41 protein-coding genes and 3 pseudogenes (1 of these 44 running past the window's edge) are annotated in these 57,671 nt (G+C 69.4%); 26 read left to right on the top strand and 18 right to left on the bottom strand.

The genetic code is table 11. The features are described 5' to 3' along the window. Nucleotides 1-237, top strand: partial view of a response regulator gene (locus ADL12_RS38975; protein WP_062712033.1) — the final stretch only. 447 nt of this gene lie to the left of the window's left edge; 237 of the gene's 684 nt are visible here — the last part of the coding sequence; the start codon falls outside the window, past its left edge; the stop codon is at nt 235-237. Between the two features lie 2 nt (nt 238-239). Then, nucleotides 240-2,792 (top strand): sensor histidine kinase, encoded by a 2,553-nt coding sequence (locus ADL12_RS38970; protein ID WP_062712030.1) that lies wholly within the window; start codon nt 240-242, stop codon nt 2,790-2,792. Between the two features lie 26 nt (nt 2,793-2,818). Here the strand turns inward: ADL12_RS38970 and ADL12_RS57270 are convergent, their stop codons facing one another. Next, on the bottom strand, nt 2,819-2,980 hold the full coding sequence (locus ADL12_RS57270) for a hypothetical protein (RefSeq protein ID WP_244188209.1): 162 nt from the start codon (nt 2,978-2,980) through the stop codon (nt 2,819-2,821). Between the two features lie 792 nt (nt 2,981-3,772). Here ADL12_RS57270 and ADL12_RS38965 point away from each other — a divergent pair. After that, nucleotides 3,773-5,599 (top strand): gamma-glutamyltransferase family protein, encoded by a 1,827-nt coding sequence (locus ADL12_RS38965; RefSeq protein ID WP_062712028.1) that lies wholly within the window; start codon nt 3,773-3,775, stop codon nt 5,597-5,599. A 107-nt stretch (nt 5,600-5,706) separates the two neighbouring features. Continuing rightward, the gene (locus ADL12_RS38960; protein WP_062712025.1) at nt 5,707-6,552 is read left to right on the top strand and encodes an inositol monophosphatase family protein; all 846 of its coding nucleotides are present in this window, start codon (nt 5,707-5,709) and stop codon (nt 6,550-6,552) included. Here the strand turns inward: ADL12_RS38960 and ADL12_RS38955 are convergent. Then, on the bottom strand, nt 6,488-7,090 hold the full coding sequence (locus ADL12_RS38955; RefSeq protein ID WP_159053422.1) for a hypothetical protein: 603 nt from the start codon (nt 7,088-7,090) through the stop codon (nt 6,488-6,490). The two genes, ADL12_RS38960 and ADL12_RS38955, sit on opposite strands and share 65 nt — an antisense overlap. 97 nt (nt 7,091-7,187) lie before the next feature. Between ADL12_RS38955 and ADL12_RS38950 the strand changes: the two genes are divergently transcribed. From ADL12_RS38950 to ADL12_RS38895, 12 genes and pseudogenes are all read left to right on the top strand, one after another. Further along, nucleotides 7,188-8,600, top strand: coding sequence for a phytoene desaturase family protein (locus ADL12_RS38950; protein ID WP_062712020.1), 1,413 nt, complete (start codon nt 7,188-7,190; stop codon nt 8,598-8,600). A gap of 160 nt (nt 8,601-8,760) precedes the next feature. After that, on the top strand, nt 8,761-9,780 hold the full coding sequence (locus ADL12_RS38945) for an SCO3242 family prenyltransferase (protein WP_208614704.1): 1,020 nt from the start codon (nt 8,761-8,763) through the stop codon (nt 9,778-9,780). A gap of 35 nt (nt 9,781-9,815) precedes the next feature. Continuing rightward, entirely contained in the window at nt 9,816-10,676 is an 861-nt protein-coding gene (locus ADL12_RS38940) for a sugar phosphate isomerase/epimerase family protein (protein WP_062712014.1), read from the top strand. Nucleotides 10,677-10,741: 65 nt separating this feature from the next. Continuing rightward, nucleotides 10,742-11,437 (top strand): EboA domain-containing protein, encoded by a 696-nt coding sequence (locus ADL12_RS38935; protein WP_062712011.1) that lies wholly within the window; start codon nt 10,742-10,744, stop codon nt 11,435-11,437. A gap of 2 nt (nt 11,438-11,439) precedes the next feature. Then, on the top strand, nt 11,440-12,294 hold the full coding sequence (locus ADL12_RS38930; protein ID WP_062712008.1) for a TatD family hydrolase: 855 nt from the start codon (nt 11,440-11,442) through the stop codon (nt 12,292-12,294). A 7-nt stretch (nt 12,295-12,301) separates the two neighbouring features. Beyond that, complete coding sequence (eboE, locus tag ADL12_RS38925) at nt 12,302-13,459, top strand: metabolite traffic protein EboE (RefSeq protein WP_062712003.1); 1,158 nt, start codon at nt 12,302-12,304, stop codon at nt 13,457-13,459. After that, complete coding sequence (locus ADL12_RS38920; RefSeq protein WP_062711999.1) at nt 13,456-14,877, top strand: alkaline phosphatase family protein; 1,422 nt, start codon at nt 13,456-13,458, stop codon at nt 14,875-14,877. Before eboE ends, ADL12_RS38920 begins: the two co-directional genes overlap by 4 nt. Before the next feature lie 88 nt (nt 14,878-14,965). Further along, the gene (locus tag ADL12_RS38915) at nt 14,966-16,060 is read left to right on the top strand and encodes a cytochrome P450 (protein ID WP_244188208.1); all 1,095 of its coding nucleotides are present in this window, start codon (nt 14,966-14,968) and stop codon (nt 16,058-16,060) included. Nucleotides 16,061-16,096: 36 nt separating this feature from the next. After that, complete coding sequence (locus tag ADL12_RS38910) at nt 16,097-16,612, top strand: O-acetyl-ADP-ribose deacetylase (protein WP_062711993.1); 516 nt, start codon at nt 16,097-16,099, stop codon at nt 16,610-16,612. A 48-nt stretch (nt 16,613-16,660) separates the two neighbouring features. Then, nucleotides 16,661-24,365 (top strand): annotated as a pseudogene (locus ADL12_RS58695) (type I polyketide synthase). Next, nucleotides 24,362-25,903: an FAD-dependent monooxygenase gene (locus ADL12_RS38900; RefSeq protein WP_062711989.1), complete on the top strand. Its 1,542-nt coding sequence runs from the start codon at nt 24,362-24,364 to the stop codon at nt 25,901-25,903. The pseudogene ADL12_RS58695 and the gene ADL12_RS38900 overlap by 4 nt, the downstream one beginning before the upstream one ends. A gap of 89 nt (nt 25,904-25,992) precedes the next feature. After that, the gene (locus tag ADL12_RS38895) at nt 25,993-26,439 is read left to right on the top strand and encodes a hypothetical protein (protein WP_062712078.1); all 447 of its coding nucleotides are present in this window, start codon (nt 25,993-25,995) and stop codon (nt 26,437-26,439) included. Nucleotides 26,440-26,463: 24 nt separating this feature from the next. Here ADL12_RS38895 and ADL12_RS38890 read toward each other — a convergent pair whose 3' ends face one another. Then, nucleotides 26,464-26,826 carry an ArsR/SmtB family transcription factor gene (locus ADL12_RS38890; protein ID WP_062711986.1) on the bottom strand — a complete coding sequence of 121 codons (363 nt, stop codon included), beginning with the start codon at nt 26,824-26,826 and terminating at the stop codon, nt 26,464-26,466. A 150-nt stretch (nt 26,827-26,976) separates the two neighbouring features. Here ADL12_RS38890 and ADL12_RS38885 point away from each other — a divergent pair, with 150 nt between their 5' ends. Together ADL12_RS38885 and ADL12_RS38880 are read left to right on the top strand one after the other, a co-directional pair. Further along, nucleotides 26,977-28,458: a DNA-3-methyladenine glycosylase 2 family protein gene (locus tag ADL12_RS38885; RefSeq protein WP_279617190.1), complete on the top strand. Its 1,482-nt coding sequence runs from the start codon at nt 26,977-26,979 to the stop codon at nt 28,456-28,458. A 9-nt stretch (nt 28,459-28,467) separates the two neighbouring features. Then, nucleotides 28,468-28,950, top strand: coding sequence for a methylated-DNA--[protein]-cysteine S-methyltransferase (locus ADL12_RS38880; protein ID WP_062711983.1), 483 nt, complete (start codon nt 28,468-28,470; stop codon nt 28,948-28,950). A 218-nt stretch (nt 28,951-29,168) separates the two neighbouring features. Here ADL12_RS38880 and ADL12_RS54505 read toward each other — a convergent pair whose 3' ends face one another. From ADL12_RS54505 to ADL12_RS38855, 5 genes and pseudogenes are all read right to left on the bottom strand, one after another. Then, entirely contained in the window at nt 29,169-29,537 is a 369-nt protein-coding gene (locus tag ADL12_RS54505) for a VOC family protein (protein ID WP_062712072.1), read from the bottom strand. A gap of 60 nt (nt 29,538-29,597) precedes the next feature. Beyond that, a complete protein-coding gene (locus ADL12_RS38870; protein ID WP_062711979.1) occupies nt 29,598-30,323 on the bottom strand; it encodes an SIR2 family NAD-dependent protein deacylase in 726 nt (241 codons plus the stop codon). Between the two features lie 199 nt (nt 30,324-30,522). Beyond that, the gene (locus ADL12_RS38865) at nt 30,523-31,017 is read right to left on the bottom strand and encodes an NUDIX domain-containing protein (protein WP_062711977.1); all 495 of its coding nucleotides are present in this window, start codon (nt 31,015-31,017) and stop codon (nt 30,523-30,525) included. Nucleotides 31,018-31,056: 39 nt separating this feature from the next. After that, nucleotides 31,057-31,608: pseudogene (locus tag ADL12_RS38860) on the bottom strand (ADP-ribosylglycohydrolase family protein); the annotation flags it as partial. 98 nt (nt 31,609-31,706) lie between these two features. Further along, a complete protein-coding gene (locus tag ADL12_RS38855) occupies nt 31,707-32,753 on the bottom strand; it encodes a DUF3800 domain-containing protein (protein ID WP_159053421.1) in 1,047 nt (348 codons plus the stop codon). Between the two features lie 829 nt (nt 32,754-33,582). On the opposite strand from ADL12_RS38855, the gene ADL12_RS38850 reads away from it, so the two are divergent. Further along, complete coding sequence (locus ADL12_RS38850) at nt 33,583-35,955, top strand: NACHT domain-containing protein (protein WP_159053420.1); 2,373 nt, start codon at nt 33,583-33,585, stop codon at nt 35,953-35,955. Between the two features lie 312 nt (nt 35,956-36,267). Here ADL12_RS38850 and ADL12_RS57265 read toward each other — a convergent pair whose 3' ends face one another. Both ADL12_RS57265 and ADL12_RS38840 read right to left on the bottom strand, forming a co-directional pair. Continuing rightward, entirely contained in the window at nt 36,268-36,435 is a 168-nt protein-coding gene (locus tag ADL12_RS57265) for a low molecular weight phosphatase family protein (RefSeq protein WP_244188207.1), read from the bottom strand. A 50-nt stretch (nt 36,436-36,485) separates the two neighbouring features. Beyond that, nucleotides 36,486-37,994 (bottom strand): esterase/lipase family protein, encoded by a 1,509-nt coding sequence (locus tag ADL12_RS38840; RefSeq protein WP_062711967.1) that lies wholly within the window; start codon nt 37,992-37,994, stop codon nt 36,486-36,488. A 287-nt stretch (nt 37,995-38,281) separates the two neighbouring features. Here ADL12_RS38840 and ADL12_RS38835 point away from each other — a divergent pair, with 287 nt between their 5' ends. The 4 genes from ADL12_RS38835 to ADL12_RS38820 all read left to right on the top strand — a co-directional run bounded on the left by ADL12_RS38835 (nt 38,282) and on the right by ADL12_RS38820 (nt 40,806). Further along, nucleotides 38,282-38,704, top strand: a complete 423-nt coding sequence (locus tag ADL12_RS38835) for a hypothetical protein (protein ID WP_062711963.1) — start codon at nt 38,282-38,284, stop codon at nt 38,702-38,704. Continuing rightward, entirely contained in the window at nt 38,701-38,916 is a 216-nt protein-coding gene (locus tag ADL12_RS38830; RefSeq protein ID WP_062711960.1) for a hypothetical protein, read from the top strand. The genes ADL12_RS38835 and ADL12_RS38830 overlap by 4 nt, the downstream gene beginning before the upstream one ends. A 760-nt stretch (nt 38,917-39,676) precedes the next feature. Beyond that, the gene (locus tag ADL12_RS38825) at nt 39,677-40,555 is read left to right on the top strand and encodes a hypothetical protein (protein WP_159053419.1); all 879 of its coding nucleotides are present in this window, start codon (nt 39,677-39,679) and stop codon (nt 40,553-40,555) included. 53 nt (nt 40,556-40,608) lie between these two features. Beyond that, the gene (locus ADL12_RS38820; protein ID WP_062711955.1) at nt 40,609-40,806 is read left to right on the top strand and encodes a hypothetical protein; all 198 of its coding nucleotides are present in this window, start codon (nt 40,609-40,611) and stop codon (nt 40,804-40,806) included. Nucleotides 40,807-40,872: 66 nt separating this feature from the next. On the opposite strand, the gene ADL12_RS54500 is transcribed toward ADL12_RS38820, so the two are convergent. Then, nucleotides 40,873-41,253, bottom strand: coding sequence for a hypothetical protein (locus tag ADL12_RS54500; protein ID WP_159053418.1), 381 nt, complete (start codon nt 41,251-41,253; stop codon nt 40,873-40,875). Between the two features lie 449 nt (nt 41,254-41,702). Here ADL12_RS54500 and ADL12_RS38810 point away from each other — a divergent pair, with 449 nt between their 5' ends. Continuing rightward, nucleotides 41,703-46,307, top strand: coding sequence for a tetratricopeptide repeat protein (locus ADL12_RS38810; RefSeq protein WP_159053417.1), 4,605 nt, complete (start codon nt 41,703-41,705; stop codon nt 46,305-46,307). A gap of 131 nt (nt 46,308-46,438) precedes the next feature. Here the strand turns inward: ADL12_RS38810 and ADL12_RS38805 are convergent, their stop codons facing one another. From ADL12_RS38805 to ADL12_RS58685, 4 genes and pseudogenes are all read right to left on the bottom strand, one after another. Next, a complete protein-coding gene (locus tag ADL12_RS38805) occupies nt 46,439-47,536 on the bottom strand; it encodes an integrase core domain-containing protein (RefSeq protein ID WP_062711947.1) in 1,098 nt (365 codons plus the stop codon). A gap of 212 nt (nt 47,537-47,748) precedes the next feature. After that, nucleotides 47,749-48,009 (bottom strand): recombinase family protein, encoded by a 261-nt coding sequence (locus ADL12_RS58690; RefSeq protein WP_062711944.1) that lies wholly within the window; start codon nt 48,007-48,009, stop codon nt 47,749-47,751. After that, entirely contained in the window at nt 47,984-48,589 is a 606-nt protein-coding gene (locus ADL12_RS38795) for a class I SAM-dependent methyltransferase (protein ID WP_062711941.1), read from the bottom strand. The genes ADL12_RS58690 and ADL12_RS38795 overlap by 26 nt, the downstream gene beginning before the upstream one ends. 1,043 nt (nt 48,590-49,632) lie before the next feature. After that, nucleotides 49,633-49,883: pseudogene (locus ADL12_RS58685) on the bottom strand (integrase core domain-containing protein); the annotation flags it as partial. Nucleotides 49,884-50,720: 837 nt separating this feature from the next. Here ADL12_RS58685 and ADL12_RS57250 point away from each other — a divergent pair. Further along, nucleotides 50,721-51,005 carry an Hsp20/alpha crystallin family protein gene (locus tag ADL12_RS57250; protein WP_244188205.1) on the top strand — a complete coding sequence of 95 codons (285 nt, stop codon included), beginning with the start codon at nt 50,721-50,723 and terminating at the stop codon, nt 51,003-51,005. A gap of 144 nt (nt 51,006-51,149) precedes the next feature. Here ADL12_RS57250 and ADL12_RS38785 read toward each other — a convergent pair whose 3' ends face one another. Further along, a complete protein-coding gene (locus tag ADL12_RS38785; RefSeq protein ID WP_062711938.1) occupies nt 51,150-51,605 on the bottom strand; it encodes a hypothetical protein in 456 nt (151 codons plus the stop codon). A gap of 813 nt (nt 51,606-52,418) precedes the next feature. Here ADL12_RS38785 and ADL12_RS38780 point away from each other — a divergent pair. Then, nucleotides 52,419-55,934, top strand: coding sequence for an NB-ARC domain-containing protein (locus tag ADL12_RS38780; protein WP_159053416.1), 3,516 nt, complete (start codon nt 52,419-52,421; stop codon nt 55,932-55,934). Nucleotides 55,935-56,058: 124 nt separating this feature from the next. Here ADL12_RS38780 and ADL12_RS38775 read toward each other — a convergent pair whose 3' ends face one another. Together ADL12_RS38775 and ADL12_RS54495 are read right to left on the bottom strand one after the other, a co-directional pair. Next, nucleotides 56,059-57,198, bottom strand: a complete 1,140-nt coding sequence (locus ADL12_RS38775) for a hypothetical protein (protein WP_062711932.1) — start codon at nt 57,196-57,198, stop codon at nt 56,059-56,061. A 48-nt stretch (nt 57,199-57,246) separates the two neighbouring features. Next, nucleotides 57,247-57,387 (bottom strand): hypothetical protein, encoded by a 141-nt coding sequence (locus ADL12_RS54495; RefSeq protein WP_159053415.1) that lies wholly within the window; start codon nt 57,385-57,387, stop codon nt 57,247-57,249. Nucleotides 57,388-57,671: the final 284 nt, after the last annotated feature.

Genomic DNA, 57,671 nt, shown 5'->3' with positions numbered 1-57,671 from the left:
CGCGACGTCCGCCTCACCCCGACCGAGTGGCACCTGCTGGAGATCCTGGTGACCAACCCCGGCCGGCTCATCACACAGAAACAGCTGCTCCAGGAGGTGTGGGGGGCATCCCAGAGCAACAAGACCAACTACCTGCGGGTCTACATGGCCCAGCTGCGCCGCAAACTGGAGGCTGATCCGTCCCACCCCCGCTACCTGATCACCGAGCCCGGAATGGGCTACCGCTTCGAAGGATGACCATGGCACGCGGCAAGCTTCGGATCTATCTCGGTGCGGCACCGGGCGTCGGCAAGACGTACGCGATGCTGTCGGAGGCGCACCGGCGGGTGGAGCGCGGCACCGACTGCGTGGTCGCTTTCGTGGAGCACCACAGCCGGCCACGCACCGAGGTGATGCTGCACGGCCTGGAGCAGATCCCGCGCAAGGAGCTGGAGTACCGCGGCAGCGTCTTCACGGAGATGGACGTCGACGCGGTGCTGGCCCGTCGTCCTCAGGTCGCCCTGGTCGACGAGCTGGCCCACACGAACATCCCGGGCTCGCGCAACTCCAAGCGCTGGCAGGATGTCGAGGAGCTGCTCGCGGCCGGCATCGACGTCATATCGGCCGTCAACATCCAGCACCTGGAATCCCTGGGCGACGTCGTGGAGTCCATAACCGGCATCCGGCAGAAGGAGACCGTGCCGGACGAGGTGGTGCGCCGCACCGATCAGATCGAGCTGGTCGACATGTCGCCGCAGGCGCTGCGGCGGCGGATGGCACACGGCAACATCTACAAGCCGGACAAGGTCGACGCGGCCCTCTCCAACTACTTCCGCCCCGGCAACCTCACCGCACTGCGCGAGCTGGCCCTGCTCTGGGTGGCCGACCGCGTCGACGAGTACCTGCAGCAGTACCGCAGCGAGCACCAGGTCTCGACGATCTGGGGCTCGCGCGAGCGGATCGTGGTCGGGCTCACCGGTGGCCCGGAGGGCAGGACGCTGATCCGCCGGGCCGCGCGGCTGGCTGAGAAGGGCGCCGGCGGTGAGGTGCTGGCCGTCTACATCGCCAGCAGCGACGGGCTGACCTCGGCCTCACCGAAGGAACTGGCCGTCCAGCGCACCCTCGTGGAGGACCTGGGCGGCACCTTCCACCACGTCGTGGGCGACGACATTCCCGTGGCGCTGCTGGAGTTCGCGCGCGCCGTCAACGCCACCCAGATCGTCCTCGGCGTCTCACGGCGCAAGAGCTGGCAGTACATCTTCGGGCCCGGCGTCGGCGCCACCGTCGCCCGCGACTCGGGACCTGACCTGGACGTCCACCTGATCACCCACGACGAGGCGGGCAAGGGGCGGGGCCTGCCGGCCGCCAGGAGTGCGCGGCTCGGCCGGTCGCGGCTCATCTGGGGGTGGCTGACCGGTGTGGCAGGACCCGCGCTCCTCACGCTGCTGCTCAGCAGTGTCCTGCCCGAACTGGGCCTGGCCAACGACATGCTGCTGTTCCTGACCCTCACGGTGGCGGCCGCGCTGCTGGGCGGCCTGCTGCCCGCCCTGGCCTCCGCCATGGTGGGCTCACTGTTGCTCAACTGGTTCTTCACCTCACCGGTCCACACGCTGACGATCGCCGACCCGAAGAACATCGTCGCCATCGCGGTCTTCGTCGGCGTGGCCGTGTCGGTGGCGTCGGTGGTGGACCTGGCGGCCCGCCGCACCGAGCAGGCGGCCCGGCTGCGCGCCGAGTCGGAGATCCTCTCCTACCTCGCCGGCAGTGTGCTGCGGGGCGAGACCGGCCTGGAGGAGCTGCTGGAGCGGGTGCGGGAGACCTTCGGCATGCGGTCGGCGGCTCTGCTGGAGCGGGAGAACGACACGGCGCCGTGGAGCTGCGCGGGCAGGGTCGGTGAGAGCCCGGTCGTGGGCAGGCCCGAGGACGCCGACGTGGACGTGCCGGTGGGCGACCACATGGCACTGGCCCTGTCGGGACGGGTGCTGCCGGCCTCCGACCGGCGCGTACTGTCCGCGTTCGCCGCCCAGGCCGCCGTCGTCCTGGATCGCCAGCGGCTGCAGTCCGAGGCCGACCAGGCCAGGGAGCTGGCCGAGGGCAACCGCATCCGCACCGCCCTGCTGGCCGCCGTCAGCCACGACCTGCGCACCCCGCTCGCCGGCATCAAGGCATCCGTGTCCAGCCTGCGTTCGGACGACGTCGAGTGGTCCGAGGAGGACCAGGCCGAACTCCTGGCCGCGATCGAGGAGGGCGCGGACCGCCTCGACCACCTGGTCGGCAACCTGCTGGACATGTCCCGCCTGCAGACCGGCACCCTCACCCCGCTGATCCGTGAGATCGACCTGGACGAGGTCGTCCCGCTGGCCCTGGGCGGCATCCCGGACCCCGACGAGACGGTCGGCCTGGACATCCCCGAGACCCTGCCCATGGTGGCCACCGACAAGGGTCTGCTGGAGCGGGTGGTCGCCAACGTCGTGGAGAACGCGGTGAAGTACAGCCCCGAGGACGAGCCGGTCCTGGTGGCGGCCAGCGCCATCGCCGACCGGGTGGAAGTCCGCGTGGTGGACCGCGGCCCGGGCGTCCCCGACGAGGCCAAGGACCGCATCTTCGCGCCCTTCCAGCGCTACGGTGACGCCCCGCGCGGCAACGGCGTCGGCCTCGGCCTCGCGGTCGCCCGCGGCTTCGCCGAGGCGATGGGCGGCACGATCCACGCCGAGGACACCCCCGGCGGCGGCCTGACCATGGTGCTCAGCCTGCCGACCGCGGCGGACCGTCAGCCGGTGACTGCGGACCTTCCGGTGACTGCCACCTCGTAGAACGTCTCACTGGTCCTCACTGGTCCTCACTGGTCCAGCTCCGCGAACGTCTCCACGGCACGGGTCTTGCCGGTGACGATGATGACGAGCGGCATGCCGCCGGCGAATTTCGGGGCGAGGGTTTTGATGAGGGCGTAGTCGCTGTCGAAGGCGATGAAGGATCTGACCGTGCTGCCGGGTGGTGGCACGGGCCCAGATGTGGGGTACGGCCGCGTCGACGAGGTTCGACGTGACCAGGATGCCGGCCTTCTGGACGAGTCCGGCGTGGGCGTCGATGCCGAGCACGTCCCAGCCACGTCGCATCAGCTCTTCCGTCGTCTTCCGTCATCTTCCGTCACCGACTGGCCGAAACGGCCGAGACCGATGACGGCGACTCTGGAGTCGCGGGCCGGACGACGCTCGGCTGCGGTGCGCCGATGCCGGTGTGTGCGCAGGAACACGCTCGGGCCGTGGCCCGTCGCTGTCGCTTTCCGCGGCCGTCGAAAGCGGCCGTCCTGGCCCAGCCGTCCGAACCGGCGTACGGAACGCGGCACGGCGTCAAGAAGGCGTCGGAATCCGCCGATGGGCGGGCCACGGCCCTCCGATCAGCGCGCGGCGTCGTGCGTTTGCGGCGGGGCTGCGGTCGCGTCGGAGGAGGCGGCGGGTGCGCCGATCCCCGAGGCATGGCCGAGTACGACCACCACGGCGTCGACGAGCGCTATCGCGACCAGTTCGGCGGAGCGCGTACGGCGGTGTGGGCGTCGGCCGTGCGGGGCTTCGGAGTGGGTGACGACGTAGACGTGTCCCGGCCGCCCCCTCCACCTCGACGCGCTGCGGGCGATCGGTCTGGCCTGTGCGCGCGGGGCGTATGACGATCGATAGCCTGCTGGGGGAGCGGACGGAGAAGAGCTCTGGCCCGAACTCCCCAGATTCTCCCCAGTACTGACCCTGAGCGCCGACCGGTCTGGCCAATGGGCGTAAACAGCGAGGTGAGAGGCCCTATGTTCACGACCCGCCCCACCCTCCAAGGCACCTTCGGCATGGTGTCCTCCACCCACTGGCTGGCCTCCCAGTCGGCGATGGCCGTGCTGGAAAGAGGCGGCAACGCGTACGACGCTGCCGTGGCGGGCGCGTTCGTGCTGCATGTCGTCGAGCCGCACCTCAACGGGCCGGCCGGCGAGGTGCCGATCCTGCTCGCGCCGGCGGGCGGTGAGGTGCGCGTGCTGTGCGGGCAGGGCGTTGCGCCCGCCGGGGCGACGGTCACGCACTACCGGGGACTCGGCCTGGCGCTCGTGCCGGGGACGGGGCCGCTCGCGGCTGCCGTGCCCGGGGCGTTCGACGCGTGGATGCTGCTGCTGCGGGACTACGGGACCCGGACGCTCGCCGAGGTGCTCGAGTACGCCATCGGGTACGCCGAACACGGGCACGCGCCCGTGGAGCGCGTCGGGGAGACCGTCGAGACCGTGCGGGAGCTGTTCGAGACGGAGTGGACCTCGTCGGCCGAGGTGTATCTGCCGGGCGGGAAGGCACCACGGCCCGGGGAGCTGTTCCGTAACCCCGCCCTCGCCGTCACCTGGAAGCGGCTGCTGGACGAGGTCGCCGGGGCCGGGGACCGGGTCGCGCAGATCGACGCCGCGCGGGAGGTGTGGCGCACCGGGTTCATCGCCGAGGCCCTCGTACGGCAGGCCCAGCGGCCCACCATGGACACCAGCGGTGAGCGGCACTCCGGCACGCTCACGGCCGCCGACCTCGCCGGCTGGTCCGCGACCTACGAGGCGCCGGCGACGTACGACTGGAATGGCTGGACCCTGTGCAAGGCCGGCCCCTGGAGCCAGGGCCCGGTCCTCCTCCAGCAGCTCGCGCTGCTCCCGCCCGAGCTGCCGCGGTACGGGTCCGCCGAGTACGTCCATCTGCTGATCGAGGGCTGCAAGCTGGCCATGGCCGACCGGGAGGCCTGGTACGGCGACGCGGCCGAGGTGCCGCTCGCCGAGCTGCTGTCGGAGCGGTACAACGCGGCCCGGCGGGAGCTGATCGGCGAGAAGGCCTCTCACGAGCTGCGGCCGGGCAGCCCGGGCGGACGCGCCCCGCGGCTGTGCGCGCACGCGCGCGTGGTGGCCTGCGACGAACCCGGCTTCGACGTGCTGGGCGTCGGCGAGCCGACCGTGGCCAAGCGCCCGGCGTCCCCCGTGCCGGGTGAGCCGGACGTCGCCGCCGACGGGGGCACCCGCGGTGACACCTGCCACCTCGACGTCGTCGACCGCTGGGGCAACATGATCGCGGCCACCCCCAGCGGCGGCTGGCTGCAGTCCAACCCCGTCGTGCCCGAACTGGGCTTCCCGCTCGGCACCCGGCTGCAGATGACCTGGCTGGAAGAGGGCCTGCCGAACTCACTGACGCCGCGGCGGCGGCCGCGTACGACGCTCACGCCCTCGATCGCCCTGCGCGACGGCGTGCCCGTCATGGCCTTCGGCACGCCCGGCGGGGACCAGCAGGACCAGTGGCAGCTGCACTTCTTCCTCGCGGTCGCCCTGCGGGACCGGGTCCGCGGCGGCCTCGACCTGCAGGGTGCGATCGATGCCCCGAACTGGCACAACGACAGCTTCCCCGGCTCCTTCTACCCGCGCGGGATGCGTCCGGGTAGCGTCACCGTGGAGTCCCGTACGGCCGCGGAGGTGGTGGAGGAGCTACGGCGGCGTGGTCATGAGGTGACCGTCGGTGAGGCCTGGTCGGAGGGCCGGCTGTGCGCGGTCGCGAGGGACCCGGAGACCGGCGTCCTGTCGGCGGCGGCGAATCCGCGGGGAATGCAGGGGTACGCGGTCGGGCGCTGAGAACAAGCCTCTGACCTGCCGATACGTGCCCCTCATGTTCACGCCGAGGCCATCCGGCGTCCATCGGGCGGGCGGGGGTTGTCAGTGGGACGTGCTCTCATGGAGAGGTGATCGAAAACAACGAAACCATCGACGAGTTTCTCGCACAGCACTCGGCCGACGTGGAGGAAGCGGTCCGCAAGGCGGCCGCGGCCGAGATCATGCCCCGTTTCCGGCAGCTCGCCGCGCACGAGGTCGACCAGAAGAGCGGCCCGCACGATCTGGTGACCGACGCCGACCGGCTCGCCGAGCAACACCTCACCGCGGCACTCGGCGCCCTCCTGCCCGGCTCGGTCGTGGTCGGCGAGGAGGCGGTGCACGCCAACCCGGCGTCGTACGACGCGCTCCAGGGCGATGCCCCGGTCTGGATCGTCGACCCCGTCGACGGCACCCGCCAGTTCGTGCATGGCGACTCCGGCTTCTGCACGCTGGTCGCGCTCGCACAGCGCGGCGTCCTGCTCGCCTCCTGGACCTACGCCCCCGCCCGCGACCAGCTGGCCACGGCAGTACGGGGCCGGGGCGCCTTCCTCGACGGCGAGCGGCTGCACTCCGGCGCGCCGGATCCCGGCCGGGATCTGGAAATCGCCACGTCCCACCCGGACTACACGACCGACGAGGAGAAGCGCGCGCTGCTCGGCCTGTGGACCGACGGCGTGCGAACCCGCCCCTGCGGTTCCGCGGGGCTGGAGTATCTCGCCGTCGCCCGGGGCGAATTGGACGCCACGGCGTTCTCCTGGGAGGCCGCATGGGACCACGCGGCGGGCATTCTCCTGGTCGAGGAGGCGGGCGGCGCCCATCTGACCCGCGCGGGCGAGCCCTTCCGCATCACCGGCGGCAACGCCCTGCCGTTCACGACGGCCCGTGACGCGGCCACGGCTCGCCGGGTGAGGGAACTGCTGTCGGGCGCAGCCTGATCTGGGGGCGGCCCCCGCCGACACGGAGGTCGATCACCTCGAACTCGGCGGGGGTGCCGTCCGCGGGCCACTCGCATTCCGCCTGCAGCAGCACCAGGGCGTCCACGAAGCCGGCGGCGGGCAGACCGATGTCGACGAATGCTCCCGTGACGCCGGGACCCCAGGGCGAGACGGTGAACGTCCCGGTCAGGCGCGTACCGACCGGCAGGGGGCCGGTGTCGTGGCGGACGTGGCACTTGCGGAAGGACCGGGCCCGGCCCCACGCCACATCGAACTCCCGCGGTTCGACCGACCGGGCCCCGGGTGGCTCCACGACCGGCTCACGCACCGGCACCCCGTACACGACCTCGTACAGCCGCACGCCCCACTCCCCGCACGCCTCCCGCGTCTGCGCCACCTCGACCGGTACGGCGGCCACCACGGGCACGGAATCCAGTCCCCGGAAGGAGATCTGCCGCACCACCTGACCGGCATCCCCCACCTCGAACCAGTGCCACACATCGTCCTCGGGCGCAGGGAAGCGAAAGCGGCGCGTCACCCCGCGGACTTTACCCGCGCCCCGGCGCTGTCAGTGGCCCGGCATATCCTGATCCTTCAAGGCCGTCGGCTGACGAAGGGGTCCGAAGGTGCCGTCGATGCTCGATGCGGTCGTGGTGGGTGCGGGGCCGAACGGACTGACCGCTGCCGTGGAGCTGGCCCGGCGTGGCTTCTCCGTGGCCGTGTTCGAGGCGCGTGACACCGTCGGCGGGGGTGCCCGCACGGAAGAGCTGACCCTGCCCGGCTTCCGGCACGACCCGTGCTCCGCCGCACACCCCCTGGGCATCAACTCGCCCGTGTTCCGGACCATGCCGCTCGACCGCTACGGCCTTCAGTGGCTGCACGCCGAGCTGCCCATGGCGCACCCCTTCGCCGACGGCACCGCCGCCGTGCTGTCCCGTTCCGTCGCCGAGACCGCCGCCTCCTTCGGCCCGCGCGACGCGGGGACGTACCGCAGGCTGGTCGAGCCGTTCCTGAGCAAGTGGGACACGCTGGCCCGTGACTTCATGTCCCTGCCCCTCACCGCGCTGCCGCGCGACCCGGTCACCCTCGCCCGGTTCGGCCTCGTCGGACTGCCCCCGTCCACGTGGCTGATGCGCCGCTTCCGCGACGAGCGGGCCAAGACCCTGTTCTCCGGCCTCGTCGCGCACGTCATGGCCCCGCTCGGCGGCTTCGCCACCGGCGCCATCGGCCTGGTCTTCGCCCTCGCGGCCCACGCCCGCGGCTGGCCCGTGGCCCGCGGTGGCTCCCAGTCGATCTCCGACGCCCTCACCGCATATCTCGAGGACCTCGGAGGCACCGTCCACACCGACTACCAGGTCAAGCGGCTCGACGATCTGCCGCCTGCGCGCGCCTACATCTTCGACACCTCACCCACCGCGCTGGCCCGCATCGCCGGCCTCGGCCGGTACTACGAGGGCTACCGCTACGGCCCCGCCGCCTTCAAGATCGACTACGCGCTGGACGGCCCGGTGCCGTGGACCGCGCCGGAGGCCCGACGCGCCGGCACCGTGCAGATCGGCGGGGACAGTGCGGAGATCGACACCGCGCTGCGCGCCGCGTCCCGGGAGGGCCGGGCGCCCGACAAGCCGTTCATGATCACGGTGCAGCCCAGCGTCGTCGACCCCACCCGGGCTCCCGACGGCAAGCACGCCTTCTGGGCGTACGGGCATGTGCCGAACGGCTGGACCGGAGACCTCACGGACGCCATCGAGCGCCAACTGGAGCGCTTCGCCCCGGGGTTCCGCGACCGCGTCCTCGCCCGCGCCACGGCCGGCCCGGCCGAACTCGCCGCCCGCAACGCCAACTACGTCGGCGGGGACATCGCTTCCGGCGCGGCCTCCGGACTCCAACTCCTGCTGCGCCCCAAGCTGTCGCTCTTCCCTTACACCACCCCGCACCCGGCGGTCTACATCTGCTCCTCGGCGACGCCGCCCGGACCGGGCGTGCACGGCATGTCGGGGCACAACGCGGCCAAGGCGGTGTGGCGGCGGCTGCGGCAGGAGCCGTGAGTGCCGGGAGTCGTGAGTGCCGGGCGCTGTGAGTCTGCTCAAACGACCCACGTTTACCGGTAGTTCGGGCCCGCGGTGAAGAAGAGCGGTGTCTTCTTTGTCACTTCCCTTACCGGGGGGTAGGTACCTGAATGTTTAAAGCCGCGAGTAAGGTGCGGCCATGAAAGATCGGAAAGCGGTTGCCCGCTGGGGATCCCGGTCTGCCGTGCGCCTCACCGACCTCGCCCTGCTCGTCAGAGCGCCGGCCGCGTTGAGTGTCCCCGGCGACGTGATCGCGGGAGCGGCCGCAGCCGGGCGCCCGCTGGGTGTCCGTACGCTCGGAGTGATGGGTTCCTCCGTGTGCCTCTACTGGGCAGGCATGGCCCTCAACGACTACGCCGACGCCACGGTCGACTCCGTCGAGAGGCCGGACCGACCTGTGCCCTCGGGGCGTGTTCCGCGCCGCACGGCGCTTGCCGTGGCCGGGTCGCTGACCGCGGCGGGGATCGGTCTCGCCGCCGCGGCGGGGGGTCGGCGCAGTGTGGGCGTTGCGCTTCCTTTGGCTGGGCTGGTGTGGGCGTATGACCTGAAGCTCAAGTCCAAGCCGGTGGGCGGAGTTGCCATGGCGGGGGCCCGGGTTTTGGACGTGCTGGCTGGAGCGGTTGCCTCCGGTGCCGGTGCCGGTGCCGCGTCGGTCGGGGTTGCGCTGCGGCGTGCCGCGGTGCCCGCCGGGCTGGTGGGGGTGCATACCGGTACGTTGATGGCTCTCAGTCGGCATGAGGTCGGCGGGGCGCCGGTGCGGGTTCCGGCTGCGACTCTTGCTGTGTCTACGGTGACTGCCGTGGCTACGGCCATTCCGGTCAAACGAGTCGCCATGGCGCCCCGCGGCGGAGCCGCTGTTCGACACAGCCCCGCGCCCCTGAAGGGCGTTGCGGGCACCGCTCCTTCCAAGAGACTCCGCGTCGGCCTCGTCGCCGCCGGTGCTCTCGCCTACCTCGGTACCTACGGGGCCGCTCAAGTCCGCGCCGTACAGGAGCCGTCGGGGGAGAACGTACGGCGAGCCGTCGGCGCCGGGATCCTCGGGCTGATGCCGCTGCAGGCGGCGTTGACCGCGCGTGGCGGGGCGCCTGTCGTCGCTGCGGCGCTCGGCGTCGTCCATCCCCTTGCGCGGCGGCTGGCCCGGCGCATATCGCCCACCTGAGACCCACCACACCCTCCGTGTGAGGAACCGGCACCATGAGACCTCCCCCTACCGATCTCAAGTTCGGCTACGGCACCAACGGCTTCACCCAGCACCGGCTGACCGACGTCCTGGTCGTCCTCGCCGATCTCGGCTACGACGGCGTCGCCCTCACCCTCGACCACGGCCACCTCGACCCGTACGCCGACGACCTGCCCCGGCGCGTCACCGTGCTCGCCGGGCAGCTTTCGCGGCACGGCCTGGACGTGACCGTGGAGACCGGTGCGCCGTACTTCCTCGACCCCTGGGGCAAGCATCTGCCCACGCTGATGTCGGACGGCTCCGAGCTCAGGGTCGACCTGCTGCGCCGCGCCCTGCGTATCGCGGCCGACCTCGGTTCGCCCACCGTCCACCTGTGCAGTGGCCCGGCGCCGGACGGGCTGCCGGAGCAGGACGTGTGGAAGCGGCTCGCGGCCGGTGTGGAGACCGTGCTGGAGACGGCGGAGAAGTACGGGGTGGCGCTGGCCTTCGAGCCGGAGCCGTACATGTTCGTCGACACCGTGGAGCGCTGCCGGCATCTCGCCCAACTGGTCGACGGGCACGAGCTGTTCGGGATCACCCTGGACGTCGGCCACGCGCACTGCGTGGAGAGACGTTCCGTGCTCGACTGCGTCCGCGAGGCGGCACCGCTCCTGCGTAATGTGCAGATCGAGGACATGCGGCGCGGCATCCACCAGCACCTCGAATTCGGGGCGGGCGAGATCGACTTCCCGCCCGTACTGGCCGCCTTGCGTGACCTCGGGCATCGCGGCCTGGTCTCCGTCGAGATCCAGGGCGGCTCGCTCGACGCGCCCGATGTCGCCCGCCGCTCGATCGAGTTCCTGCGCGCGGCCGAACAGACCGCCGCCGGCCGATAGACCCGGCCCGGCCCTCCTTCTGGCTCAGCTCAACTCCCCCCCGACCTCTCCGGAAGTTGTTCCCCATGGCTGTCACGACTGCCTCCCCCTCGGCTCCGCCGGACCCCCACCCCGCCCTGATCTCCGTACTGGACGACACGGCCCGCACCTGGCTGGACGAGAGCGCCGCCAAGGTCGCCGCCGATCCCGCCGCCGTACGGCGTCTGTTTCCCGCCGTCCGAAGGCGCTGCGGACACGCCCGCCTCGACGCCTACTGGACCGTCGACGAGGCCGCCCGCGCCGTCCTGCTCACCGCGCTGCCCCTGCGCGGCCAGGCCCTCGCCGACGACGTCACGCGCCTCCACCGCCACGGCGACCCGGCGGAACAGCGCGCCGTCCTGCGCACCCTGCCGCTGCTCGACCTGGGCGACCTCGCCCTGCCCCTCGTACGGGAGACCCTGCGCGGCAACGACACCACCCTGATCGAGGCCGCCCTCGGCCCGTATGCCGCCGCGCACCTCCCGGACGCCGAGTACCGCCAGGCCGTACTGAAGTGCGTCTTCTGCGAGATCCCGCTCGACCGCGTCACCGGCCTCGACACCCGCGCCGACCGTGAACTGGCCCGTATGCTCGCCGACTTCGCCCATGAGCGGCTCGCCGCGGGACGGGACGTACCCCAGGACATCCTGCCCGTCGTCCGAGCCTTCCCGGACGTCATCGGCGCAGAACTCAAGCACGCACTCACGGACCGACTCACGGACATACTCAAGGAAGAGAGCTGACCGTGCGCATCTTCGACCCCCACATCCACATGACCTCCCGCACGACCGACGACTACGAGGCGATGTACGCCGCCGGAGTGCGCGCCGTCGTCGAGCCCGCTTTCTGGCTGGGCCAGCCCCGCACCTCGCCGGAGAGCTTCTATGACTACTTCGACGGGCTGCTGGGCTGGGAGCCGTACCGGGCCGCCCAGTTCGGCATCCAGCACTTCTGCACGATCGCGCTCAACCCGAAGGAGGCCAACGACCCCCGTTGCCTCCCGGTCCTCGACGAACTGGACCGCTACCTCGCCAAGGACCGGGTCGTCGCCGTCGGCGAGATCGGCTACGACTCGATGACCCCGGAGGAGGACGAGGCGCTCGCCCGTCAGCTCCAGCTCGCCATCGAGCACGAGCTGCCCGCTCTCGTGCACACCCCGCACCGCGACAAGGCGGCCGGTACGCGGCGCACGCTGGATGTCGTGAGGGAGTCGGGCATCGCCCCCGAACTCGTCGTCCTCGACCACCTCAACGAGCTCACTGTCGGCATGGTCCTCGACAGCGGCTGCTGGGCCGGGTTCTCGATCTACCCGAAGACCAAGATGAGCGAGGACCGGATGGTCGAGATCCTCAAGGAGCACGGGACGGAGAGGGTGCTGGTCAACTCGGCCGCCGACTGGGGACGTTCGGATCCGCTGAAGACCCGCAAGACCGCCGACGCCATGCTCGCCGCCGGGTTCGGCGACGACGCCGTGGACGAGGTGCTCTGGCGCAACCCGGTCGCCTTCTACGGCCAGAGCGGGCGGCTGGAGCTGGAGGAGCCCAAGCCCGACGAGGAGGCCACCTTCCGGGGCAACTCCATACGTCGCGGGGGAGCGTGAGCATCCCATGCGCTTTCTGCACCCGGACGGTACCACCGTCCACCTCGGCTACTGCAGCAACGTCCACCAGGCGGAGGACCTCCAGGGCGTGATCGCCCAGCTCGCCGACTACGCCGAGCCCGTGCGTGAACGGCTCGGGGCCGACCGGCTCGGCATCGGGCTGTGGCTGGCGCACCCCGTCGTCACCGAACTTGCCGACGACGAAGGTTCGTTGGTGCGGTTGAAGTCCGAGCTGCGGGCGCGCGGCCTGGAGACCGTCACCCTCAACGCCTTCCCGTACGCCGGATTCCACCGCGAGGTCGTCAAGAAGGACGTGTACCTGCCCGACTGGGCCGACGAGGCCCGGCTGAAGTACACCCTGGACTGCGCCCGCGTCCTCGCCGCGCTCCTCCCCGACGACGTCGACCACGGAAGCGTCTCCACCCTGCCGCTCGCGTGGCGCACCCCGTGGACCCCCGCCTGCGCCGAGGAGGCCCGGCACGCCCTGGACCGGCTGACCACCGGGCTCGCCGCGCTGGAAGCGTGGACGGGCCGCCGTATCCGGGTGGGCTTCGAGCCGGAACCCGGGTGTGTCGTCGAGACCACCACGCAGGCGGTGCGGGAACTGGGCGGACTCGACCCCGACCGGCTCGGCATCTGCCTCGACGCGTGCCATCTCGCCGTCCAGTTCGAGGAGCCGGCCGAGGCCCTGCGGCGGCTCGCGGAAGCCGGGATGCCCGTGGTCAAACTCCAGGCGTCGTGCGCCGTGGAGGCCGCGAACCCGGCCGACCCCGCCGCCCGCGCGGCCCTTCACCGGCTCGCCGAACCCCGGTTCCTGCACCAGACCCGGACGACGAGCGAGGGTGACGTCCTCGGTGTGGACGACCTTCCCGACGCCCTCGACGGCGAGCTTCCCGCGGACGGCGGCCCTTGGCGCGTCCATTTCCACGCCCCGCTGCACACCGAGCCCGAATCCCCGCTCCGCACGACCGCCGGCCAGCTCGACCAGGTCCTCGCCGGGCTGCTGGGCGGGGCCTCGGCCGGCTGTGACCACATCGAGGTCGAGACCTACACCTGGTCCGTCCTCCCCGAACCGCCCGCCGACCTGCCCGGTGGCATCGCCGCCGAACTCGCCTGGGCCCGCGACCGGCTGACCGGCCTCGGCCTCAAGGAGGACTCCTCATGAACCGCGTGGTCGTACTCGACATCGTCGGCCTGACCTCGAAGCTGCTGCAGCACATGCCGGCCGTCGCCGCCCTCGGCGAACGCGGCTTCCAGGCCCGGCTCGACACCGTGCTCCCCGCCGTGACCTGTACCGTCCAGTCCACCCTCCTCACCGGCGAACCCCCGTCCACGCACGGCGCGGTGGCGAACGGCTGGTACTTCCGCGACCTCGGCGAAGTCATGCTGTGGCGCCAGCACAACGCACTCGTCGGCGGCGAGAAGATCTGGGAGACGGCCCGCAGGACCAACCCCGACTACAAGGTCGCCAACATCTGCTGGTGGTACGCGATGGGCGCCGACGTCGACTGGACGGTCACCCCGCGCCCCGTCTACTACTCCGACGGCCGCAAGGAACCCGACTGCTACACCTGGCCGCCGTCCCTGCACGACGAACTCACCGACCGGCTCGGCCCGTTCCCCCTGTTCACCTACTGGGGCCCGAACGCGGGCATGCCCTCCACCCAGTGGATCCTGGCCGCCGCCCGCCAGGTCTTCGACGAAAAGCGCCCCGACCTCACCCTCGTCTACATCCCGCAGATGGACTACGAGCCCCAGCGCTCCGGCCCCGACTCACCCGCCACCATCCGCGCCGCCCGCCAACTCGACGACGCCCTGCGCCCGTTGATCGACCACTTCCTCAGTGAGGGCGCCACCGTCGTCGCGCTCAGCGAGTACGGCATCACGCCCGTCTCCCGCCCCGTCGACATCAACCGCGCCCTGCGCCGGGCCGGGCTGCTGGAGGTGTACACGCAGGACGGCATGGAGTACCTGGACCCGTGGACCTCGCGCGCCTTCGCGGTCGCCGACCACCAGGTCGCCCACGTCTACGTCCGCGACCCGGCAGACGTCGACACGGTCGCGAAGCTCGTCGCCGAACTCGACGGTGTGGAGCAGGTGCTGGACGCCGACGGCAAGGCGGCCCACGGCCTGGACCACGAGCGCTCCGGCGAACTCGTCGCACTCGCCGACCCCGACGCCTGGTTCACGTACTACTACTGGCTGGACGACGCCCGCGCCCCCGACTTCGCCCGCCAGGTCGAGATCCACCGCAAGCCCGGCTACGACCCCGCCGAGCTCCTCTACGACGAGACCGTCCCCGCGGTGAAACTGCGCGCCGTCGGTCAGGTCGCCCGCAAGAAGCTCGGCTTCCGCTACCGCCTCAAGACCGTCCCCCTCGACCCCTCCGGCGTCCGCGGCAGCCACGGCCGCCTTCCCGCCGACCCCGACTACGGCCCCGTACTGCTGTGTTCGCAGCCGCAGCCGCAGCCGGAGTCGGAGCAGGCGAAGGAGGCCTACGCGGCCACGGAGGTCAAGTCCCTGCTGCTGGACCTCGCGGCCCTGCACGAGACCCCCGACGCAATGGAAGGCACGCAGAAGTGACGACCACCCGCCCCTCCCCACGATCCGCCCCCTGCTCGACCCGGCCCCCGAATACGCCAAGTGGCAGTCCGAGGAGCCGATCCGCCGGGTGACGATCTGGGGCGACAACAGCCCCTGGCTGATCACCGGTCACGAGGACGCCCGTACGGTTCTCGCCGATCCCCGTTTCAGCGCGGACGCCAACCGTCCCGGCTTCCCCCACACCCGCCCCGGAGCACCGCCGCAGGCGCCCGGTCTCTTCCACCAGATGGACCCGCCGGACCACACCCGGCTGCGCCGCATGCTGATCCCCGACTTCACCTTCCGGCGCATCGAGCAGATGGAGGACGCGATCCAGCGCATCTGCGACGACCTGCTGGACGCGATGACGGACGGCGACGCGACGCAGGCGGACCTGGTCGCGGCGTACGCACTGCCCCTGCCCACCCTGGCCATCTGCGAACTGCTCGGCGTCCCCTACGAGGACCACGGCTTCTTCCGCGAGAAGTCCAACGCCCTCACCAGCGTCGCCGGCGACCCGGCCGAGGCGATGTCGGCGCGCATGGCGCTCTACGGCTATCTGCGCGCCCTGATCGAGCGCCGCGCGCAGGACCCTGCCGACGACCTGATCTCCCGCCTGGCCACCGAGCGCGTCGCGACCGGCGAGGCCACGCTCGACGAGGCCACAGGCATGGTCTCGCTGCTCCTCCTGGCGGGCCACGAGACGACGGCGAACATGTTCCCGCTGGCTGTGATCGCCCTGCTGCAGAACCCGGCCCAACTGGACGCACTGCGCGCCGACGACTCCCTGTGGCCGTCCGCCGTCGAGGAACTCCTGCGCCATCTGACCGTCATCCACTCCGGGATACGGCGGATCGCCACGGAGGACGTCGACCTGTCCGGGGTCCGCATCCGCGCGGGGGAGGGTGTGGTCGTGGCCTTGCAGGCCGCCAACCGCGACCCCTCCGTGTACGCCGACCCCGACGCCCTCGACGTCCGCCGCGACGCCGGCGGTCACCTCGCCTTCGGGCACGGACTGCACCAGTGCCTCGGCCAGTCGCTGGCCCGCACCGAACTCCGGCTGGGCCTGTCCACCCTGTTCCGCAGGCTCCCGTCCCTGCGCATGACGGCACCGCTCGATTCGCTCACTTTGTCGACCAGCACGGTCCACGGGGTGCGCGCGCTGCCGGTCGCCTGGAAATAGCCGGACATCGGGGGCGGGGCTGCTATAGAGGCAGTCATGACCACCATCAGGCTCGTTCAGGGCGACATCACGCGAGAGAGCGTCGACGCGATCGTCAACGCCGCCAACTCCTCCCTCCTCGGCGGGGGAGGAGTCGACGGCGCGATCCACCGCCGCGGCGGCCCAGCGATCCTCGACGAGTGCCGCAAGCTGCGCGCCTCCCAGTACGGCAAGGGCCTGCCCACCGGGCAGGCGGTTGCCACGACGGCGGGGGAGCTGGACGCGCGGTATGTGATCCACACGGTGGGCCCGGTCTGGTCGTCCACCGAGGACCGCTCGGAGCTGCTGGCCTCCTGCTACCGGGAGTCGCTGCGGGTGGCCGACGAACTGGGTGCGCGGACGGTCGCGTTCCCGGCGATCTCCACGGGTGTGTACAGGTGGCCGATGCAGGACGCGGCTCGTATCGCGGTGGAGGCGGTCCACAACGCGCGGACAGCGGTCGAGGAGGTGCGCTTCGTCCTCTTCGACGACCAGGCGTACGACACGTTCGCCCGGCAACTCGGCCGCCAGTAAGGCACATACCCAGTAAGGCACATACGGAGCTTGAGTCCCCGGGGTTGGATGATGCTGAGCACAGAAACAGTTCTGCCGCTGTCCGAGCTGCTCGCGGCGCATGCCGGCCGCACACCGGACTGCACAGCGTTCTCCGACTCCGCGCGCAGTGTCTCCTACGCGGACCTGGAGCTGCGCACCGCCAGACTGGCCGCGCATCTCGCCCGGGCGGGCGTCGGCCGGGGCGACCGGGTGGCTTTCTGCCTCGGTACTTCCGTGGAAACAGTGGAGAGTTGTCTGGCTGTTCTTCGGGCGAGCGCCGTCGGCGTTCCGCTCAATCCGCGCTCCTCCGACGCCGAACTCGCTCACTTCATCGCCGACAGCGGGGCGTCCGTCGTCATCGCCGACCCCGCACGCCTGGCCCGCATCAAGCGGCTGCCGCCCGAATGCCGACCGTCACACGTGCTGTTGACCGGCGAGGGCCCGCTCCCCGCGGACGCCCCCGCTTCGACCGTGCTGTTCAGCGACGTGGCCGGCACGGACAGCGCCGAACCCCCACGGGACGATCTCACCCTCGATGAGACGGCGTGGCTGCTCTACACCTCCGGCACCACGGGAAGGCCGAAGGGGGTGATGTCCACGCAGCGCGGCGCGTTGTGGTCGGTCGCCGCGTGCTACGTCCCGCTTCTCGGGTTCCGCGCCGATGACAGGCTGTTGTGGCCACTGCCGTTGTTCCACAGCTTCGGGCACTCGCTCGCGATCCTGGGAACCGTCGCCGTCGGGGCGAGCACGCACGTCACAGGTGACCTGCTCGCGCCCGGAGAACTGCTGCACGCGGTGCGCGCTTCGAGCGACCACGTCGACGGCCCGTTCAGCGTGCTGGCGGGAGTTCCCACGACCGAGAACATCCATCCCGCGGAGATCGAGGAAGTGCTGCTGAGTTGTCCGGGCGTCGCCGACGCCGTCGTGACGGGCGCCGCGCACCATGTCCTGGGTGAGGTTCCGGTCGCCGGGGTGGTGCCAGGCCGGGAGAACCTCGACATGGATCAGGTGCTGGCTCATTGCCGGGCCCTGCTCGCCGAGCACAAGGTCCCGGTGGCGATTCAGCAGATCGCGGCTGTGCCCCGTACGGCATCCGGCAAGGTCGCCCGTACGGCCGGCGTCCTCGACGTGGCTCGAACGGATTCACCGTCCGGTGCGGACACCGACGCCCTGACCGCGGTTGAGCCGCCCGCCTCGCCGGACGCCCTGCGTGAGATGGTCCTGAGCGAGACGGCCGCACTGTGCGGGGCGGGGCCCGGTGAACGGCTGGACGCCGACCGCGCGTTCATGGACCTGGGGCTCACCTCCGTCGGCGCTGCCACGCTGGTCGAGCGGCTGGGCGAGCTGACGGGGCTGGGCCTGTCGGCCACGCTGGTCTTCGACCACCCCACGCCCGCCGCGGTCTCCCGGCACCTGTGGGCCGCGCTCACCACACCGCAACCGCAGGAACCGCGCCCCCGCGCCGGCACGGCCGACCGGAGGCGTGCGAGCGACGCGGCCGACGATCCGGTGGCGATCGTCGCCATGAGCTGCCGCTACCCCGGCGACGTCCACTCCCCGGAAGATCTCTGGCAGCTGGTGACGGCGGAAGGCGACGCGATCTCCGGCTTTCCCGTCGACCGGGGCTGGGACCTGGAAGCGCTCTACGACCCCGATCCGGACGGGTTCGGCACCTCCTGCACACGCCACGGCGGCTTTCTGCACCGCGCCGCGGAGTTCGACACGACCCTGTTCGGGATCTCGCCGCGCGAGGCCCTGGCCACCGACCCTCAGCACCGGTTGCTGCTGGAGACCTCCTGGGAGGCGCTGGAACGCGCCGGGATCGACCCGCTGTCGCTGCGCGAGAGCGACACGGGCGTCTTCATCGGTGTGATGTTCAACGACTACGCCACCCGATTCCACGGTCCCCACGAGCTGGAAGGCCATCTGGGCATCGGCTCGGCCGGCAGCGTGGCCTCCGGCCGGATCTCCTATACGTTCGGATTCCGCGGGCCCGCGGTCACGGTCGACACCGCGTGCTCGTCCTCGCTGGTCTCGATGCAGTCGGCCGTCGAAGCGCTGCGCTCGGGAACCTGCTCGCTCGCCCTGGCCGGGGGCGTCACCGTCATGGCGACTCCGAAGTCGTTCGTCATGTTCAGCCGGCAACGCGGGCTGTCCCCCGACGGCCGGTGCAAGTCGTTCTCCTCGTCGGCGGACGGGACCGGATGGAGCGAGGGAGCCGGAATGGTGCTCCTCGAACGGCTCTCCGACGCCCGGCGCAACGGTCATCCGGTCCTGGCGGTGCTGCGCGGCTGCGCCGTCAACTCCGACGGCGCCTCCAACGGCCTCACCGCGCCCAGCGGACCGGCACAGCAGCGGCTGATCGAGCAGGCGCTGGAGACCACCGGACTGCTGCCGAGCGACGTGGACGTGGTCGAGGCCCACGGCACCGGCACCACGCTCGGTGACCCGATCGAGGCGCAAGCACTGCTGGCCACCTACGGGCAGGGGCGTGCCCCGGATCAACCCCCGTTGTGGCTGGGATCGGTCAAGTCCAACCTCGGTCACACCCAGGCGGCCGCGGGCGTCGCCGGGGTCATCAAGATGGTGATGGCCATGCGGCACGGCGTACTGCCGCGCACCCTGCACGCCGAGGCGCCGTCGCCGCACGTGGACTGGCGCTCGGGCCGAGTCGAGCTCCTGACATCCGCCCGCCCGTGGCCGACGACCGGCCGCCCGCGCAGGGCCGGTGTCTCCGCGTTCGGCATCGGCGGGACCAACGCGCACGTCATCATCGAACAGGCCCCGGAGCCGACCGCCGAGCCCACGGCGCCCGACGCCGAATCATCTCCCGTTCCCGCGGTGCCCTGGCTGATCTCCGGTGCCGACGAGGCCGCACTGCGCGCCCAGGCACATCGGCTGGCGGCCTGGGTGGACGCCCGCCCCGACCTGTCGCCGACCGACATCGGCTTCTCACTGGCCGTGTCGAGGGCCGCGCTGACCCACCGGGCAGCGGTGCCGGCCGGTGACCCGGACGGCATACCGGCAGCACTGCGCGCCCTCGCCCGCGGCGAGCACAGCGTCACGACGTTCCAGGGCGTCGCGGACGACGCCGGCATCCGTACGGCGTTCCTCTTCACCGGCCACGGCGCTAAGCAGGTGGGCATGGGCAGGGAGCTGTGCGCGGCGTTCCCGGCCTTCGCCGCCGCGTTCGACGACGTGTGCCGCGAGCTGGACCGCCGTATGGAACACCCGCTGCGCACGGTGATGTTCGCGGAAGCCGGTTCGCCGCAGGCCGCTCTGCTCGACCGTACGGACTTCACTCAGTCCGCTCTGTTCGCCTACGAGGTGGCCCTGTTCCGCCTGCTGGAGTCCTGGGGGGGTGCGACCGGACTTCCTCGCGGGCCACTCGGTCGGAGAGCTGGCGGCGGCCCACGTCGCCGGTGTGCTGGACCTCGCCGATGCGGCGGAGCTGGTCGCGGCCCGCGGCCGCGTGATGCAGGCGCTGCCGGAAGGCGGGGCGATGGTGGCGCTGCACGCGGCGGAGGACGAAGTCGCGCCGCTCCTGGCGGAGTCCGGGCTCGCGGGACGGGTCGCGATCGCCTCGGTGAACGGGCCGCGCTCCCTCGTCATCTCCGGGGCGGACGAGGACGTGCGATCCGTGGCCGATCGGTTTGCCGGGCAGGGACGACGAGTCGTTCGGCTGCGGGTGAGCCATGCCTTCCACTCACCGCTCGTGGAGCCGATGCTCGACGAGTTCCGCCGCGTCGCCGAGCGGCTGACGTTCCGGCCACCGCGCACCCCGGTCGTCAGCGCGGTCTCGGCGGGCGTCGGCGAAGACCTGTGCTCCGCGGAGTACTGGGTGCGGCACGCGCGCCTGCCGGTGCGGTTCGCGGACACCGTGCGATGGCTGTACGACGCGAATGTCGCGGCGTTCATGGAGTTGGGGCCGCGCCCTGTCCTGACGGCGGCCACCACGGAGTGTCTGCCGACGGACGGTCCACCGGAGCCGGTGCTCGCCGCGAGCGCCCGGCCGGGCGAGCCGGAGGCGGAGAGCCTGCTGTCCGCCTTGGCGCGGCTCCATGTGCGCGGTGTGGGCATCGACTGGTCCGCCGTGTTCGCCGGGAGCGGGGCGCGACGCGTGGACCTGCCGACGTACGCCTTCCAGCGCCGAAGGTACTGGCTGGACCCCCCGAGCACGGCGGTCCACGCGACCGCGGTGACACGCGCCCAGGGCCATCCGCTGCTGGGCCCGGCATTCACCTTGCCGGACACGGGGGGCACGGTGCTGTCCGGGCTGCTTTCCGCCGAAACCCAGCCATGGCTCGCGGACCACGTCGTCGCCGGCGTGAACCTGGTGCCCGCGACGGCATTCGTGGAGATGGCGGTCCGCGCCGGTGACCAGGTGGGGTGCGGCGCGGTGGAGGACCTCGTCGTCGTGGCACCGCTCCCGCTGCCCGCGGGTGCGGCTGTGTGCGTTCAGGTCGTGGTCGGCACAGCCGATCCCGTGGGCCGACGGTCGGTCGACATCTACTCCCGCCCCGGGGATCCGGACTCCTCCGCGGACGACTCCGGTACAGCGTGGACGCGGCATGTCACCGGACTGCTGGTGCACGGGCCGCAAGCGCGGGAACAGGACTTGTCCGAGAGCGGCCGCACGGTGTGGCCGCCCCCGGACGCCGTCGAAGTGGATCTCTCGGACGCCTACGACAGAGCGGTGGACGACGGCTTCGCCTACGGGCCTGCCTTCCAGGGCGTCCGGGCGATGTGGCGCCGCGGCACCGAACTGTTCGCGGAGGTGCAGCTGCCCGAGGCGGAGGCCGCGCAGGCAGCTCGGTTCGCGATCCATCCGGCGCTGCTGGACGCCGCTGTGCACGCCACCCTGCTGGCCGTAGCCGTAGCCGTAGCCGCAGCCGCAGCCGCATCAGACCTTCGCCCGGAACCGGCGCCCGTCCGGCTGCCGTTCGCCTGGAGCGGAGTGCGCCTGTACGCGGACGGAGCCACGGCACTACGGGTGAGACTGACCGAAGTGAGCGCGGACTCCGTCTCGTTGACCCTGGCCGACCCGACGGGCAGGCCGGTGGCTTCGGTCGCTTCCCTGACCACCCGGGAACTCCCCGACGCACAGCAGGACCCTGCCGAGGACCTCGTTCGGCGTGCGCTGCTGCGACCCGGCTGGGTGCCCGTTGAGACAGTGGAGACACCCGAGAGCGTCGAGGGCGGGCAGCGCTGGACCACGCTGGGCCCCGACGACCTGGGCTTCGCGGCGTACCTTCCCGCCCTCGCACATCCGGCCGCCGTCCCCGAGACCGGCCCCGACACGGTGGTGGTCACGGCCGTGGGGGCCGCGGAGGATCCCGATCCCGTGTCCGCGACGCACGTGCTGACCGCCAGGATGCTCAAGACGTTGCAGAACTGGCAGGACGACCCCGCCTCGGCGGGGACACGGCTGCTGGTCGTGACGCCGAACGCCACCGCAGCCGTACCCGACATGGCGGGGGCCGCCGTCTGGGGACTGGTGCGCACGGCGCAGTCGGAGATGCCGGGACAGGTCGTCCTGGTCGATGTGGACGGGCACCCGCAGTCGCTGCGGCAGCTTCCTGCGGCCGTGGCCACGGGCGAGCCCCAGATGTCCATCCGGGCCGGTCGAACAACGGCCCCCCGGCTGATGAGAACCAGCCCTGGAACCGGGGGCAGCGCATTCGGCGAGCAGGGCACGGTGCTGATCACCGGTGGTACCGGCGCCCTGGGCGCGGAACTGGCCCGGCACCTGGTTCGCGCCCACGGCGTACGGCATCTGCTGCTCACGGGGCGCCGGGGCCCCACGGCGCCCGGAGCACAGGAACTGCGCGCTGCCCTGGAGGAGTTGGGAGCCGAGGTCCGCATCGTCGCCTGTGACGCGGCCGACCGTGCCGCGCTGGCCGACGTGATCGACAACAGCGAGCCGCCCCTGGCCGCCGTGGTCCACGCGGCCGGGGAACTCGACGACGGTGTCCTGGCGGGGCTGACCCCGCGACGACTGGCAACGGTGCTCCGACCGAAGGCCGACGCCGCCTGGAACCTCCACGAGCTGACCCGGGACCTGGACCTCACGGCATTCGTGATCTTCTCCTCGGCCTCGGGCCTGCTGGGCCGCCCCGGTCAGGGCAACTACGCCGCCGCGAACTCCTTCCTGGACGCCCTGGCGCGCCACCGTGCCGCGCAAGGGCTGCCCGCGGTGTCGCTGGCGTGGGGCCTGTGGGAGCACGCCGACGGCATGGCCGCCCAACTACGCCGGAGCGGAGGACGGCCCCAGCTCGCCGAGGACGGTTTCCCCGCGCTCTCTCCCGAGCAGGGCCTGGCACTCTTCGACGCGGCCCTGCAGCAGGGGGAACCGGTACTGGCACCGTTCCTCCTGGACCGAGCCGCACTGCGGTCCGCCGCGACGCCCGTGCCTCCGCTACTGCGCGAGCTGATACCCACCGGCCGGCCGACCCTGACGTCCGGGCCACGCTCCCACCCCGCAGGCCCGGCCGCGGCGCAGCCCGACGCCTGGCGCACACTGCTGGCCGACCTGCCTGCCCGGGAACGGGAGGCAGCCCTCTCCAGGCTGATCCACCAGGCGATCGCCGACGTCCTCGGCTACCCCGACGCCGACGCGCTGCCCTCCGGAAAAGCCTTCACCGATCTGGGATTCGACTCCCTGATGGCGGTCCAGGTCCGCAACCTGCTGGGCGCCGCCTGCGGGCTCCGGCTGCCCGCCGCCGTCGTGTTCGAGCACCCCACGACACCGTCCCTCACCCGGCACATCCTCGACCTGCTCGGCGACCTGCCGGCAACGGCAACGGCAACGGCAACGGCTGCGGCTGCGGCGCCGGGCGACCGACCCATGCCCACGCAGAGCCTCGCCGCCCTCTACCGCAAGCTCTGTGCGGCCGGCCACGTCGTTCCGGCGATGCACATGCTGCTCGGCGCCTCCTGGGCGGTGCCGACCTTCGACGCCTCCGAGAGCCGGACCCGAGCCCTGCCGGCGCTGCGCCGGACCAGCGGCAGCACGGGACCGGTGCTCGTCTTCCTCCCCGGGCTCCAACCCCCGCTCGACTTCCCCGGCGGAGAATTCGCGCAGTTCCAGCGCTTCTTCGACGGTGAGTCGGAGATCATCGAACTCCCGCATCCGGGACTGGGCGAAGGCGACGCCGTACCCGCCGACCGGGAGGTGCTGGCACGCACACAGGCCGAGACCGTACTGCGGCACGTGGGAGACCGGCCCTTCGTCGTCATCGGCGCGTCCAGCGGTGGTGCCGTCGCCCATGTGGTGACCCGTTACCTCGAAGCACACGGCGCCCCGCCACGCGCCCAAGTCCTTCTCGACACCTACCTCATCAACGACGAGAACAGGAGCAAGGACTGGCTGCTGGCGCTGCCGGCCACGGTCGCGCCTGTGCTGGGAGCGGGCCAGTGCACGGGGGACGAGGACACAGCGGTGGCCGCGATGGGCGCGTACACGCGGATGTTCCTCGACTGGGTTCCGGAACCGGTGACCACCCCGACCCTGCTGATACGTGCCGCGGAACCCACACCGGAGATGGCGGCCGGCCCCGACGCCGACGACTGGCAGACCTCCTGGCCCCTGCCGCACGAGTGCGTGGACGTCGCCGGGGACCACCGCGCCTTCCTCAAGGAACATGCCCGGACGACGTCCGAGGCCGTGCGCACCTGGATCAGCTCTCTCGGCCACGCCCGAGGCGGAGCAGCCTCTACCGTGGAGTCATGACGGCACCGCTGGATGCCCTGGTGGTCGGCGCCGGGCCCACAGGGCTCGCGCTCGCCGCGCAACTGCGCGCCCACGGGGCCGGCTTCCGCATCGTCGACCGCTCCCTCGACCGGGTGCGGGAGTCCAGGGCGCTCGGCATCCAGCCCCGCACCTTGGAGGCGCTGGCGGGCTTCGGCGTGACCGATCGGCTGGTGGCCCGCGGCAACCCCGCGATGCGACTGCGCCTGCACCTGACCCGGCGCACGGTGTCGCTACCGCTGTTCGACATCGGGCTCACGGACACGCCGTACCCCTTCCTGCTGTTCCTCTCGCAGGCCGAGACCGAGAACATCCTCGGTGAGCACCTGGCCACACGGGGCGTGTCGATCGAGCGCGGCACCGAGCTCGTCCGGCTGGAGCAGCAGGGCCCCCACGTCGTCGGCCGGCTGCGCAGCCGTGACGGCACGGAGGAAGTCGTGACGGCGCGCTACGTCGTGGGTTGCGACGGCGCCCACAGCACCGTGCGGGCCCAGGCGGGCATCGACTTCGAGGGCTACGCCTATCCGCAGACGTACCTGCTCGCCGACCTGGACGTCGACGGGCTGGAGCCGGGCGCCGTGCACTCGTACATGACCGGCACCGGGATGCTGATCTTCTTCCCGCTCGGCTCCCCGGCACCCTGGCGGATGCTCGCCATGCGGCCCTCCGACGCCCCGGACGCCGAGGTGACGCTGCCGCTCCTGCAACAGATCACCGAACGGTACGGGGCTCAGGGGCTGGTACTGCGGGATCCGGTCTGGATGACCGACTTCCGGCTCCACAACCGCGGGGCTGCCCGATACCGGTCCGGGCGCTGCTTCCTGGCCGGCGACGCGGCCCACATCCACAGCCCCGCCGGGGCGCAGGGCATGAACACCGGCATCCAGGACGCCCTCAACCTCGGCTGGAAGATCGCCCTCGTGTGCCGGGGCGCCGCACCGGAGGACCTGCTGGAGACGTACGGCATCGAACGTGCCCCGGTCGGCCGCGACGTACGGCGGTTCACCGACCGCGCGTTCGCCATCGGTACCAGCCCTCATCCCTTGCTCCGCTTCGCCCGTGCCCGGCTCGTCCCGCGGATCGCCCCGTTGGCGGTGCGCGCGACGGTGCCCCGCCGGTGGGTCTTCCGTGCCGTCTCCGAACTCGGCATCCACTACCGGCGCAGTCCGGCCTCCACGACGGGCGGACGACCGCCCCGCCACGGTCCGCGAGCCGGTGACCGGCTGCCGGACCTGCCGCAGGGGCTCCAGACACGGACCGCCGCCCCCGGCTGGCACCTGCTCCTGACCGGCCCACCGCACCTCTGGCCGGACCAGCGGCTCGCCCCGGTCCTGGACGGCCGGGCCGACCTGATCACCGTGCACCGCCTCGACGACCGCGGCCCCTGGCCGGGCGTCGCCCAGGGACTGGTACGGCCTGACGGCCACCTCGGTTACGTCGCACGCGGCGCCGAGCTGGAGGGGCTGCGGGCCTACGCCGCCCGCTGGCTGCCGACCGACACTGCGTGTCAGACGAGGTGAACGGCTCCCGTCGTTGATCCGTACCACTTTTCGTGCAGGCACAGCGAGGAAGCAACCCAGGAAGCAACCCACGAAGCAACCGATGTGGCATCGGCCGCATCGCGACGGCTGCCGGCAGTCTGGTTCTCCTCCTCCTGGCAACCGCATGCGGCGGGAGTGAGGACGAGGGCGCCGCCGCGAAGAGCAGCCCGACGAACGTCTCCGCCACCGCGGCCGGCGTCGTGGCACCGGCGAAGGTAGAGGTGATCGCCGACCTGACGGGCTGCAAGGTCAAGATCCGGACCGACGCCGACGAACTGCGCGAGGGCGTCTGCCATACGGAGAAGGGCGACTACCTCATCACGACGTTCCCGCAGGAGAAGTACAAGCTGACCTGGCTGGACGCGGCCGCCGTCTACGGCGGCAAGTACCTCGTCGGCACCCGCTGGGTGGTCAGCGCGAAACCGGCGCTGCTGGAGCAGCTCCGGCCCCGACTGGGCGGAAGGATCCAACAGTTGCGGGGCGTGGGCCCGACTCCTGCCCCGACCACGTCGTAACGCCGCCGGGTCGACTGACGCGGCTCACTCCGGCGCGTCGCTGATGCCCAGCCGCAGATGCTCCACGTGGTACACGGCCTGGTCGAGCAGCTCGGCGACATGGTGGTCGTGCAGCGTGTACACGACCGACCGGCCGCGCCGCTCACCCACCACCAGGCCCAGATTGCGCAGCAATCGCAGCTGGTGCGAGCAGGCGGACTGCTCCATGCCCACCTCGGCCGCCAACTCCGTGGCGGGCAGCGGCCCTTCGCGCAGCCGCGCCAGGATCAGCAGGCGGGAAGGGGTGGAGAGGGCCTGGAGGGTGGTGGCCACCTTGGCGACGTTGGCCGCGTCCAGGCGTACGCGCTCGGTGGCGTCCTGCGCGGTGGTGACGGCTCCATGACCCATGCGGGTATCTTACTCATCGTACCTGAACGCATGAATGCTTCTTCATGTGTCTCCTTGGTCGGCCCGGGCGATCCGGCAGCTCCCAGCGCAGCGGAGGTTGATGTCGGATTCTCGCCAGCCCTCCTCGCTCCGGTGGTCGATGCTGGACGCATGCAGAAGGGGATGCACATCGACACGGAGCGCTGCGTGCGCGCCGTCCAGTCCAAGGACGCCCGCTTCGACGGCTGGTTCTTCACGGCGGTCGTGACGACCGGGATCTACTGCCGGCCCAGCTGCCCGGTGGTCCCGCCCAAGCCGGAGAACATGCGGTTCCATCCGAGCGCCGCCGCCTGCCAGCAGGCCGGGTTCCGTGCGTGCAAGCGCTGCCGCCCGGACACCAGCCCCGGCTCCCCGGAGTGGAACCAGCGCGCCGACCTCGTGGCCCGCGCGATGCGGCTGATCGCCGACGGCGTCGTGGACCGCGAGGGCGTGCCCGGCCTCGCCGCCCGGCTCGGCTACAGCACCCGGCAGATCGAACGCCAGCTCCTCGCCGAACTGGGCGCCGGCCCGCTCGCCCTGGCCCGCGCCCAGCGCGCCCAGGCGGCCCGCCTTCTCATCGAGACCACACCCCTGCCCATGGCGGACATCGCCTTCGCGGCCGGTTTCGCGTCCATCCGCACCTTCAACGACACCGTGCACGAGGTCTTCGCCCTCGCCCCGACGGACCTGCGCGCCCGCGCCCCCCGCAGCAGTCCGGGCAACGCCACTGGCGCGCTCACCCTGCGCCTGCCGTTCCGCGCCCCCCTCAACCCCGACAACCTCTTCGGCCACCTCGCGGCGACCGCCGTCCCCGGAGTCGAGGAGTGGCGGGACGGCGCGTACCGGCGCACGCTCAGGCTGCCGTACGGCCACGGCATCGTGGCCCTGACCCCGCAGCCCGACCACATCGCCTGCCGCCTCACCCTCAGTGACCTGCGCGATCTGACCGTCGCGATCAGCCGGTGCCGACGGATGCTCGACCTGGACGCCGATCCGGTCGCCATCGACGACCAGTTGCGTACGGATCCGCTGCTCGCACCCCTGGTCGACAAGGCGCCCGGCCGCCGGGTTCCGCGCACGGTCGACGAGGCGGAGTTCGCCGTACGGGCCGTGCTCGGCCAGCAGGTCTCCACGGCTGCCGCGCGCACCCACGCGGCCCGCCTGGTCATCGCCCACGGCGAGCAGATCGACGACCCCGAGGGCGGCCTCACGCACCTCTTCCCGGCCCCCGAGGCGCTGGCCTCGCTGGACCCGGAGTCACTGGCGATGCCCCGCACCCGCCGTACGACGTTCACGACCCTGATACGTCAACTCGCCGACGGCGACGTGCGCCTGGGCCCGGACAGCGACTGGCCGCAGACCCGAGCCCGGCTGCTGGAGCTGCCCGGTTTCGGCCCCTGGACGGTCGACGTCATCGCGATGCGCGCCCTCGGCGACCCCGACGCCTTCCTCCCCACCGACCTCGGAATCCGCCGCGCCGCCCAGGAGTTGGGCCTCCCGTCGACCCCGGCGGCCCTCACCGCTCGGGCAGCCGCATGGCGCCCCTGGCGGGCGTACGCCGTCCAGTACCTGTGGGCGACGGACAGCCACCCCATCAACTTCCTTCCCGTGTAAGGAAAGTCAGTGAAACAGCACACCGTCATCGACAGCCCCTACGGACCGCTCACCCTCGTCGCCGAGGACGGCGTCCTGTGCGGCCTCTACATGACCGATCAACGTCACCGCCCACCCGAGGAGACCTTCGGCCGGCGGGACGAGACGCCCTTCGGGCCGGCGATCGACCAGCTGGAGGCCTACTTCGCGGGCGAGTTGAAGGAGTTCACCCTCGAACTGCGCCTGATCGGCACGCCGTTCCAGCGCGGCGTGTGGGAACAACTGCGCCTGATCCCCTACGGCGAGACCCGCTCGTACGGCCAACTCGCCGACGCCCTCGGCAACCCCACCGCCTCCCGTGCGGTCGGCCTCGCCAACGGCAAGAACCCGATCGGCATCATCGTCCCCTGCCACCGCGTCGTCGGCGCGAACGGCAGCCTCACCGGGTACGGCGGCGGCCTGGACCGCAAGAAGCGGCTGCTGGACTTCGAGAGCGGAGCGGCGCTGTTCTAGGGCCTGTCTGACAATTCCCGCCTGCCCCGCGACGCCTGGCACGCGGCTTCGCTCGGCTCGCGCGGGGGCACCCCCATCGAGGGCGGCTCCGGCGCCTTGCGATCGCACGCTCCCCCACGCTCGAACAACCTCGCGCGGGGGGATCCCCATGACGCCGCGGGGCCCGCCCTCCGGGCGGACGACGGGAATTGTCAGACAGGCCCTAAGGGGAGTTCGGCTCAGCCGGCCCGCTCCGCCGCACCGCGCTCAACGCAGAACTCGTTGCCCTCCGGATCGGCGAGGACCGCCCAGCCCCTGCCGTCCGGGGTGCGGCGGTCGTCGACCAGCGTGGCGCCGAGGGTGAGAAGGCGCTCGACCTCCTCGTCACGGGTGCGGTCCTGCGGCTGAAGGTCCACATGTACCCGGTTCTTGACGGTCTTGAGCTCGGGGACGGTGACGAACAGCAGGCCCGCCCCCTCGATCAGCACGTCCTCGTCACCCGGCTTGTCGTCCTCGTGCACGGGCAGGTCCAGCACCTGGGACCAGAAGCGCGCGAGGGCGTAGGCGTCGGCGGAGTCGATCGTCACATGGCGGATGGCAGAGGTCATGAGACGGATTCTGATCCGGTCGGTGAGAACGCGCACCACCTTTTCCGCTCGGCAGCCATGCTACTCGGCGAGTTCGCGCAGCAGCTTCGGCAGCGATGTGCCGATGGGCTCCCGGACGACCTCGTCGGCGCGGTCGTCGTACGGCGTCGGCTCGGCGTTGACGATGATCAGGCGTGCGCCGTGGTCGGCGGCGACGCCCGCGAGCCCGGCGGCGGGCTGCACCTGCAGACTCGTGCCGACGGCGATGAACACCTGGCACGCCTTGGTGATCGCCACCGCCTCGCCGAGGACAACCGGATCGAGCCGCTCGCCGAACATGACGGTCGCCGACTTGAGGATGCCACCGCACTGCAGGCATGGCGGATCCTCTTCCCCCGCCTCCACCCGCGTGAGGGCGTCCTCCATCGCCCCGCGCGCATGGCACTGCGTGCAGAGCACACTCCGAGCGCTGCCGTGCAGTTCGAGCACCTTGCGGGCGGGCATCCCCGCGAGCTGGTGCAGCCCGTCCACGTTCTGCGTGATCACCCGCACCGGCATCCCGGCCCGCTCCAGCTCGGCGACCGCCAGGTGCGCCGCGTTCGGCTCGGCCTTCAGCGTCCGGTTCTTGCGCCGCATCTGCCACGAGCGCCGCCGGATCTCCGGATCGCCCATGTAGTACTCGTACGTCACGAGCTTCTCGGCCTCCGGATCCCGCCGCCACAGCCCGTTCGGCCCGCGATAGTCAGGGATCCCGGAATCCGTGGAGATGCCTGCGCCGCTGAGCAGCGCGACGAGGGGCTTGGTCATGCTGCCGAGGGTAGGACGGGCGCGGCGAAGGCGGCGAATGGATATTCGACCGCCCGGTGTGGTGCCAGCGTCCGGGCATGGCCAAGGTCACCGTGTCGCTCGATGCCGAACTCGTGGTGGAAGTCATGGTCCTGGCGACGACGCGCTGCGTGAGGTGGACATGAAGCCCCGGGACGTCGAGGGCTGAACCTGGCGCCGGTCAGTCCACCCGGTGACCGTTCTCCAGCTCCACCGTCCCGCCGCCGTCCGCGAGCACGTCGAGTGCGGCCAGGACGCGGCGGCCCAGCGCGCCGGGCAGGTACTCCGGGACGTCCTGCGGGGCCACGACCCGCCAGGACAGCAGCTCCTCCTCCTGCAACCGGATCGCCTTGAAGTCGTCCTCGCCGAGGACCCCGCCGTCGTACAGGTACGCCACCAGCGGCGGCCGCCCCGTCCCGTGCACCCAGTCCACCGCGAGCAGCCGGCCGAGCTCCCGGTCCAGGCCGATCTCCTCGGCCGTCTCACGACGCGCGCCCTGCCGCGGCGTCTCACCGTCGTCGGACTCGATCGTGCCGCCCGGAAGCGCCCAGCCCTCGCGGTAGTTGGGCTCCACGAGCAGCACGCGGCCTTCCTCGTCACGGAAGAGGGCAGCGGCCCCGGCGAGGACGCGGGGGAGACTTGCGAGGTACGTGGCGAAGTCTGGCGTGGTGGTCATTGAGGAAGGGTAACCAGTCTGCGCAACCGCGCCGCGGCCTCACGCCCCGCGCAGGGAGGCGTCCCCCCGGCGCACCGTCGCCTGGACCTCTGCCTCAGCTTCCGCCAGCCGCACGGTCCGTTCCGCCAGCTTGCTGATGCGCGCCCCGTCGAAACCGAACACCGCACTGCGCACCGTGTCCTCCAGCGGCTCGGTCCACTGGTCCGGGATCGCCGCCGCCCCCGTCAGCACTCCCGCCACCGAACCGGCCGTCGCTCCGTTGGAGTCGGTGTCCAGGCCGCCGCGCACGGTGAGCGTGATGCTGCGGGTGAAGTCGCCGTCGCCGTACAGGAGCCCGGCGGTGAGCACGGCGGCATTCGGGATGGTGTGGATCCAGCCGAGCCCGGCGGTCTCCTCGGCGACCGTCGTGAGCGTGTCCTCCCAGGTCATCCGGGTGTCGTGGAGCGAGACGACCCGCCGTACGGTGCGGGCGAGGCGACTGCTCGCCGGGATGACGGCGAGGGCCTGGTCGACCGCGTGCCGCACGGTGGGCGCGGTGAACGCCGCCGCGATCAGCGCCGCCGCCCACGTCGCGCCGTACACGCTAAAACCCCGTTCTTAGGGCTACGGGAAGAATCACCCGCCGAGGCAGGCCTGGGAACGGGCGTGGGAGCTTGCCGCTCCTCAGCATCCCGATCGCATGCCTGGTTCTACGGTGTGGGCCGGGTGTCCGGCGCGTCGGGTCGCCCGATCGGTGTCCTGCCGGTGGTGAAGAAGTTGGAGTCGGGCCAGATCCCTCCCGCCGACCACCGCTTTGCGAAGGGCTCCAGCCGCTCTGCGAACGGATCAGCTTTGCTGATGACCAGACTGGTGGCCCACTGCCGGACCGCGCCGGCTACCCAGTCCGCAATCTGGAGCTGCGGCGCCGTGGTGCTGTCGGAGAACGTGACGCCGGTGACGGGCAGGCGCTCCATGGTGCGTCCCGGCCGTGCGGGGTCGGGGAGCCAGTGCAGGTACTGGAGGAAGACCGAGCCGCGGGCGACAGCACTGGACTCGTCGTGAACGAGAGCAAAGTCGCCCACGATCTTCCCCATCTCGCCGCAGACCACGGCCAGGCAGGGAATCGCCGGGTCCAATTCGTCCCGTGTCTCTCCCGAGGCGATCCGGCGGATGATGTCGTCTGCTTGCCCGCGAGTGAGTTCCAACAGTTCGACCCACTCCGTCAGCGGAGGCCGTGTGGTAGCGCGGTAGGCGGAGATCGCAGCGAACAGGTCGGCGGCACTGGCGCGGCTGCGCCGCCGCACTGCGTCAACGAATGTCTGGAGCATCTGGTCGTATGCGCCCGGGTCGCCCAGCACGGGACCGGAAAGGTGGTAGAGGTTGGCCAAGGCGAGCGCGGCGTCACGGTCGTACAGGTTGAATCCCGTTTCGTAAGCCAGGGGTTCGACCAGGACATCGACCATTTTCGTCACCACCATAAACCGCTTGTGCGCGATGAAAGCGACGATGCTCTCGCTTACCAGCGAGTCGAACGCGGCGACCAGAGCGTCTCGGCCTCTGCCCGTTTGGGACAGGGAGGTGTACTTCGGTTCGCCATGCGTGGCGGGCAGTTGAGCCTTGACTTCGTCGACGGTCTGGCATGCCAGGTCGTCATCCAGGTGGATGGCCGCTGCACAGAACACCGGCTGCGCGGCATCGAGAAGGTTCTCTCCTGTGCTGCTGGATTCGTCTCCATGGACCGTGGGTGTTGTCGCCATGGGCCGCAGCATCACCCAGCGTGCCAGCGGTGTCGACGGGTTTACCTTACTCTGTCGCGCACTGGCTGCGAGGCCGCTTCACACGTTCACCGATCATCTGACCATGGCCGTGCCGAAGGCTTCTTGGCCCATTGCGCGATCTCCGTGTTGTGGCCGGTCGTGTAGCGGATCGCCCGCCGGCAGTCGACGTGCGGAGAGGCGCCATCACCGCGTCCCGATCTCCTTGCGCCTGGCTGTCAGTTGCCCGGTCAGGAACGGCAAGGTGCGGCTGGACAGATCAATCGAGGACGGGTAGGCGAACACGCGAAGCTCCTGCCGGACACGGGTAATCTTGATCGAGAACCCGGCTACCAGGAGCTTCGTCGTTGGGCAGGACGGTCCAACTCGCGGTCAGCACGGCCAGCTTCGATAGGCTCACTGCTGACAGAAAAAGCTTAGTGATCGACAAAGTGGGCGATCACCCAGGCACTGACCGCACGGGTGACGCCGGAGAGAAACCCAGCGGCAGCGGCGCGGAGCAGAGTGAGACGGCGAGTCTCGCGATCGGACATGACGGGCCTCCCGAAGGTGTAGGAACTGCTCCCGGACTGGAGCGCAGTTCGACCATCTCGCTGTGGCTCCGCACCCGGAACAGGTTGGATGTTGTCGCGCGGACAACACCGGGTTGTTCCGGGACTAATCAGGGAGCGGGCCGAGAGTGGGCGAGTTGCTGGAGCCGCGCCGCAATGGTCGGCCATGGGCCGCACTGCGCGGTGCCAGTCAAGAACTGAACGAGATCGCCACAACACTTCGCGCCTGGTTGGACGATGCCGGAATCACCGTGGCGGTATTGCACGGTCGCCTGACCCCCGACCATTTTCCGGACAGTGCCGTCCCTGCCCAGCGCAAGCTGTACGACTTCTGCGGGGGCAAGGATCTCACCTGGGCCTTCATCGAGGCCGTGGCTGATGTCTGCACCCCGGATGACGCACCCGCCCAGCGGCAGAAGATAGAGCGGGTCAGGCCCCTGTGGGAAGCCGCCCAAGCAAACCCGACCCCCGTGGGGCAGGAGGCGAGGGGAACCGGCCGGGAGCTAATCGAGGCCAAGGACCGGGTCATCGCGGCGTATCAGCAGATCGATCGCCTGCGACAGGCACAGGCGGACAGCGATCAAGCCCGGGTACGGGCCGAGCACCTCGTGACGCTGTTGCTGAGCATGCTGGGACAGCTGTTCACGAAGATTGGCGACCTCACCCAGGACCGGAACCGGCTCCTCGCTGAACTCGGCCCGGGAGCCGCTGCGCTCACAGCTGTCGAAGACCGGCTACGGGAAGCCAAGGGGCACCGCGCCTCCACCCAGGAGGCCCTGCGCCGCGCGGAATACGAGCGGGACGAGGCGCTGCGCGTGGCGGACGAGGCCCGCCGCGTGGCCCGCCGGCTTCAGGACGAGCTCGACCGGTTGCGAGCCGGGGGCAATGGACCCGACGACACTCTGGCCGCGGCCAGCGAGGAGCCGGACGGGTTCGACACCGCCGGCATCCCGGCCGCGCCCGACCCGGACGAGATGTTCCTGGACGACTACGCCGCAGCCTTGCGCAAGGCCCAGACCGTGCTGGACACCGGCAGCGATGCCCTTCAGGCCGCCGAGGAACAGATCGCGGAAGCGAGCGCCGACCTGCCACCAAACCCCGGGAATGTCATCCGCGGCACAATGTTGTCCCGTACAACCCCGAACAACCCTCTGACCAGCGAAGAATCCGAGTTCGAGGACCGCTACCGCGCGTACCTGACCCAGCGCCACGGCGAGCTGACGATCTTCGGTATGGACTTCGGAGACCGCCGCCACGCCCGTTGGTCCCTGGACCAGAGCTACGTGAGCCTGGAGGTGACCAACGCCGCGCCAGGACCGGTGGACCAGGTGGAACGCGTGGAGCAGGCCCTCGCCGGGCGGCAGCGCACGGTGGTGATGGGAGACGCGGGCTCCGGCAAGACCACACTTCTGCAGTGGTTAGCAATCAACGCCGCGCGGGGATCCCTGCCAAGCCTGCTTGAGCACCTGAACGGCAACGTGCCGTTCGTCCTGCCGCTGCGCTCCCTAGTGTCGAGCAGCTCCTTTCCCCGCCCGGAGGGCCTGCTCGCCGCCGTCGGCTGCCCTCTGGCCGGTGCGCAGCCCGAGGGATGGGCTCGTCGCGTGTTCGAGAACGGACGTGCGCTCGTGCTGGTGGACGGCGTCGACGAGATCGCGCCCGAGCAACGCCCCCTGGCACAGCGGTGGCTGGAGGACACGCTGGCGGCCTATCCCCGCGGCTGCTACGTGGTGACCACACGTAGCTCCGCCGTTCCGTTGCACTGGCTGGATGGCGTCGGCTTCCGCCACCTTGTGCTGCGGCCGATGAGCGCACTGGACGTCGAGAGCTCCATCGCCTTGTGGCATGTCGCCGCCCGAGCGGAGGCGGACGAGCACGAGCGCCAAGCCCTGGTCAGTCTGGAGAGGTCCGTCCTCGACGCGGTGAGGCAAGAGCAGAACCTGGCAGCTCTGGCCACCACGCCCCTGCTCTGCTCCATGATCTGCGCCCTGAACCGGGACCGTCGCGGCGTGCTGCCGCGCGAGGTGATGAGCCTGTACGAGGCAGCCCTGTCCATGCTGCTCGTACGGCGGGATGTCGAGCGCCGTATCGACGCCGTGGAGGGGATCCGGATCGCTCAGCGGGAGAGCGTGCAGTTGCTCCAAACGCTGGCGTACTGGCTGCTTCGCAACAACCGATCCGAGACCAGCGCCGAGACTGCCGCGCGGCTCCTGCAGCCAGCTCTGGTGGCCATGCCCGCCCTCTCCGGCCGTGGTGATCCCCGACAGGTCCTGCAGCACTTGCTCATCCGGAGCGGACTTCTGCGGGAGCCTGCTTTCGGCCGACTGGAGTTCATCCACCGCGCCTTCCAGGACTACCTGGGCGCCCGAGCCGCAGTTGAGGCAGCAGACTTCGGACTGCTCGGTTCTTCGGCCACCCAGGAACAGTGGGAGAACGTGATCAGAATGGCCATCGGCCATGCCCGGCCCCGCGAACGTGCCGAGTTGCTGTCGGCCCTCGTGAGCCGAGGCGACCACGAGGAACCCCATCGTGAACAACTGCACCGGCTGGCCTTCTCCTGCCTGAAGTACGCCACCGAACTCGACCCTGGTGTCTTGGAGTTGGTCCGCCAACGCGCCCCGGACCGCGATCGGTAGCAGCTCTTCGCCGTGACGGGCAGGTGCCGAGTGAACCGGCCGGTTGTTGCTTACATACCTGCCCTGTATGCGGCGGTAGCGGTGATTGTCCCCACGGGGGGTGTGGCGCCACGCATGCTCATCCACGCCTAAGACTTGGACACCCGGGCCCCGGCGGTGATCCGGGCGATCGGCCCCCGGCCGATGACGACGCTCTTCAACGCCCACATCAGCGCCTGTGCGCGCCAAAGTGGGCCTCACTAATGCATTTAGTCGATTTACGGCATATCTGGTTTTGGTTTTATTCCGTCCGCCGCGACACGAGGAACGTGGTCAGGCGCCGCCGCAGCTCATGCTGACGACGTCGGCGGCGCGGATGACCTCGTCGGTCCAGGGTTTGGCGAACTCGCGGGAGATGTCGATGCCGCGCTCACTCAACGTGTTCGGGCGCTCACGCAACAGTCGTTGCCGCTCCATCCGCGTGACCAACCGCGTCTCCATCTGGTCGTCGGACAGGGACGGGGCCCTACCCCCCCCATCCGCATCGCGGATCACATCCCGAATCTCCCGTAGTAGTTCGCGCGGTCGGCTTTCCTTACGCCCTCCAGCACACGCAGCAGCTCCGCTGCTCGGGCAGCCACGGACTTCTCCTCGTCACGTGAAAGCTTCCGCGCGAGATCGGCAGGTACCGCGCGCGGCTCCACCTTGGCCACATCCAACAGGTCCGCTGCCGCATAGTCCCGGTCGTCGTGATCGCGGCTTGCCGCCATTCTGTCGAAGACCGCACGGGTCGCGGCTCGGTGAAGCAGGAGTTGTTTCGCACCGGCTCTGGCCGCGGCATGCACGTACCAGTCCTCCGTGCTCGGCTGGCTGAGCCTGCAGAGCAGGGGGATGGGTACGCGACCGGGAATCGCCTGCGCCCACTGCCACATCACCACGGCCGCGCTGCTGCGCAGGGAGAAATCGGCTGACAGGGCCAGCCTTTCCACGTCTTCAATCTCGATCAGCATGGGGTCCAGTCGGCTGGCAGCCTCGATCAACGAGCAGGTGAGCAGCTGAGTTGTGTGGTCGTCCGTGGTTGTGGCTACCCCAAGCATTGCCTCGACGACGGCCCGCTGCTGGTCTCGGCGCAGAGGCAGGAACAGCCGGTTCACGCGGCGCTCCGCTTTCTCGTGCTCGCCGAGTCCCAGGCTGTCGAGAAGCTGCTCCACTTGCAGCGCAACGTCTGAGACCGACGGGGAACCACCTGACTCAGGAGGGCGGGCGGCGTTCAACTGCTCGAAGGCTTCCTTGACTGCCGTTCCGATCTGGTGTGCCGCGTCGGCGAGCTGTGGCTGCGTCAGATCTGCTGCGTGGTTAAAGCCCAACAGTCGATGCTTCAGCGTTGTGTAGGAGCGATGTGCGGGTGAGTCTGGCATGACGATCGTGAAGTGATCGCCGGGGATGACGCCCGCGTCCGGGAAGGTGCTCTGGGCAGAGGGGCGGCGGACGATGTCGTCCGATTCGCCGGCATAGACCGCGATCGGAATTGGGCAGGAGCTTGGGGTGAGCTCGGTGGCGTGGACGATCTGGCTGATCACCCTGCTCTGCGCGTCCTTCACGTCGCTGCTGAGTGGCTGCAGGCCCCGTAGTTGAGGGTTGCGCGAAGACCAGGGTCGGCGGACCGACAGGAGCAGTTCGGAACCATCGTTCGGGCAAGCGAACATGACGATCCCCTTGATGCGGGCGAGGTCAAGTCCCCGTCCGCGGCCGAGCATACGCGCAAGGTATCGCTGCACGACCAGTCCGCCTTGGCTGTGAGACACGAGAACCAGCCGCTCGTACTCAGCTGCCTCGACGCTCAGATACCCCTGCAGGCTGTCGGCGATGTCGTCGACGTCCGGAATCCGGCGCAGCGGGTTGAGGCGCAGCTTGGGCGAGGCGTAATCGAAGGGCAGGGCGCTCACGAAGCCAAGATCCGCGTCGCCGTCAATGAGCCGCTCGAAGTCGCTCCACACAGCCGAGGAGGAGATGAAGCCGTGAATGAGTACGACACCGACACGCTCGGTTTGTGACTCCACCCTGCCTCCAGGCCCATGTACAAGTGCATCTGCCCTGCCCTGCAACGCAGCGATCAGCTGTGTTTGCAGGCATTCTTTCGTGCCTCGGGTGGCAGTTGGTGATTCTCAAGGCCAAGAGCGGGCGGTCAGGCGTGGTCCGCGCAGCAGGGGGTGGGGTTGGGTACTTCGAAGGGTATCGCCGACGGCGGGCACCAGGGTGAGGACCAAGTGTCCATGTGCGTGTGGTGACTACAGAAGGGCACACCTGCGTATTGCGTACAGCATAATTTTATGCGATCGCCGTAACCATGGATCTGATCGGTGACCTCACAGCCATCCGCATCCCCCTGCCGCAGCCTGGCGATGTCACGCCGGCGGAGCTCTACCCCGACGCCCGCGAGGAGGCCGAACAGGCCCGCGAGAACTACGCGTTCGCCCTCGGGGCCCAGTGTGACGAGGTTCAGGAAGACCCCCTGCTGATCGCCCTCGGCAACGCCCGCGCCGCCCGCGAGGCCGCCGACCGCGAGATCCGCCATCTCCTCGCCTACGGCCGCGAGTTCCACGGCGACCGCCCCTACAAGCTCGAACCGCTCGCCCAGGCCAGTGGCCTGACACCCTCCGGCATCCGCACCGCCTACGGCAGCAGCGAGATCGACAGCGTCGCCCGAGGCATCGGCCGCAGGCCCGACAGCCGCCGCTTTCGCCCCCTGGCCGCACCAAAGGCCTCATGACCGGCGCCTTCGATGCCACCCCGCAGACCTGCACCCGTCTGCCTCCCCGGCCGCCCCTGACCAGCGTCATCGAGGGCACCTGCTACACCGCCGTGCCCGCCCCCGCCCACACACCCGCCTCCGCGCTCTACCTGGCCTGCTGTATGGGCTGCGGCGCCGCCTACACCCGACCGTGGAGACGCCTCGCCAACGCCTCACACGCTGCCGCCTGACGGCTCCGGCTCCGCAACCAGGATCCAGGTGGTCCGACCCCCTGACGGAGCCACCCTCGGCGGGTGGAAAATTTGGGCGAGTCCGTCCGGCGGCAGCCGCGAGCCCTTGGCGCCTTCTGAGCCCAAGAGTTAGTAGGACGCCGGAGGCTCATCGACAGGCAACCGGAAGTGCTGCTTCGAGTGCGCCCTAGGTGAGGCGAACCTTGATTCTTCGCCAGCGGGCAATTCGTGTTCCTGCCCGACGAACTGGAGCGCGACGAGGCCGTGTTCGACGTGGCCCAGTCGACTCCTACAGCGAACCGGCGGTGGGCGGCCGAGCTGGCGCAGTACGAGCCGGTGCTCGACGCGCTGGAGATCTCGCGTGCCGCATACAAGATCGGGAACTCGGCGACGGCACTGGGTGTGATCCTCACCGTGTTCGAGAGTCACCGGGATAAGCTGATTGAGGGCTGGCACGACCCGGCGAGCAGTGAACCCGCCCGCGGTGGCACGGCCCCCTGGAGACAGGGTTCGGCGTGCGGGATGTCCCGGTGGAGACGGGCCACCATGGTGCGGCCGCGATCGACCGTCTGGTGGGGGCCGGTCGTGTGTCGAAGGGCGAGCCTTGGCGCGCCCTTGAGGTGCTGGTCGACCGGATCTCGAAGCGTCGGTGCGGCTTGTTCACCAACTGCCTCCAGGCGTGCCCTACTTACGCAGATCCGCTTGTCGGATCCTCCCGGTACGCTTGATGTGCGAGCCGAGCGCGGAAGGGGGCAGTAACGTGAACGAAGCGTTCCGGCTGCCGCCTCCGTGGCTTGAAGACGAGACTTCCGAGATACCTGCTGCCCGCACGACGCCGACGGACGCCTTGCGGGACGGTGGGCCGGGCTCATCCGTTCAGAGCGGAGTTGTAGCTGACGTCCTGAGCCGAGCGTACGCGGTCTCCGCGCAAGAACTGCAAGGCGAGGAGCGGTGTGAGCCTTCGGTAGCGTTCCGGCCGACGAACCCGTGCCCAGCCTTTGTCTATCGGCACGAAGCCCGACAAGTGTCCGTGCGGGCGCGGCAAGCGGTGCGGGCGGCCTCGCTGTTCGACCTCTACCAAGACCTGTCCCGACGGCGAAGCCGCCCTTCGATCGGCCGCTTTGGTGCCGGGGTCACGATGGTGCTGGGCGCCCGAGAGGCTGCCGACAGGGGTAACGGACTGATCATGGCGTCGGCCGGATCCGGGAAGTCCGCCATGGCGAAGAGCTTTGTGGTGGGGCTGTGGAGCCTACTGCGAGGCGAGACAGTCTTGCTGTCGATGAACGATTTCGACGGCCTGAGCAACAACATGGAATTTCTGCGCATCGAAGAGGCCCGATCGGGCAGCGAGGGCGCGTCCTGGCAGCGCACCGTGTACCTCCTCGGCCGGGTCATCGGGCTCACGCGCGCCCAAGCGCGCAACGTCAAGGGCCTGTTGCTCGCACTGGTGGGGCTGCGCAGCGTGGCCATCCGTGGGCACCGGGACCGACTCGCTCAACTCGGGTCCAGGGGACTGGTGTACCTCCGTACAGCCCTGACGAGCGCGAGCACGCGTAATGCGCCACCGCGTGACGCCGTCGTGCGGATGCTCGGGAAGACCGGGTCTCGAAGCCTGCCGCCCATGTACCGCACAGCGTGACCTTCGCTTGACTCTGAGGTCGCGCCCGGTCCGCGGCCTGGAGAAGACAGCGCATGTACATGCAGGTTGTGAGACTACTGCCAGACGATGCGGCAGAGTGGGTGGGCTTCGCGTTCCTTCTGTTCGTGTTCACCCTGTTCGTGACCGTGGTGATAGCCCTGTTCCGTGCGGACAGGAAGGACGTCGTGGACGTCATCGAGGCGGCGGCGAACTGGCTGCCGTGGAGGCCAAGGAAGCGAAATCGTCGATAACGGGTGAGGTTCCGACGCCCCGTCGCCCAAGGCTGGCGCGGGGCGCGGGCCCACCGCGGGCCGGACTCAGGCCCGGCGCAGTGCGACGACGTTGCCGGGCAGTGATGACGGAGCAGTTTTGGCGTGCTGCTGGACGACTGCCGGTGCCTCGCGTTGACCGGAGATGATCTCCTCCATCAGATCCGAGGCCCAGCCGCCGGTGAGGGCGGTGAACAGGTCGGGTGTAGGCCGTTGCTCCAAGCTCCGTTCGGCCATGACGGCGAGGGGTCGGGGCCGTTCGGGTTCCAGGTCGGCCCACCCGGGCTCCTGGACTCGCCAGGTGACACCTGTGTTGGGATCGCGGCGCGCGGAGAGCTGCTTGAAGAGTCCCGTGGCACGGTGCTCCTCGATGATTCCGAGCTGCTTGCCGTGCGTGATGATCGCCGCGAGCGACATCTTCCAATCCAACGCAGCACTGTGACCCAGCCGGAGTCCTTGTGCACGTTGAGGCCGCGCGCGTCGATCTCGGGGCGGAAGTGGTTGAAGGTCAGGTGGTAGGTGCCGCGGCCCGACAGGGCGTGTCCGGTTGCCCGGTCCCACAGCTGTGGGGGCAGGTCCAAGTGGGTGAGGACACCGGTGAGGATACCGGGCCTGCCTCGGTCGAATGGTCCGGCGCGTGCGATGGCCCGCCGCTGGCCCGCCCTCGATGACCTGGCGCGACGCGTCGACCGCCGCAACTAGTTCACTAGGAGCCTCCGAGCATCGAGGGCGACTTGACGGGCCGCCGAGAGTGAGGCAGTACGACTGTGCCGCTCTGATCCCCCCGCCGCGGTGCATGGCTGCAGCGCGTTCCATATGCCCCGGTTCTGGCGAGACGCTGTGTCTCATTGTCAGTGCTGTGTACCACCATGCCCACTGTGAACGACTATGCCCTCACCCGCCTCGGGCCACAGCGGTTCGAGGAGTTGTCCCAAGCGTTGGCACTGCGCCTGCTCGGGCCGTCCGTGCAGATCTTCGGCGATGGCCCCGATGGCGGCCGCGAAGCCTCCTTCGAAGCCTTGAGCAACTTCCCTACGCGCGATGCTCCCTGGACCGGCTACGGCGTGCTCCAGGCGAAGTTCCGCAAGCGCCCGGAGGACGCTGCCAGCAACGCAAAGTGGCTGGTTGGCCACATGATTGCCGAGTTGGAGGAATGGGCGAATCCGGAGTCGAACCGTGTCCGCAACGGACGTGTGCCCAACTACCTGCTCGTCACCACCAACGTCGTGCTGTCGTCAGTCCCTGGGATGGGGGGCATCGATCGCGTCCAGGCTGCGCTCTGGGAGCGCGCACGCGCTCTCGGTCTGCCGCTCGAGGGGGTGGAGGTCTGGCACTACGACAAGATCTGCCGGCTGCTGGACGACAGCAAGGAAATCCGCCACGCCAACGCCGACGCGGTCTTGCCTGGCGACGTACTGGCGCGGCTGGATGAGTTCGTCAAGCAATTGGCAGACACCTCTCTCGGTGCCGACTCCAGCGCAACCCCCGGCTTGCCTCGGGAAGTGCGCTCCCTGTTCGGACGTGAGACTGAAGTCGCCCAGGCCCTCAGGGTGCTGGAAGGTTTGGAGCAGGGTGCCCGGCGAGCGGTGGTGGTGACGGGGGCTCCGGGGATCGGCAAGAGCGCTGTTGCTCTACGGTTGTCGACACTGGCTGCCAAGGCGTACCCGGACGGGCAATTTCACCTCAACCTCTCCCTCTCGGTCGACGACGGACAGCCGGCCGATCTGGTGCCGGCGCTGTTGCGGGCTCTCGTTTCCCGCAAGGCCCCCCTTCCTGAAGAGCGTGCACAGCAGTTGGCGCTGCTCCGCACGTCGCTGGCTCACAGCAGAGTGCTTCTCTTCATCGACGACGTCACCTCGGAGGAAGCTCTCCTTGACGTTCTGCGGATGGACGGGCCCTTCGCGTTGGTATGTACGAGTCGGGCCAAGCTGAGCGGCCTCACCGGTCTCGTCAGCCCTGTCGAGCTCCAGCCGCTGTCTGCCGAGCACGGTGAAGAGCTGGTACGCGCCATCGCAGGCCTCGATCGGCTTACCGACGCGCAGGTGTCGGCGCTGGCCGAAGCGTGCGCCGGGCATCCGCTTGCTCTGCAGATTGCAGCCGCTCATTTGGCGAGCCGTCCCAGGGCGAATGTGAGTCGTTTCCTTGAAGCCGTGGCCAGTCCTGACCGTGGGGTGCGGATCCTCAAAGCCGGTCAGGACGCGATCCTGCCCGTGCTGGAGACCAGCTTCGCGGCCCTGAGCCTGGCCCAGGCAGACCTCTTCACCACCCTGGGGATTCTGCCGCACATGTCGGTCACAACGGATGTCGTTGCTGCCTCGACAGTCAGCTCGCTGGAGGAATTCGACGAGAACCACGTCGACGACGTCGCGGACCTGCTCGACTCACTCTTCGAACTGTGCTTCATCGAGCAGATTGATGAAGACCGGTATGTGCTTCACGACATCCTGCACCGGTTCGCCCGACACACGTCAGCTGCCGTCTCCGGAACGCGCCGTGAAGCCGTCATCCGTCAGACGTGCGTCATGCTCGCCGTCCGGACAAGGTCCTCGGCGGAAGCGATCGGCTTCATGGACGAGGAAGCGACTGTGCCCGCGCAGAGCAATGCGGTCGCCCTACGCACTCTTGACGCTGACCGTCCGGGCGCCGTGGCGATGACGGCACTGGCCCGGCAGCACGAAGTGTGGGAACCCTTGATCCATTTGGCTTCAGAGCTCACGGGTTTTCTGGCACACGGCAGCCACTGGACTGATCTCGAGCGGGTGTCTCTGTGTGTGCTCGAGGCAGGCACCCGTTGCGGAGAGCCCGAATGGACATCGTCGGCTCAGCACAACCTCGCCGCGGTTGCCGCTCACCTCGGTGACAGCCAGCGCGCTGCCGAACTCTTGCACAGCAGCGCCCGGGCGGCGCACGAGACGGGCAACCTCCACCAGATGTTCCAGGCGGAGCTCAGCCTGAGCACGCTGCTGATCACCCTCGGGCGGAGCCGAGAGGCCATCCCACTGCTGCGTCGTGGTCTGCCCTTCTGGCGAATCACCGACGACCGTGCCGTGTTGGCTCATGTCCTGAGCAATCTCGGCCTGGCTCACGCAGCGATCGGCCAGTTCCGCCGGGCTGAGGAATACCTCCTGAACAGCAGGAACATGTCCTTGCCGGGGAGCCCTGCGGACCTGGCCAGCCGCGGAGCGATCTCCGCGCTGCTGCGCCGCACAGGCCGGTCGGCTGAGGCGGCCCGTGAGGCCTGCCAGGACATCGAACGTGCGCGTGACGTGGGAAGCCGGGAGTGGGAAGCCAGGGCGCTGATGGAACTGGCCATGACGCCAGTCGAGCAGCGCCCTGAATCGGCCCCGCCGCAGCCGCTGCAGGCCGCTCTCGCCATTTACCGGGACACAGGGGATGTCCAGGGCCAGGTGAGAGTTCTCTTCCAGCTCGGCGATCAGGCTGCGGGCCAGGCAGACATGGACCAGGCTGCCGCTCTTCTCGCGGAGTGCGCCAACTTGGCGTACGAGATCGGCGACTACGACCACGCAGCACGCTCCCTGGCCTACCTCGCCACCTACCACGGGGCGCTTGGGCAGCTCGCTGCAGCAGAGAAGTACTTCGCAGAGGCGATCGACATGGCCCAATCGATTGACCACCCAGGTGTCCTCGCTGAGGCACTGCAGAAGAAGGCTAAGTACCTCTGGCAACTGGGGCAGATCAACGAAGCCGTAGACCTATTCACTGAAGCTGCGGGTTGTCTCGAGGCCACGGACGACAAGCATTCACTCGATCAGATCAGAGCGGCTCTCGGGGAAGCCCTTATTGTCGCAGGAAGATGGCAAGAGGGCGCCGCGATCCTCCGATCCATCGTCTCGGCGACAAACGCGACCACCGGACCAACCACCAAAGCCAAAGCACTGCGCGCCCTGGCCACGGTCTATTCGCGCCGAGATCTGCACCAGGAGGCTATGTCCTCCATCACCGAGGCACTCGATCTGTACGAGCGGGCCGGCCATGCCGCGGGCATCCTTGATTGCCGTCTTGCTCTGGGCAACACGCATGCACGGCACGGCGATTGGCCAGCAGCAGTCGACCAGTACGACAAGGCAGCCGACGTAGCCGCTGAGCGGAGCGATCACTATCTCCTGATCGTCGCTCGCACTCACGCCGAGATGTGCCGGCTCAGCAACGGACAAACCGAGGCTGTTGCTTCGCTGACCCAGCTCATCTCCCCGGCCCAGCAGTTGGGCATGAAATCGGTCGAAGTTGTTCTGCGCGTCACGCTGGGTGCCCATTACGCAGAAGCCGGCGACCTCGAGCGGGCCGTCGCGGAGTTTCACGCTTCCTTGTCGCTCAGCGATCAACTCGGCGACAGACCAAGTCTCGCCACCTGCCACTTCAATTTGGCCCAGGCGTACCACGCACTCGGGAGTGCCGACCTCTCCCGCGCACATGCACGCGAAGCGTTCTGCCTCCATCACGACCTCGACAACTGGCCAGACGCGGCGAAGGCACTCCTTCACCTCCTGGCCTTGCACTATGAGACATCGCCAGACGGCGACGTGCCCCCGTTCAGCGATCTGACTGGCTACGGCAAGCGCCTCGATGACCGCGTCATGGCAGCCATCGAGGCTCTCAAGCACCGCCTGGATCAGGAAGCTGCGTCCGGAACCTCCCACCCTGCCAGCAGCACCCGTACCGAGACCAGGACGAGAAAGATCAACATGTCGCAGACCGTCCGTGACGAACTTGCCGGAGCGGACATCGGGGAGATCCTGATCCGGCTCGAGAACTCACGGCAGACGTGCACGGCATGCAACCTGCTGATCGATGAGACCGGAGAGGCCGAACTCCTCGCCCTGCGTCATGCGCGGGCGGGCCAGGTTGTCCTGACCCTGGCACACCCGCACTGCATGCCATCATCCGTGATCCAGTCGGACGGCCCAGCACCGCAACAGGCCTCCGAGAGCTACGAGGTTGAGTGCATCCTCTTCGGTGGGGACAGCCCAGGCATCATCGCCGACTGCTACGGAGGCTACGGCCCCGCCAGCCAGGACAGCGGAAGCACAGATCTCATCCTTCGGCGTTACCAGGAAGCCGGCTTCACCAACCTTCTGAGCGCGCTCTCCGTCGAGGACGGGCAGACCCTGGCCTTGCGCCATTTTCCCACCATCGACAACGGGTGCGTCAAAGCACGTCTGGAAGACCACAGACTGTCCATCGTCGGGCCGCACGGGCTGCTCCTGCCTCCAGGGCCGCTCAACTTCCTGCCGCACTGGTACCAAAAAGCACTTGAGGGATCATTGACCGTAGTCATCGGCAGGAACCTTCAAGGCATGTCCTCAGATGACCCGTCGTATCTGTCTCGCGCCATCGCCCTGGGCCACACCGTCGGCGCCACCGTGCCGCTCACTGTCGTCCGGCCGAGCAGGAACAGCCCGTGCCCCTGCATGATGCGAATGGGACGCAAGTTCAAGAACTGCTGCGGCAGACACCAGAAGTGACTGAGCCACGCCGCGCAGCCCCCTCGCCGACGCTCAGAAGCCACCAGTGGCCAGATGCACACCGTATGAAGCATCTGCGGCGTTACCCGCAACGTTGGCCGTGCCCTTGCCGGAAAACTCATCCGTGCAGGTCATGCGGCGTGTTCGTATGCGTGGAGGATTCCGCCGAGGCGGTCGCGTCGTCGTATGTCGAGGCGGGTGATCTGCTCTGGATCAGTGATCGGCCCGGGCAAGGGGTGCAGTGGCCGGGTGTTCGCGATGCCCTGATGCGGCCTGTGAGCGTTGTAGAACCGCTCGAACTCTCGCAGGGCGTGGAGGAGGTGGCGCTGGTTCCAGATCAGTGTGCGGTCCAGCAGTTCACGTCGGCAGGTCTGCACCCACCGTTCCATGATCGAGTTCATGCGCGGCATGCGGATCCCGCTGAGCACGACCTCGATGCCCGCTTTCTCCAGGACACTGTCGAACAACTCGGGGAACTTCCCGTCCCGGTCCCGAATCATGAAGCGAGCCCGGCAGCCGGCGTCTTCCAGGTCCATGACGAGATTCCTCGCGGCCTGGACCACCAAGGCCGCGGACGGGTGCGCGGTAGCGCCCAGGACCCGGATCCGGCGGCTGGCGTGCTCGATCACCGCGAACACGTACAGTCGCGCCCCGGTCAGAGTGACCGTCTCGAAGAAGTCGCAGGCCAGCAGGGCTTCGGCCTGGGAACGCAGGAAGCCGGCCCATGTGCTGGAACTCCGTTCGGGCGTGGGATGGATCCCGGCCTCCTGCAGGATCTGCCATACCGTGGAAGCGGCCACCTCGATCCCCAGCATGAGCAGTTCGCCGTGCACTCTCCGGTAGCCCCAACCGGGATTCTCCCGGGGCAGGCGCAGCACCAGGACGCGGACGGAGCGGACGGTGCGGGGCCGGCCCGGGCCCCTGGGCCGGGAACAGGCCGCGTGCCGACGCCCGACCAGGTCGCGGTGCCAGCGCAGTACCGTGTCCGGGCGCACCAGCAGCCGCACCTGACGCAGCACGCCACGCGGGAGACGGCGCAGCAATGCTGCCAGGAACGCGCGATCGCCCGGGGCGAACCGCACTCTCCGGCCGTCGAGTTGGCGCTCCAGTACCCCGATCTGATGGCGTAGAGCGAGGATCTCGGCGTCCTTGCCATGGTTGCTCATCGGCAGTAGGCGCAGCAGGGCGAACACGTTCGTCACACCCAGATAGGCCAGTCGCAGCAGCACGGTCGGTCATGTTCCCGCAGTTCCCGGCACGCCACCACACTGCCTCCCACCAGGGTGGATGAGGTTCTCGGCAGGGGCAACCCTGCCCCCGCCCCCCCCAGACAGACCCTCACTTGCATGGATGAGGTTTCCGGCAAGCACAGGGTCCACCCCCGCACCACCCAAGGACTTACCGGACTACCGCAAGGCGAAACGCCTGGTCACCAGGTCCCTCAAACCGAACCACACCCCCGGGCCCGGGCCTCGGCGAGTCCCTCATGCGTGCCCTGGGCGATAAGTTCCCGGATGAACTCGGCGAGCGCTGCGAACACATGGAAACTGCCGAGGGCGCTGGCGATGATGTACGGCGGCAACATCAGGAGCCCAGTGACGACCGTGTGGACGTGTCGGCCGAGCTTGCCGAAGAACCCCCGCACCGCGAAGGCCACCAAGATGTCCCGCAGAACCTCACCGGCGGTGGACGCTGACGGCATAGCCGCCGCCATCGTAAGAGTCGGCGTCCCAGGTGGCGAAGCGGTCGACGAAGGTGAGGCCGGCTGCGGCGCAGTAGTCGTCGTATTCTGACAGGGTGATGCTGGGTGGCACGGGCAGGTGGGCTTCGTCCAGGCCGAAGCCGGCGACGATCAGACCTCCCGGACGCAGGGCCGCGGCCAGGCGCTCGACCGCCGTGGCCTCGGTGCCAGCGGCGAGCAACGGGAAAACGTTGCCTGCGGCGATCACGAGATCGAAGTACGGTGAAATGCCGAGCAAGTCCGGGTCGAACCCGGTCAAGTCGACCTGGAACCAGGGCAGTTCCGGCGCCTGTTTCTGCGCCACTGCCAGCATCGACGCATCAAGATCCACTCCGACGCAGTCGTAGCCGAGCTCCGCAAGCCGGATCATGACCCGTCCGGTACCGCACCCGGCGTCCAGCACCCGCGCTCCGGCAGGCACGAGTGCTGCGCAGAACCGCGCCTCACCGTGCACATCCTTCCCGCTACCGGCCAGGGCCGCGAACCGTTCAGCGTAGTCCTGTCCGGACGTCCCCCCGGTCAACTCCTCCCAACGGCTCATGAGGGCAACTATAGGTCGACCATGTGCCGCATCGAAGATGCGACTGAGCTCACGGCGCTGTCCTCGCCGCCTGCTGGCACACCTGGACGACGACATACGGAGACGTGAACGCCTGGGCGGGCATCCTCGACAAGGATGAACCGGGTTACCTGGGTCCTGGACCGAGCCTCCGTTCGGCGAGACGGTGCACCCCGGCGAGGACGGCCCCGACCGACACCGAAGGTCAGGCGTGTGCCATCGAAGTAGTTGTCGAGGCTGCTGCCTGGATGCGCGTACACCTTCGAGCTGGCTTGCTGAACCTGCAGCTGGTTGAGCTGGGCGGCGAGGGACTGCGGGTGCCGATAATTCATCCGCGCAGATCAGCAGCCTGGGAGCGGCCTGTACAGGTGCGTGGCGGAGGCAGAGACTGAACGCGCTCAACGATTCGTCACTGATAGTTGAACGCGTTCAATTTCGTCATCCGGTGAACGCTCAAGTTGGCAGCTCACAGGCTTCCTACCTGCACGGATGGGTTATCGGCACCCGCAGGTGCCGAGAGTGTTGCCATGCTTCCACGATTCCGTCGCGAGCAGTCCCCGATGTGCTTTTCTTCCTGAGTGCCTCCGACGTGGTGTTCCGCTCACTTTGTGTGAATATGTGTAATGATCATCTGGAGTAGGGGACCTGTACCCGAGTGGTGGTCAGGACCACGGTCGGCCGGTGCAGGTTTGCTCTCCCCGTGTGCCTCCCCCAACGCGCGCATGCGCAACATGCCCGCGCACCCACGCCGGCGGCGGCATCAGTCAATTGGCGAGTTCGCCATGGCGCAACCTTCGCCCGGCGTCCACGGCGGATGATCGTGCGCCCGCCACACGGCCGCGCGATCCCGTCAGGCAGTGCCCGGCGCGACGGGGCAGCAGGCGGCGGGATCTCGGTGAGCTCATCGAACGTCGCCAGGAAGCGGGCGAACTCGCGGACCACCGTCAGCCTGGCCGTCCACCAGGCCGGATCGGCGCTGTCCGGCAGAACAGCCCTGCCCTTGCCGAGAACTCCGTCCGTGCAGTTCAGGCCGCATGTCGGTACTCGTGGAGGGTGCCGCCGAGGTGGTCACGTCGGCGTATGTCGAGGTGGTGAGCTGCTCCGAATCGGTGATCGGTGGGGGCAAGGCGTGCAGTGGTCGGGCGCCTGCGATGCCCTGGTGGGGCCGGTGGGAGTTGTAGTGCTGCTCGAACTCGCGCAGGGCGTGGAGCAGATGGTGCTGGTTCCAGATCAGGGTGCGGTCCAGCAGCTCGTGCCGGCAGGTCTGTACCCGGCGTACAGCCCGACTCGTCTGCTTTTACGGTCCTGACCTGGTGTTTTCCCGGGGTCAGGACCGTTTGGCGTCGTGGTGGGTGTGCCCGGCTGACCTGGGGTGTTCCCGGCAGTTCCCGCGAGTTTGTGCAATGGATGTGCAATGGGGGATCGGCTGGCGGGGGCGTTGTGCCTCGTGGGGCAGGGTGCCGGGTGACCGGTGCTGCGCAGGTTCGAGCCCCCGGCGGGGGACCCAGAACATGGGAACGAGGGAAGCCGCCGGTCGGGGGCGGACAGCTGGTGATCCAGACGGTCGTTCAGCTGAAGCGGTAGGCCGATGGCGCTTGGCCGCAGGTTCGAGTCCTGGGCGGGAGCAGCAAAACATGGGAAGCCGGATCGGCGCCGGTCGGGGGCGGATCATTGGTGGTGACGACGACTGTCTCGCTCTGAGTGTGGGGCCGCCGGGGGAGTGGTGCCTCTGCGCAGGTTCGAATCCCCGGCGGGGGCACCAGACAGATGGGAACGGTCGCCGACCATGGTCTCCGGGGTCGCGGATCACCGTGGAGTCCATGCTGTATCTCTGAAGTGGCTCGGCCGCTGGCCGCAGGCTCAAGTCGGGTGCAGCTCTTCTGTAGGCAGCTTTGACCTGGTTGCCGACCGGGGTTGGTTGCTCGATCGTCGTGGTGTCACGCGGAGACCCAGTCAAGACGGTTCCCGGCACCCGGACCCCGGCCGCGGCCGGGGTCCGGGTGCCCGAGCAACGGGCGTGGGGCGCTTACATCAGCCAGCTCGGCAGGGGCGTACCGACCAGGGCGGGGAAAGCGGTCGCAGACGCCTTCCTCGTCCATCTCGACTGCCCGGCGTGGCCCCGGACACCGTCGACCTCAACCTGGAGTGCAACGTCCCGACCGTACGGGCGGAGCGCCCCGGCCCGGACGCCAAGGACACCGACCTGCTCGTCGCCGAGCGGCCGCACGGCGTCTTCAGCCGTCAGCTCTTCCTGGGTGACTCGCTCGACCTGGAGAAGATCAGTGCCCACTACGACGCGGGCGTGCTCACGCTCCGTATCCCGGTGACGGAGGAGGCCAAGCCGCACCGTATCGAGATCGGCCCGACAGACGGCGAGGGCAAGCAGATCACGGGTTGACGGGCCGTGGAAAGGCGGCAGAGAGGAAGAAGGAGGTCACTCGTGGTGGGGGCGGCCTTCACCTGGTCTGCGCGGACGGAGCCGGGGAAGCACACGCCACCATCCACGTCCGGTGTCAGCGCCCGGTGGCGGTGCGGGCGCTGGTCAGGGCGGCGAGCGGGTCGGGGTGGGCGGGGGCGCAGGGCCACCAGTCGGTGCGGCCCGCGAGGGTTTCGCGGGCGTAGGGGTGCCAGCGGCCGTCGGGGCCGTAGCGGAGCTGGATGCCCCCATGAAAAGCCGTACGCAGCGGGCCTTTCGCGCCCCCGACGGGCCGACGGCGACATAGACGAGGCAGAGGATCACGAGGGCCACGGCCGCGACGGCTGCCATCGCGACGTACTTGGTGACGAAGGTATTCAGCCAGCCCTCCACCCCGTCCGTAGCGAAGCCGTAGCGATAAGCTAACGCCACGACCGGGGCGAAGGTGAAGACGGAGCGCGCGACAGCGAACATGGAGAAGGACAGGCGAAGGAACAGCAGGCAAACACTGCCTGCGACGAGTGCCCATGTGCCAGCCATCTGCACCAGCCACACCACCACGGCCCACGAGAAGTCGAGCACGGACTACCTCCCTCCAGGCGTGTGAGTGGCCTTGCGCCCTCGGACGCCCCCGCGTTGTCTGCCGCACCATGCGCCTCTCGTAGGGCGATGACGCAGGCGTCACATCAGCGGTTTCCGCCTCACTCTGCCTCCCACACGATCAGGTGAATGTACGGCGGTTCTGCGAGGTCGAAGACGTGGTGCCGGATGGATGGGCCTGTCAGCAGGTGGTTCGACCGAACCACCTGCACTCGCGTTCGGAGCTGGTCAGCGTGTCCGCGAAATGGTTCGGTCGAACCGTTTCCCACGCTCCCGCTCGGGCGACGTGCCGCACCGTGGGGGTACGCGCGGGCAAGCAGCAGCGGGAGGCGCCGAGTGGGAGCTACGGCGCGTACCCGGCCGCCGCGATTGTGGCGGCCGACTTGCAACCTCGGTTCGGTCGAACCAAGGTCCGGCCTCACGCCCGACTTCGGCTCGGACGAACGGAAGTAGCGGCGCCTGCCAGTCGTGACCGACATGCCTGACGACCCCTCGGATATCTGTGAGACACGTCCCTGAACAGGCACTTGCCTCACATGCCTTCTCTGAACTGCCAGTTACCCTTCCAGATCGCCAGCTTCAGTTACCGACCATGGCTGTAGCTTCACCAACGCCTTGTGGCGGTTCCCGCCGCACCGCGGCCAGGACGAGAACGGGATCGGGTACCCAAACGAGCTGCACGTCTTGGGGTGGGCTGTGTCTATGGTGGCCTGCCCGTGTTGACAACAAGGGGGATCAGTGCTGGGTGCCATGCGAGGGGTTGCGCTGGCCGTGGGGGCTTCGGTAATGGCCGTGATGGCGTCGCTGGCTGTCAACGCCGCGACCGGAGGAGCCCGCTGGCCGGGAGTCCTCGATCTACTCCGGCGTCATCCCTGGGAGTCGGTGGCGGCACTCGGCATTGCCGGGACTCTCGCCACCGCAGTCGCGGCCTGGCGCCAGGAGAGACCGGCAGCGGGCATCGGGGATCCGCCGCTGCCTCCAGCACCCGAGGTTCCTGAGTGGGTGGTCGACCGGGCGGAGGCGGTATCGGCGATCCGCGCCGTATGCCAACGCACGCGCCGCGGTGCCCGGACGGTGGCCATCACCACGGCCCTGGAGGGCGCCGGCGGGTTCGGGAAGACGGTTCTGGCCTCTGTGGCGTGTGCTTCGCCTCGCGTCCGGCGGCACTTCCGGGGGCGGGTGTTCATCGTCACCATCGGCCGTGACGTGCGCGGCCGGGCCGCGGTAGCCGCCAAAGTCGCCGAAGTCACTCGGTTCATCACGGGTGATACCACTGCCTTCGACGATCCGGAGTTGGCAGGCGCGCACCTGGGACGACTCCTGAACCAGCGCCCGCGCACCCTCCTCGTGCTGGACGACGTATGGGAGACCGAGCAGCTTGCCCCCTTCCTCCAGGGCGGGCGTCGCTGCGTGCGCTTGGTCACCACCCGTAAGCCCGCGCTCCTTCCGCCTGCCACCGACCGCGTGCGGGTCGATGAGATGACCTCCCCACAGGCGCGTGCGGTGCTGACGTGGCGGCTACCCCCACTGCCGCCCCAGACCGTGGCTGATCTGCTGGAGGCCACCGGCCGGTGGGCGTTGCTCCTGCGCCTGACCAACCGGTTGATGGCTGGCCAGATCGCCACGGGAGCCGAGCCGGCCGCCGTGGCCCGAGAGGTTCTGCGGATGCTGCGTGTCAGCGGGCCCGCCGCGGTGGACGCGCCGCCCTCAGGCGAACCGCTGGACCTCAACAGCCCAGCCCGCCGGGCACTCGCTGTCCAGGCCACCGTGGAAGCCGCCACCACCCTGCTACCCCCCGGCGGCGCGCAACGCCTGGCCGAACTTTCGGTGTTCGCAGAAGACGAATCTGTACCCGTGACATTGGTCGCCGGCCTGTGGCGCGCGACCTCCGGCTTGACCGAGCAGCAGTGCCGGGCCCTGTGCGCGGAACTCAGCGGCCTGTCGCTGATCTCCCTGGAGCCGGATGCCGGCGGCCGGATCTTCCTTCACGACGTATTGCGCGACTATCTGGCCGAGAAACTCGGCGAGGCCCATGTGGTGCGCCTGCACGAGAAGATCGTGGACGTGGCGGCGGAGCAAGCGCCCCATCCCTGGCGGCTCAGCGACGGCTACCTCCTGGACCACATGGTCGCGCACCTCGCGGCAGCAGGCCGACCCACCGATGCCGAGTCCCTGGCGAGCGACCTGCGCTGGGTGGAAGCGCGCCTGCGCCAGCGCGGCCCTACCGCACCGGTCAGTGACCTTGCCCGGGCCGGTACAGCGATGGCGGAGGAACGTGCCCGGTATCTGTCCGGAATTGCCCATCTGCTGTCCCCGATCGACGACGATGCGCGCCTTCTGGTACACGTGCTTCATGCCCGCCTGGAAGCATTGCCAGCCTGGCAACCCCAGGTCCGCCTCCGACGGGAACAGGACCAGGACCTGCGTCCATACCTGTCCCACTGCGGGCCACCGCCCGACCTGCCCGACCCCGCTCTGCTGCGTACCTTGACGGGCGCCGTTGCCCCGGTGACCGCTGTGGCCGTAGCACCGGATGGCAGATGGCTTGCCGTCGGCGGCACCGACGGCAAGGTCCACCGTTGGGATCCGCTCCGCGGTAGCCGCACCGCGACGTACGACTGCCATGACGGACCGGTGCGGGCGCTGGCCGTCTCACCTCACGGCGACTGGTTCGCCACCGTCGCCGATGACGGCAGGGCGTGCCTGTGGGACGCCGCGGACGGGCGCCCTCAGTCGAAGTGGCAGGCACACGCGCAGCCCGTGACCGCGCTCGCGCTCTCCGCAGACGGGACCGGGCTGGTCACCGGAAGCCAGGACGGCACCGTCAAGATGTGGGAGGTGGGAAAGACCTCACCGGTAGCCGTGCTACGTGAACACGAGAAGCCGGTGGAGGCAGTGGCCATGGCGCCGGACGGAACACTGGTTGTATGCGGCAGCGAAGTTCCCTGCCAGGTCGTGCGGCGAGGAGCCCGTGTGGATCACTGCACCCTGGGGGCTACGTCGCTGGCCTTCGCTCCCGACGGCACGTGGCTCGCCTACGGCACAGCCGGCGGGAGTGTGCGCATCGAAGACCTGGTGCCGGGACGCCGTCACAGATCACTAGCTCGTAGCGCCACAGCACACGCAGCGCGATATCCGGGGACTGCCTCCCCGGGCCCGGTACGTGCACTGGCCGTCTCGCCCGACGGAAAATACCTGGCAGTCGCTGGCGAGGACGGCAAAGAAGTGATCGTGGAGGTGTTCGAGCCACGCCTGAAGAACACGATCATGTACGAACCGCCGGACTCCGCCGTGTACACGCTGTTCGGGCACACCGGCGAGGTACAGGCTCTGGCGTACACGCCAGACGGCCGGTACCTGATCTCCGGTGCCGCAGACGCCACCGTCCGGCTGTGGGAACCTACGCGAGGGATCCGTATCGACCAACGCCCAGATCGCAGAGAGGACCCAGCAGTGCTGTCGGTGGCGTTCTCACCTGATGGGACAAGCATCGCGACAGCTGGACCCCGAGGTATGACCACTGCGCGCTCCGACACTGGGCGGGGAAGGTTCCCCAGAGGCGGCCCCACGCGGGCGGTCGCGTACTCGCCCGACGGCCGGTGGATCGCCACCATGAACAATCGCGGATACATCACACTCCTCAACGCGCGCCACAGCAACGACTATGAGGACTACGGGGACACCCTGGACTTCGACGGTGTGGATACACGACGCCTGGAGGCACACTCCACTCTTGCCTTCTCCCCGGACGGCACCCTGCTCGCCGTCGGCTGTGACACCATCGTGCGCCTATGGGACCCCCGCAACACCCGCACCAGACAAACTCCCGTTGAACTGCCCGGCCACCAAGGCCCCGTACGAACCGTCGCCTTCTCGCCCGACGGAAGCCAATTGGCTGCAGCCGGGGACTTCGGTGAGGTATGGCTATGGGACCTGGCTACGCGTTCGTGTACGGCGCGGCTGTCGGCCGACTCGACGGCAGTGCACGCGCTTGGGTACGGCGACAACAGCACCGGCACGCTGGCAACGGGCGGTGACGACGGCACGATCCGGCTATGGGACACCACCGGCACGGCCGAGCTGTCCGGGCACACAGCTCCGGTCACAGGGCTCTGCTTCGCGCCGGGCGGCCACCTCCTCGCATCGACGTCGGTCGATGGCACGGCACGGGTATGGGACGTACCCAACGGCCGTACGGTGGCTATCGTGCGCAACGAAGGTGCGATGACCTCATGTGCGTGGGCCCCGGACGGAACCAGACTGGCGGTAGGTGGGCAACGGGGCCTGTATCTCTACGACTTCCACCGGTAGCAGGTAACGGAAAGGCGCCCTGACCTGCGCAAACTCCATCGTTAGTTCGGTCAACACGCCTGACGCTCATTTCTCACCCGAGACAACGTCACGCGCTGCGCCAGCCCGGCCCTCCTGGATGAGGTCAGAAGAACGTCATCAACTCGACGCGCTTGTCCTCCGGGTTGAACCGCAGTCCGATCGTGAAGGTTTGGTACCGGCCGTCCTCCACCTCGACGTCGACCAGCGCCGTGTAGAGCAGGTTCCCGTACTCATCGAGGCGCAGGTTGTACAGGTACCCCTGCGCCACCAGCTTGCTGACCGCAGCCTCCAATGCGGGCTGATCCAGGTGGAGCAGGCCGGCCTGTTCCATGGAGTCCCGGTGCTTGCCGTCCTGGAGGTACCCGTACCGGCCCGGAGTCATCCAGATGTCGGGTGACTCCAGGTGCGCGGCGTCAGGGCTGAGCGTGTTGAGCGCCGAGCGGTTGTCCTCGCGGTTCTGGCCGGTGAGGTGACTGTTGATGCGGTAACCGAGGAACGGCAGGAACAGCATGTTGATCACCGCCGTGGGCGTGAAGCCGAGTGCTTCGAACGGCAGCCCCGCGCCGTTTGGCTCGTTGTCGACGTCCGCGCCTTCCAGGATCATGTCGCCCACGCGAAGGCCGGAGTTCATGAGGGACAGACCGAGGTGCGTCTTCAGGATGCTGCGGCCGGTGCAGTCGGCGTACCCGAAGTAGGCGGGGTGCTCAGCAGCAGTCGCGGTAAGCGTGTCGGCCTGCTCCTTGGACAGGTTCGTGACGTACACGCAGTACACCAGCTGTGAGTGGGTGACTCTGTACGGCCGGTGGTAGACGACGCTCTTCTCCATGGCCGCCTGCACCTTGTCGGCGGGGGCGTGGAGGAGGTCGCCGCGCAGGATCGAGTTGACTGGGACGCCCTTCCTCGGCCTGGGGAGACCCGATATCCACGCCTCCGCCACGTCTCTGGCGTACCAGCCGTTGGAGCGCAGGGAGGCCACTGCGGAGTCGAAGAGGAGAGCGATCTCCCTGCGGCGGTGATCCGGCTTGAGCGCGTTGGCAAGGCTGCTGTAGGCGATGTCCAGCTCATAGAGGGCGCGGCTGAGATGGAGGTGGTCGGCGCGCATCATCCGGTGGAACGCCACGTCGGTGAGGTTGAACCTGTCCCGCACCGCAGCGAGGAGGAGGTTGTTGTGGGTCTTGACCGAGTGGATCTTGAAGGGTCCGGCCAGTAGCTCATCCCACGTCGTCGGGCCGTCGGCGGCCATGCTTGCCTCCTCATATCAGGGTCGCCGCACCATGGGCGAACCACGAGGCTATGCGGCCCAGTACGCGCGCAGCCCCTGATTTCGGCAGTCCTCGTGTGCAGCTCGCCACGCCCCGGCCGGATCCCGCCAGTCGTAGCGGGCGATGGTCTTGGTCGCGGTTCCGGAAGTGCCGACGCCGTACTTCTTCATGACCGCCGTCCTGACTCAACAAGCGCGGCCAAAGCGGTAGTTCGGAGAAGGACTGTTGTGCGCTGTGTGCAACCGGTCGTTAGAGCACTGCCCACACATCGACATTAGCCCGAAGGCCGAGTACATGGCCCACCCGCCAGCCGCACATCTTCGGCTCACGTACCCGAAGAAACCGAAGGAGTCGACATGAACCGCTCCGGGATCGGTGGAGGCTCTATGCGTTGACTCCAGCCGCCGGTTGGGGCTGGTGTTGAGCGTAGTAGTTGGTCTCGTGCTCGTGGGGC

It is taken from the genome of Streptomyces regalis (genome assembly GCF_001509475.1).
GTDB lineage: Bacteria > Actinomycetota > Actinomycetes > Streptomycetales > Streptomycetaceae > Streptomyces > Streptomyces regalis.
This window is presented reverse-complemented; position numbering and strand designations above follow the sequence as displayed.

What these genes read in the sequence shown, in the direction of transcription:
- ADL12_RS38865 (WP_062711977.1), bottom strand. Translation starts at nt 31,017, where the DNA reads ATGACCACCACGCCAGACTTCGCCACGTACCTCGCAAGTCTCCCCCGC.
- ADL12_RS38935 (WP_062712011.1), top strand. Translation starts at nt 10,742, where the DNA reads ATGGCTGTCACGACTGCCTCCCCCTCGGCTCCGCCGGACCCCCACCCC.
- ADL12_RS38795 (WP_062711941.1), bottom strand. Translation starts at nt 48,589, where the DNA reads ATGAGCCGTTGGGAGGAGTTGACCGGGGGGACGTCCGGACAGGACTAC.
- ADL12_RS38830 (WP_062711960.1), top strand. Translation starts at nt 38,701, where the DNA reads ATGACCGGCGCCTTCGATGCCACCCCGCAGACCTGCACCCGTCTGCCT.
- ADL12_RS38870 (WP_062711979.1), bottom strand. Translation starts at nt 30,323, where the DNA reads ATGACCAAGCCCCTCGTCGCGCTGCTCAGCGGCGCAGGCATCTCCACG.
- ADL12_RS38910 (WP_062711993.1), top strand. Translation starts at nt 16,097, where the DNA reads ATGACCACCATCAGGCTCGTTCAGGGCGACATCACGCGAGAGAGCGTC.
- ADL12_RS38965 (WP_062712028.1), top strand. Translation starts at nt 3,773, where the DNA reads ATGTTCACGACCCGCCCCACCCTCCAAGGCACCTTCGGCATGGTGTCC.
- ADL12_RS38775 (WP_062711932.1), bottom strand. Translation starts at nt 57,198, where the DNA reads ATGGCCGCCGACGGCCCGACGACGTGGGATGAGCTACTGGCCGGACCC.
- eboE (WP_062712003.1), top strand. Translation starts at nt 12,302, where the DNA reads ATGCGCTTTCTGCACCCGGACGGTACCACCGTCCACCTCGGCTACTGC.
- ADL12_RS54495 (WP_159053415.1), bottom strand. Translation starts at nt 57,387, where the DNA reads ATGAAGAAGTACGGCGTCGGCACTTCCGGAACCGCGACCAAGACCATC.
- ADL12_RS38780 (WP_159053416.1), top strand. Translation starts at nt 52,419, where the DNA reads ATGGCGTCGCTGGCTGTCAACGCCGCGACCGGAGGAGCCCGCTGGCCG.
- ADL12_RS38835 (WP_062711963.1), top strand. Translation starts at nt 38,282, where the DNA reads ATGGATCTGATCGGTGACCTCACAGCCATCCGCATCCCCCTGCCGCAG.
- ADL12_RS38970 (WP_062712030.1), top strand. Translation starts at nt 240, where the DNA reads ATGGCACGCGGCAAGCTTCGGATCTATCTCGGTGCGGCACCGGGCGTC.
- ADL12_RS54505 (WP_062712072.1), bottom strand. Translation starts at nt 29,537, where the DNA reads ATGACCTCTGCCATCCGCCATGTGACGATCGACTCCGCCGACGCCTAC.
- ADL12_RS38945 (WP_208614704.1), top strand. Translation starts at nt 8,761, where the DNA reads ATGAAAGATCGGAAAGCGGTTGCCCGCTGGGGATCCCGGTCTGCCGTG.
- ADL12_RS57265 (WP_244188207.1), bottom strand. Translation starts at nt 36,435, where the DNA reads ATGGAGACGCGGTTGGTCACGCGGATGGAGCGGCAACGACTGTTGCGT.
- ADL12_RS38885 (WP_279617190.1), top strand. Translation starts at nt 26,977, where the DNA reads ATGCAGAAGGGGATGCACATCGACACGGAGCGCTGCGTGCGCGCCGTC.
- ADL12_RS38890 (WP_062711986.1), bottom strand. Translation starts at nt 26,826, where the DNA reads ATGGGTCATGGAGCCGTCACCACCGCGCAGGACGCCACCGAGCGCGTA.
- ADL12_RS38900 (WP_062711989.1), top strand. Translation starts at nt 24,362, where the DNA reads ATGACGGCACCGCTGGATGCCCTGGTGGTCGGCGCCGGGCCCACAGGG.
- ADL12_RS38855 (WP_159053421.1), bottom strand. Translation starts at nt 32,753, where the DNA reads ATGGCGACAACACCCACGGTCCATGGAGACGAATCCAGCAGCACAGGA.
- ADL12_RS38920 (WP_062711999.1), top strand. Translation starts at nt 13,456, where the DNA reads ATGAACCGCGTGGTCGTACTCGACATCGTCGGCCTGACCTCGAAGCTG.
- ADL12_RS58690 (WP_062711944.1), bottom strand. Translation starts at nt 48,009, where the DNA reads ATGCCGTCAGCGTCCACCGCCGGTGAGGTTCTGCGGGACATCTTGGTG.
- ADL12_RS38950 (WP_062712020.1), top strand. Translation starts at nt 7,188, where the DNA reads ATGCTCGATGCGGTCGTGGTGGGTGCGGGGCCGAACGGACTGACCGCT.
- ADL12_RS38820 (WP_062711955.1), top strand. Translation starts at nt 40,609, where the DNA reads ATGTACATGCAGGTTGTGAGACTACTGCCAGACGATGCGGCAGAGTGG.
- ADL12_RS38940 (WP_062712014.1), top strand. Translation starts at nt 9,816, where the DNA reads ATGAGACCTCCCCCTACCGATCTCAAGTTCGGCTACGGCACCAACGGC.